39 protein-coding genes and 1 pseudogene are annotated in these 46966 nt (G+C 47.6%); 16 read left to right on the top strand and 24 right to left on the bottom strand.

From position 1 onward, the window contains the following. Together Q0K92_RS07830 and Q0K92_RS07825 are read right to left on the bottom strand one after the other, a co-directional pair. Positions 1–793 (bottom strand): annotated as a pseudogene (locus Q0K92_RS07830) (carboxypeptidase M32); the annotation flags it as partial. After that, positions 790–1416, bottom strand: coding sequence for a hypothetical protein (locus tag Q0K92_RS07825; RefSeq protein ID WP_297325251.1), 627 nt, complete (start codon positions 1414–1416; stop codon positions 790–792). The gene Q0K92_RS07825 and the pseudogene Q0K92_RS07830, both read right to left, overlap by 4 nt. Before the next feature lie 121 nt (positions 1417–1537). Here Q0K92_RS07825 and hemJ point away from each other — a divergent pair, with 121 nt between their 5' ends. Next, positions 1538–1975 (top strand): protoporphyrinogen oxidase HemJ, encoded by a 438-nt coding sequence (hemJ, locus tag Q0K92_RS07820; RefSeq protein WP_297325250.1) that lies wholly within the window; start codon positions 1538–1540, stop codon positions 1973–1975. 69 nt (positions 1976–2044) lie between these two features. Here the strand turns inward: hemJ and Q0K92_RS07815 are convergent, their stop codons facing one another. The 6 genes from Q0K92_RS07815 to ligA are packed head-to-tail and all read right to left on the bottom strand — an operon-like array spanning position 2045 to position 7058. Next, positions 2045–2329, bottom strand: a complete 285-nt coding sequence (locus tag Q0K92_RS07815) for a helix-turn-helix transcriptional regulator (RefSeq protein ID WP_297325249.1) — start codon at positions 2327–2329, stop codon at positions 2045–2047. Continuing rightward, positions 2326–3132 (bottom strand): hypothetical protein, encoded by an 807-nt coding sequence (locus tag Q0K92_RS07810; protein WP_297325248.1) that lies wholly within the window; start codon positions 3130–3132, stop codon positions 2326–2328. The genes Q0K92_RS07815 and Q0K92_RS07810 overlap by 4 nt, the downstream gene beginning before the upstream one ends. Positions 3133–3189: 57 nt before the next feature. Continuing rightward, positions 3190–3723 (bottom strand): peptide deformylase, encoded by a 534-nt coding sequence (gene def / locus Q0K92_RS07805; protein ID WP_297325247.1) that lies wholly within the window; start codon positions 3721–3723, stop codon positions 3190–3192. Beyond that, complete coding sequence (locus tag Q0K92_RS07800) at positions 3713–4459, bottom strand: S-methyl-5'-thioinosine phosphorylase (RefSeq protein WP_297325246.1); 747 nt, start codon at positions 4457–4459, stop codon at positions 3713–3715. The genes def and Q0K92_RS07800 overlap by 11 nt, the downstream gene beginning before the upstream one ends. Before the next feature lie 19 nt (positions 4460–4478). Next, a complete protein-coding gene (locus Q0K92_RS07795; protein ID WP_297325245.1) occupies positions 4479–5024 on the bottom strand; it encodes a hypoxanthine-guanine phosphoribosyltransferase in 546 nt (181 codons plus the stop codon). Positions 5025–5030: 6 nt separating this feature from the next. After that, positions 5031–7058: an NAD-dependent DNA ligase LigA gene (gene ligA, locus Q0K92_RS07790; RefSeq protein ID WP_297325244.1), complete on the bottom strand. Its 2028-nt coding sequence runs from the start codon at positions 7056–7058 to the stop codon at positions 5031–5033. 236 nt (positions 7059–7294) lie between these two features. On the opposite strand from ligA, the gene Q0K92_RS07785 reads away from it, so the two are divergent. The 7 genes from Q0K92_RS07785 to lipA all read left to right on the top strand — a co-directional run bounded on the left by Q0K92_RS07785 (position 7295) and on the right by lipA (position 12848). After that, on the top strand, positions 7295–8170 hold the full coding sequence (locus tag Q0K92_RS07785; RefSeq protein WP_297325243.1) for a DUF2914 domain-containing protein: 876 nt from the start codon (positions 7295–7297) through the stop codon (positions 8168–8170). Positions 8171–8199: 29 nt separating this feature from the next. Next, a complete protein-coding gene (locus Q0K92_RS07780; protein ID WP_297325242.1) occupies positions 8200–8745 on the top strand; it encodes an NUDIX hydrolase in 546 nt (181 codons plus the stop codon). Positions 8746–8834: 89 nt separating this feature from the next. Then, on the top strand, positions 8835–9956 hold the full coding sequence (locus Q0K92_RS07775; RefSeq protein WP_297325241.1) for a D-alanyl-D-alanine carboxypeptidase family protein: 1122 nt from the start codon (positions 8835–8837) through the stop codon (positions 9954–9956). A gap of 98 nt (positions 9957–10054) precedes the next feature. After that, positions 10055–10924 carry a D-amino acid aminotransferase gene (locus Q0K92_RS07770; protein ID WP_297325240.1) on the top strand — a complete coding sequence of 290 codons (870 nt, stop codon included), beginning with the start codon at positions 10055–10057 and terminating at the stop codon, positions 10922–10924. A 45-nt stretch (positions 10925–10969) separates the two neighbouring features. Next, complete coding sequence (locus Q0K92_RS07765) at positions 10970–11236, top strand: DUF493 domain-containing protein (RefSeq protein ID WP_297325252.1); 267 nt, start codon at positions 10970–10972, stop codon at positions 11234–11236. A gap of 6 nt (positions 11237–11242) precedes the next feature. Next, a complete protein-coding gene (gene lipB, locus Q0K92_RS07760; RefSeq protein ID WP_297325239.1) occupies positions 11243–11914 on the top strand; it encodes a lipoyl(octanoyl) transferase LipB in 672 nt (223 codons plus the stop codon). Next, positions 11904–12848 carry a lipoyl synthase gene (lipA, locus tag Q0K92_RS07755; protein ID WP_297325238.1) on the top strand — a complete coding sequence of 315 codons (945 nt, stop codon included), beginning with the start codon at positions 11904–11906 and terminating at the stop codon, positions 12846–12848. Before lipB ends, lipA begins: the two co-directional genes overlap by 11 nt. A gap of 35 nt (positions 12849–12883) precedes the next feature. Here lipA and Q0K92_RS07750 read toward each other — a convergent pair whose 3' ends face one another. From Q0K92_RS07750 to ilvD, 3 genes are all read right to left on the bottom strand, one after another. Then, positions 12884–13297: an OsmC family protein gene (locus tag Q0K92_RS07750; protein ID WP_297325237.1), complete on the bottom strand. Its 414-nt coding sequence runs from the start codon at positions 13295–13297 to the stop codon at positions 12884–12886. Between the two features lie 89 nt (positions 13298–13386). After that, positions 13387–13698, bottom strand: a complete 312-nt coding sequence (locus Q0K92_RS07745) for a c-type cytochrome (protein ID WP_297325236.1) — start codon at positions 13696–13698, stop codon at positions 13387–13389. Between the two features lie 292 nt (positions 13699–13990). After that, on the bottom strand, positions 13991–15664 hold the full coding sequence (ilvD, locus tag Q0K92_RS07740; protein ID WP_297325235.1) for a dihydroxy-acid dehydratase: 1674 nt from the start codon (positions 15662–15664) through the stop codon (positions 13991–13993). 106 nt (positions 15665–15770) lie between these two features. Here ilvD and lgt point away from each other — a divergent pair, with 106 nt between their 5' ends. From lgt to Q0K92_RS07715, 5 genes are all read left to right on the top strand, one after another. Then, positions 15771–16604 carry a prolipoprotein diacylglyceryl transferase gene (lgt, locus tag Q0K92_RS07735; protein ID WP_297325234.1) on the top strand — a complete coding sequence of 278 codons (834 nt, stop codon included), beginning with the start codon at positions 15771–15773 and terminating at the stop codon, positions 16602–16604. A 188-nt stretch (positions 16605–16792) separates the two neighbouring features. Continuing rightward, positions 16793–17173 (top strand): hypothetical protein, encoded by a 381-nt coding sequence (locus tag Q0K92_RS07730; protein ID WP_297325233.1) that lies wholly within the window; start codon positions 16793–16795, stop codon positions 17171–17173. 447 nt (positions 17174–17620) lie between these two features. Beyond that, positions 17621–19996: a phosphoenolpyruvate synthase gene (gene ppsA, locus Q0K92_RS07725; protein WP_297325232.1), complete on the top strand. Its 2376-nt coding sequence runs from the start codon at positions 17621–17623 to the stop codon at positions 19994–19996. Then, the gene (locus Q0K92_RS07720) at positions 19993–20823 is read left to right on the top strand and encodes a pyruvate, water dikinase regulatory protein (protein WP_297325231.1); all 831 of its coding nucleotides are present in this window, start codon (positions 19993–19995) and stop codon (positions 20821–20823) included. The genes ppsA and Q0K92_RS07720 overlap by 4 nt, the downstream gene beginning before the upstream one ends. 168 nt (positions 20824–20991) lie before the next feature. Beyond that, complete coding sequence (locus Q0K92_RS07715; protein WP_297325230.1) at positions 20992–21381, top strand: hypothetical protein; 390 nt, start codon at positions 20992–20994, stop codon at positions 21379–21381. Between the two features lie 195 nt (positions 21382–21576). On the opposite strand, the gene phoR is transcribed toward Q0K92_RS07715, so the two are convergent. Both phoR and phoB read right to left on the bottom strand, forming a co-directional pair. Further along, positions 21577–22872: a phosphate regulon sensor histidine kinase PhoR gene (phoR, locus tag Q0K92_RS07710; RefSeq protein ID WP_297325229.1), complete on the bottom strand. Its 1296-nt coding sequence runs from the start codon at positions 22870–22872 to the stop codon at positions 21577–21579. Positions 22873–22953: 81 nt separating this feature from the next. Continuing rightward, positions 22954–23673, bottom strand: a complete 720-nt coding sequence (phoB, locus tag Q0K92_RS07705) for a phosphate regulon transcriptional regulator PhoB (RefSeq protein WP_297325228.1) — start codon at positions 23671–23673, stop codon at positions 22954–22956. 105 nt (positions 23674–23778) lie between these two features. On the opposite strand from phoB, the gene Q0K92_RS07700 reads away from it, so the two are divergent. Together Q0K92_RS07700 and ubiE are read left to right on the top strand one after the other, a co-directional pair. Further along, complete coding sequence (locus tag Q0K92_RS07700; protein ID WP_297325227.1) at positions 23779–24189, top strand: DUF971 domain-containing protein; 411 nt, start codon at positions 23779–23781, stop codon at positions 24187–24189. Between the two features lie 57 nt (positions 24190–24246). After that, on the top strand, positions 24247–24981 hold the full coding sequence (gene ubiE / locus Q0K92_RS07695; RefSeq protein WP_297325226.1) for a bifunctional demethylmenaquinone methyltransferase/2-methoxy-6-polyprenyl-1,4-benzoquinol methylase UbiE: 735 nt from the start codon (positions 24247–24249) through the stop codon (positions 24979–24981). Positions 24982–25068: 87 nt separating this feature from the next. Here ubiE and Q0K92_RS07690 read toward each other — a convergent pair whose 3' ends face one another. The 11 genes from Q0K92_RS07690 to Q0K92_RS07640 form a co-directional block, all read right to left on the bottom strand. Then, complete coding sequence (locus Q0K92_RS07690; RefSeq protein ID WP_297325225.1) at positions 25069–25704, bottom strand: hypothetical protein; 636 nt, start codon at positions 25702–25704, stop codon at positions 25069–25071. 207 nt (positions 25705–25911) lie between these two features. Then, entirely contained in the window at positions 25912–26634 is a 723-nt protein-coding gene (locus Q0K92_RS07685; RefSeq protein WP_297325224.1) for a 4'-phosphopantetheinyl transferase superfamily protein, read from the bottom strand. 28 nt (positions 26635–26662) lie between these two features. Next, positions 26663–27880, bottom strand: a complete 1218-nt coding sequence (locus Q0K92_RS07680; protein WP_297325223.1) for a hypothetical protein — start codon at positions 27878–27880, stop codon at positions 26663–26665. Between the two features lie 213 nt (positions 27881–28093). Beyond that, on the bottom strand, positions 28094–28876 hold the full coding sequence (locus Q0K92_RS07675) for an outer membrane lipoprotein-sorting protein (protein ID WP_297325222.1): 783 nt from the start codon (positions 28874–28876) through the stop codon (positions 28094–28096). Beyond that, on the bottom strand, positions 28873–31212 hold the full coding sequence (locus tag Q0K92_RS07670; RefSeq protein ID WP_297325221.1) for an MMPL family transporter: 2340 nt from the start codon (positions 31210–31212) through the stop codon (positions 28873–28875). Before Q0K92_RS07670 ends, Q0K92_RS07675 begins: the two co-directional genes overlap by 4 nt. A gap of 97 nt (positions 31213–31309) precedes the next feature. After that, positions 31310–32698, bottom strand: a complete 1389-nt coding sequence (locus Q0K92_RS07665) for an aminotransferase class I/II-fold pyridoxal phosphate-dependent enzyme (protein ID WP_297325220.1) — start codon at positions 32696–32698, stop codon at positions 31310–31312. Positions 32699–33174: 476 nt separating this feature from the next. Next, complete coding sequence (locus Q0K92_RS07660; protein WP_297325219.1) at positions 33175–39582, bottom strand: type I polyketide synthase; 6408 nt, start codon at positions 39580–39582, stop codon at positions 33175–33177. Between the two features lie 672 nt (positions 39583–40254). Next, on the bottom strand, positions 40255–40899 hold the full coding sequence (locus Q0K92_RS07655; RefSeq protein WP_297325218.1) for a response regulator transcription factor: 645 nt from the start codon (positions 40897–40899) through the stop codon (positions 40255–40257). Continuing rightward, the gene (locus Q0K92_RS07650; protein WP_297325217.1) at positions 40883–41413 is read right to left on the bottom strand and encodes a hypothetical protein; all 531 of its coding nucleotides are present in this window, start codon (positions 41411–41413) and stop codon (positions 40883–40885) included. The genes Q0K92_RS07655 and Q0K92_RS07650 overlap by 17 nt, the downstream gene beginning before the upstream one ends. Before the next feature lie 41 nt (positions 41414–41454). Further along, positions 41455–43128, bottom strand: coding sequence for a hypothetical protein (locus tag Q0K92_RS07645; RefSeq protein WP_297325216.1), 1674 nt, complete (start codon positions 43126–43128; stop codon positions 41455–41457). Between the two features lie 69 nt (positions 43129–43197). Next, positions 43198–45132, bottom strand: coding sequence for an ATP-dependent DNA helicase (locus Q0K92_RS07640; protein WP_297325215.1), 1935 nt, complete (start codon positions 45130–45132; stop codon positions 43198–43200). Positions 45133–45523: 391 nt separating this feature from the next. Between Q0K92_RS07640 and lptD the strand changes: the two genes are divergently transcribed. Then, a partial coding sequence (lptD, locus tag Q0K92_RS07635; protein WP_297325214.1) for an LPS assembly protein LptD occupies positions 45524–46966 on the top strand: 1443 nt, incomplete at its 3' end.

The raw sequence follows: 46966 nt of genomic DNA, 5'->3' as shown, positions 1-46966 counted from the left end.
CTTTGGCAATATTTGCTTCCGTCTCCGGTTGTTCACGCAGCAGCGTTTTATAAAACTGGCACGCATACATCGCACCCAGCGTGTACGAAGGAAAATACCCAAACGCCCCGCCGCTCCAATGCGAATCCTGCAACACACCGAGCGTGTCGGTCGGCGGCTTGATTCCCAAGTATTTCTGCATCGATTCATTCCAGATGTGCGGCAAATCATCAACCTGCATCGAACCGTCAAACAGACCTTTCTCGATTTCATAGCGCAGGATGATATGCAGCGGATAAGTCACTTCATCCGCCTCCACGCGGATAAAATCCGCCTTGCAGGTATTGATCGCGCGATAAAACGAATCCACCGTAGCGGATTGCAGATTCTCCGGAAACGCCGCGCGTATGGTATCGAAATAGTGCGCACAAAAAGGTTTGCTCTGCGCGATCATGCGTTCCCAGAATAACGACTGGGATTCATGTATGCCCATCGTCAACGATTCCGACGCCGGCAAATCGCCCAACTCATGCGGTCGCCCCTGCTCATAGAGCGCATGGCCGGTTTCATGAATCACCGAATACAGTGATTCGATAAAATTGCTGTCCTTATAGCGTGTGGTGATGCGCACATCGGTCGGATGGCTGCCGCCGCAAAACGGATGCACCGACACATCGATGCGCCCCTGTTCAAAATTGAAACCCATATCCCGGCTGATTTTGCGCGCCAACGCTTCCTGTTTATCCAATGCAAACCGGCCTTGCAGAAACGACGTGTCCGGTTGATAGGAATGGTCTTGAATGGCATGAATCACTGTTTATCCAATGCAAACCGGCCTTGCAGAAACGACGTGTCCGGTTGATAGGAATGGTCTTGAATGGCATGAATCAGCGGTATCAATTCCTGCTTCAGGCGCTCGAATATCGGCGTAATCATGGTCATCGTGGTGCCGCGCTCAAACAAATCGATGTTCGCATCATAAGGCGCCATTTCGGGGGAAACGCACTGCGCCCATTCCGTCTTCAATTGCAGAAAACATTTCAGCACCGGCGCAAAATCGGCAAACTTATTGTCTTGGCGCGCCATTACCCAAACACCATGCCCGCGCGAACCCAGTTCCGCCAACTCCTGCACCAATCGTTTCGGCACCTTGGTTTCCAATTCATAGCTGCGCTGCGCTTCACGGATATTGCAGCGCTCCGCTTCGCCCAACGCGGCAAGATCCTGCGCGTTTAACTCATTCAGGCAATCTCCCAGCGCAGGATCCGTCATGCGCTCATAAATAACCCCGGCCAGCGCTGAAATTTGCTTGGCACGCGCATCACTCGCACCCGCCGGCATCATCACTTCCTGATCCCAACCCAACGTGCTCATAACGCCGCCCAAATGGGCGATTTCTTCCAGTTTGTGAACTAAATTCTCATAATGTTGATTCATAGTCATCTCGCTTAATCTTACAATGCCGAACATTGCGCTTAATTCACCCGACCGCAAGGGATAGCGCGAAAATCCCAAGCCCAGTATCATAACAACTTTACCACCAATCATTCACACTGCCATGCTCTGGATAAAATCACTGCACATCATTTTCATGGTCACCTGGTTCGCGGGACTATTCTACCTGCCGCGTTTGTTTGTTTATCACGCTATGTGCGAAGATCAACCCGGCAAGGAACGCTTCAAAATCATGGAGCGCAAGCTGTATTATGGCATCATGACCCCCGGCGCGGTGCTGACCGTGGTTTTCGGCGTATGGTTGTGGCTGGGTTACGGCTTCTCCGGCAGTTGGCTGCATGCCAAGTTGGCTCTGGTATTACTATTGATCATTTACCATTATTACTGCGGAAAATTTGTCACCGCATTCAAAACCGACAGCAACACGCATGGTCACGTGTTTTACCGCTGGTTCAATGAATTTCCGGTGCTGGTTCTGTTTGCGGTGGTGATATTGGTGGTGGTTAAGCCGGATTTAGTTGCGGTGATTTCTGAGCTTTAAGATTCCTCACGTACGTTCGGAATGACAGCTTTGTCATTTCGACCGGAGGGAGAAATCTACTACTTATTGTTAACTATCTTGCGTAATAGAAACCTCAATCTTGCAACCAAGCACCGAAGCAAATTTCTCTAAAGTCGATAGTTTGATATCTTCCGCATGGTTTTCAATTCTCGAAATGGCTGATTTTTTGGTATTGAGTTTCTCCGCAATCTGCTCTTGCGTTAGCCCGGAAGCTTCTCTGGCTTGCCGAAGCAGCACGCCTATTTTAAAAGCCTGATAGCCTTCTTCATAATTCTCATTAAATGCAGCATCAACCGCCTTCCGCTTGCTGATATATTTTTTTAAGTCACTCACAATTTTGTACCTTGCTCAATTGATTGTTTTAGTGACATAGCTTCTTTATGAAGCTCCTCACGCTCCCATCGCTCGAAATTTTCTACTTTCAAGCGATTAAATCCTTCAGGATTACGTTCACAATGGTAGTGATGATGGCGCATTCTTGTTTCTTCAGATTCTTTCTCAATCTCAAATTCTGATTTTGGCCATTTACCCATAAGTCTAAGAGAATTTTCTATCGCTTTCCAAAGACTATATATTAGCACTACGACACCCAACCAATCACTCCACCACTCCAATATCGCGATGCCAGCTGGCACAACTACAGCCCAAATGAATACAATCCACCATCCAAATTGCCAATGCTTTGCCTTTTGTTGAGCTTCGTCTCTGAGTTGCTGCTTCGTTTTAAATGGAATTTCAGAATATATCTTTTTTAAATAAGATGCATCAAGCGCATCAGAAGGTAGTTCCTCATCCGAAAATAGGCGCCACTCACGAACAGTTTTGTGCGTTTGTCTATCGATAAATCCAATTAAGTGATCACATCCCCGAATTTCCTTCAATATTATATGATCACCTTTGTCGTCAAAGGCAGATATCATTATCGGAATAGGATAGCGCTCTAACCAAATCACCGACTCAGCTTCCATCGACTCAGCAATCTCTTCTAATTTTTTCTCCTTACTGAGAATAACAAGCTGCAAGGTTGAAAATTTATAATCATGAACTGGAGGACGATACTCAACGAAGTACCATCCCCTATCTTCTTTCATTGATTGAAAAAAAAGATGATTGTTATCACTCTCTTCTGTACGCATAAGGATAACTAACTAAAATTTAATAGACCGCAAAGAAACTTAAATATTTGAATAAATCTAATCATCCACAACCACCTGCCCCGGAAACAGCACATCGGTAAACCCGAACTGCCTAAAATCCTTGATCCGCATCGGATACAGAATCCCCTGCAAATGATCGCATTCGTGCTGCACCACGCGCGCATGAAAGCCGCTGACCATACGGTCGATCGCTGTGCCATATTGATCCATACCTTGATAGCGCAAGTGCGCATAGCGCGGCACTACACCCCGCATTCCGGGTACGCTTAGGCAGCCTTCCCAACCATCTTCCATTTCATCGGATAACGGTGTCAACTCAGGGTTAAGCAAAACCGTAAAAGGCACCTCGTCGGCATCGGGATAGCGTTGATTCTTGTCAAAGCCGAAAATCACCACTTGCAAGCTCACGCCAATCTGCGGTGCCGCCAGGCCTGCGCCATTCAGCGACGCCATGGTATCGTGCATATCCTGGATTAACGCGTGCAGTTCGGGGGTATCGAATCGATCGACTTTTTCAGCGACTTGCAGCAATACGGGATCGCCCATTTTAAGTACCGGTCTAATGGCCATGGCAGCTCACCACATGTTCCAATATGTTTCTGACGCGCACCATCGCTTGTTCCAGCACCGCATAAATCTCCTTGAGCGGTATGCCATTCACGTTAGCGCCGCGGCCGGCGGCATAATTGGCAATCACGGCAATGGTGGCGTAATTCAATTCCAATTCCCTGGCCAGTGCGGCTTCCGGCATGCCGGTCATGCCCACCATATCCGCGCCATCGCGTTCCAGCCGATTGATTTCAGCGGCCGTTTCGAGCCTGGGTCCTTGTGTCGCGGCATAAATGCCGCCATCGATAATTGCTTCATGTGCATTGTTAGCGCCTTGCAGTAACAGCGCACGGGTTTGTTGACTGTACGGCAAGGTAAAATCAATATGCGTCACGCGTTCTTCCGTGCTATCAAAATAGGTGAAGCTACGTCCGTAGGTGTAATCGATGATCTGATCGGGAACCACCAGTCGGCCCGGCGCCAAATCGGATCGAATACCCCCCACCGAGGCCACGGCGATGACATGGGACGGTTTCAGCGAATGCAATGCCCATAAATTCGCGCGGTAATTGATGGCGTGCGGCGGAATCGTATGACCGTGCCCATGCCGCGCCAGAAAAACGATGTCCTGATCTCCGATTTTACCAAACGTCAATGGGCCGGAAGGCTCACCATACGGTGTGCGTATGATCTGCCGGTGTGATATTTCCAGGCAGGGCAATTGCGTCATGCCACTGCCGCCAATGATTGCAAGCATTATTCCTCCATTGCCAGGTTTAATCTTTCACTGCATAAATGGCGGGCAAATTCCGCCAGGCGCCGTGGATATCCATGCCAAAACCGAACACATAGCGATCCGGCACGGTCAATCCAACAAAATCAGCTTTGAATGGCTTGGGTTTGCCCGTTTCTTTTTCTGCAAGAACCGCACTATAAAATGCTTTCGCACCCTTTTCCAATACTTTGTCTCGAATGGTGGCCAGCGTAATGCCTTCATCCAGAATGTCATCCAGCACCAAGACAACGCGATCCTGCATATTTTCTTTCGGTTCCGCCTGCCAGTGAACTTCACCCCCCGTCATTTTCTTGTCATAGCGCGTCAAGTGCAGATAATCAAAATCCAGTGGAAACCGCAGTTGCGGCAGCAATTGCCCGGTAAACACCACCGCTCCGCCCATCACACATAAAACCAATGGATACTGTTGCGATAATTCCCGCGTGATATCCGCCGCCAAACGATGTACCGTTCGCGTTACCACTTGCTCTGAATGGATTAGTTCGGCGGTATCTAAGATTTGCTGCACTTGTTGTTGAGTCATCATAATATTTTATTGCAGTAATTCCAGTAACCCTGCTTCGTCAAGCACAGGGATGCCCAAACTCAGCGCCTTGTCGTATTTACTACCCGGATCGGCACCCACGACGGCATAATCCGTTTTCTTGGACACGCTGCCGCTGACTTTGCCGCCCAACGCCTCGATTTTTTCTTTGGCTTCTTCGCGGCTCATATTGGGCAATGTTCCCGTCAGCACGAATGTCTTGCCACTTAAAGGCACTGTTGCGCCGATTAATGCGGGCTTTCCGTCGTGCTCATCCCAATGCACACCGCTTGCACGAAGCTGTTCAATCACTTCGCAGTTATGCTGCTCCGCGAAAAAATCCACAATGCTTTGTGCAACCACCGGGCCGATATCAGGAATTTGCTGTAAGCGCTCGCTATCCGCTGCGATCAATCGATCCAGACTGCCCAAATGCGCTGCCAGATCCTTGGCGGTCGCTTCGCCGACATTGCGGATGCCCAGCGCATAGATAAATCGTGCCAAGGTAGTCTGCTTGCTGTTTTCAATCGCTCGCCAAATGTTATTGGCCGATTTGTCCGCCATGCGTTCCAGATTCGCCAGCGCGGCTACGCCCAATCGATACAGATCCGCCGGTGTACGTACAATCGCTTGATCCACCATTTGATTGACCAGTTTGTCTCCCAATCCTTCAATATCCATCGCGCGGCGCGACGCAAAATGCAGAATCGCCTGTTTGCGTTGCGCCGGACAGAACAATCCGCCCGTACAACGTGATTTCGCCTCTTCCGGAAGCCGCACGGCCTTGGCGCCACACACCGGACAGTGCGACGGCATCACAAAAACTCGCGCGTCAACCGGACGCTTTTCCAGAATGACCGATACCACTTCCGGAATCACATCACCGGCACGGCGCACAATCACGGTATCACCGATATGCACATCTTTGCGTTCGATTTCATCCGCGTTGTGCAAGGTGGCGTTGGTCACCGTCACGCCACCGACAAATACCGGTTTTAAACGCGCAACCGGCGTCAACGCACCGGTCCTGCCGACCTGCACATCAATATCCAACAATTGCGTAACCGCTTCCTGCGCCGGAAATTTATGCGCGACCGCAAACCGTGGCGCGCGCGCCACAAACCCCAATTGCTCCTGCTGCAACAATGAGTTGACTTTATACACCACGCCGTCAATATCGTACGGCAGGTGCTCGCGCTGGACACCGATTGCCTGATAATAGGCCAGCAATTCCTGTAACCCTTTGACCACTTGGCATTCTTTCGCAACGGGGAAATGTAGCGATGCAAGATACGCCATTACCTGGCTATGCGTATCCTGCGGCAAATTTGCATCGCGATTTTCACCAACACCATAGGCAAAAAAAGTCAGGCGCCGGGCTGCGGTGATACTGGGATCGAGCTGGCGTAACGATCCTGCCGCAGCATTACGCGGATTGGCAAATTCTTTTTCGCCTTTGGCCAGTTGACGCTGATTCAAACTTAAAAAATCAGCTTTCAGCATCAGCACCTCACCCCTGATTTCCAGCAATGGCGGTGGATTTTTTACCGGTAGCGATAGCGGAATCGATTTAATCGTTTTTAAATTTAACGTGATATCCTCGCCGGTATAGCCATCGCCACGCGTCGCACCGGTTTTAAGCATACCATCTTCGTAGCACAAACTGACGGCAAGGCCGTCAAACTTTGGCTCCACCGCATACTCTACAGAATTGACCGATAAACCCTCACAGACGCGCCGGTCAAACGCTGCCACTTCCGCTGCATCAAACGCATTGCTCAACGACAGCATCGGTACATGATGGGTGATTTGCGCGAAAGCTTTGAGTGGCGCGGCACCGACGCGTTGCGTCGGCGAATCCACGGTAATCAGTTGCGGATAATCCTGCTCGATCTGCTGCAATTCACGCAACAACCAATCATATTCCGCATCAGGAATGGCTGGATTGTCCAATACATAATACCGGTAATTATGCAATTCGATCTCAGTCCGCAAGTCCTGCACATACTGTTTTATTTTCTCAATGTTTTCATTCATACTTCGTCATTTGCTGCTATCACACTTTCACTGACTATCGATATAGGAAATATCCGACTTATGCCAAAAATGATATTGTTACCCGACGGATAGCTTACTGCATATTTAACTGTTCCAACAAAATCCATGATGAAGGTTTGTAAAGCGTGATTCTGTTATTTCTAAAAAATCCTTTATACTGAATAAAAGCCCGCAAACCAACTTTCAGACATCAGCATGTCTTAAGATATTCTTTTATGAGCGACAATACATTAAAAATCCGCATCCAAATTCAGCAACCGCAACAAGCCATAGAACAGACCTACCCCGATTTGCCTGAACCAGAAATCGTCTATGAATACTCGTTGGATTGGAAAAAAATCAGTGCTGCCATTCTGTTGCTGCTATCCATTCTTGCTTTGATCGGTTATTTAGTATTGGGTACCGATAAAACCCAATCCTCTGTAAGTGGAGAAGCTGTAGCAGCGACTGACCAGACGACTACCTTGCAAGAAAACAAAATTCCGCTGGAAAAAGTTGTACCGGAATCTGCGGTAACAGATCAATCCGTCAAAACCGAACTCAGTCAATCACCCGCTGAGCAGAATAATTCTGCGGATATCACTCAACCTAAGGACAGGATTCAACCTGAAAAAACAATGAATCCGGCCGGCCCAACTGCTGTACCGGTAGTCAAATCGAAACCTGAGCCCATAATCCATAAACCGGTTGCAATCCCTCGCAATAAACCGGAATCTACGAAATCAATATTACCATCAGAATCCCAAAATACATCGGATCATCCCCAAGTACTGCGAGCGCAATTGAGCCATGACGTCAAAGCGCGTGAACCGGTGGATGTCATTGATTCCGTGCAATTGCGGCAGGGTGAATCCCAACCGATTTACTTTTATTTACACTTAAAGAATTTGCAAGGTAAGCGCGTCGGCATTTTGTGGTATCGCAACAATAAACTGGACTCGCAATTATTTCTGGATATTCGCCTCGACAACTGGCGCACCCAGGCAAGCAAGCAATTGGATCATCAAAGACTGGGTGCATGGCGTGTTGAATTGGTGGATGAATCCGGCAGCCGATTAGCAACGCGGAGCTTCACTGTCACCGAACGCTGAAACGCATTCAGGAAATTTAAGGATTCCGTATGAAATACTGCAGTAACTGTAGCGCCACGGTCGAATTACTGATACCCGCAGGCGATTCCCTGCCACGATACGTATGCACCACATGCCATGTCATCCATTATCAAAACCCCAAGATGGTTGTAGGCTGCATTCCCGAGTGGGAGGACAAGGTTTTGTTGTGCCGCCGCGCCATAGAACCGCGCCTGGGTTGGTGGACTTTACCCGCCGGTTTTATGGAAAATAATGAAACACTAGCACAGGCTGCTGCGCGTGAAACGCTGGAAGAAGCCAATGCGAGGGTGGAAATCGGCGACCTGTATGCGATTTACAGCCTTCCCCATATCAGCCAGGTGTATTTTCTATTCCGCGCACGACTGCTTGATCTTGACTTCAGTCCGGGCATTGAAAGCTTGGAAGTCAAACTGATGTCCGAGCAAGAAATCCCTTGGGAAGAAATGGCGTTTCGAGTCATTCATGATCCCTTAAAGCAGTACTTTAAAGAACGCAATCAAGGTAAACTGGGTTTTCACATGGGCGTGATTGATCGACCGTCAAGCAATACTTGATGAGTATTCATAGGGATGTCCATATAAAAAAACGATGTTTTTAGATTCTCCTAGGGCAGGATATAATGATTATTTTTTACAAACCTTCTATGAAGCATTTATTTTTATCATTGCTATTGTGCTTCGCTGTATCTTCGGCATTTGCCCAACAGCAAGGTATATCCATAGCAGCTAAAGCGTATATGCTTTCGGATTTCCAGACGGGACAGCCGTTAGCAAGCCAAAATGAACATGAGCGCATAGAACCGGCCTCTCTCACCAAGCTGATGACAGCTTATGTCGTATTTTCAGCGTTAAAGCAAAATCACCTGACATTGAATCAAGTAGTGCCGGTATCTCAAACCGCCTGGAAAATGATTGGCTCACGCATGTTTATCGAACCTAATAAACAGGTTACCATCGACGAATTGATTCGAGGCATGATCGTGCAATCCGGAAATGATGCGTGTATCGCTTTGGCAGAAGCAGTTTCCGGCTCGGAAGCCAGTTTTGCAGATATCATGAATAAAGAAGCCGGGCGTTTGGGAATGAAAAACACGCATTTCACCAACTCCACCGGATTACCCGATCCCAATCACTACACCACGGCATATGATCTCACGGTATTGGCAACTGCCATCATCCGGGATTTTCCTGAATTTTACCCACTGTATTCACAAAAAGAATATACCTATAACAATATTACACAACCCAACAGAAACCGCCTGTTATGGCTGGACCCGCATGTCGACGGCATGAAAACAGGGTGGACTCAGAATGCAGGGTATTGCCTGATTACATCGGCGATTCGCGACAAAAGACGCTTGATATCGGTGGTCATCGGTGCTAAATCCGCCAATGCGCGGAGTGTCGAAAGCCAGCGATTACTCAATTACGGCTTCCAGTTTTACGATACGCTGCATTTATACAAGAAGAATGACCCGTTGACTACGATCCATTTGTGGAAAGGCGCTCAAAATGAATTGAAAGCCGGATTTGACCGTGATGTTTATTTTACGCTGCCCAAAGGCCAGTCTGACAAACTCAAAGCCACCATGGAATATAAGCAACCGCTGATTGCACCTGTTCAGCTTGGTCAGGAAGTCGGCACGGTCAAATTCACACTGGATGACAAAGTGATCGAAACCTATCCATTAGTTGCCTTAGAAAACGTTGAAATAGCAAATATCTTCGGCCGTACATGGGATAGTGTAAAATTACTCTTTAACTAAAAATCCGGATTTCGCCACAACGTTTTGTTACTCGCTGTGTTTAGAATCTTGAATTTTTGGAATATCCTAATTCTATTCAAACTATCAAAAGGGCTCGCATGATATATCTGAACGGTAAATTTATGCCCATTGAAGAAGCATACATTCCTGTTCTGGATCGTGGCTTTATTTTTGGTGACGGTGTGTATGAAGTGATTCCCGCTTATTCACGCAAACCATTCCGCCTCACCAATCACCTCGATCGGCTGCAGCACAGCCTGGATGGAATTCGCCTGAAAAATCCGTTCAGTAATGAAGCATGGCAGAATTTACTGGAGCAAATCATCGCCAAAAACGCAGGCGAAGATCAGTATCTTTATCTGCACATCACGCGCGGCGTGGCAAAACGGGATCACGCTTTTCCCGCTAATGTCCCCCCCACTGTCTTTATCATGAGCAATCCGTTATTGCCGCCACCCGCAGAACTGCTGATCAGCGGCGCAGCTGCCATTACCGCCATGGATAATCGCTGGATACGCTGCGACGTCAAAGCCATATCACTATTGCCCAATGTGCTGCTGCGTCAATTGGCAGTGGATGTGCAGGCGCTTGAGACCATCCTGATTCGGGATGGATTTCTCACGGAAGGCGCGGCCAGCAACATGTTTGTGGTCAAAAACAAAGTGCTGTTGGCGCCGCCGAAGAGCCATCTGATGTTACCTGGGATCACGTATGATGTCGTTCTGGAACTGGCGGCAGCCAATCAAATCCCGCATGAAATCAGAGAAATCTCAGAAGCGGAAGTACGCACAGCCGATGAAATCCTGCTGACATCGTCCACCAAGGAAATCATGCCGATCACATCGCTGGACAACAACCCCGTAGGCAATGGAAAACCAGGCGCCATGTTTACTCAGCTGCATGCGCTGTATCAGCAATATAAAGCCACAGACATGCGTGGCCGCCCTTCGGATGCTGCAAGTCGCTAAGAATCGCCTGGGATATTTGAACTTAAGCAGTTTTCAATTTTGCACATGACAGAGCAGCCTTCTTTAATTGAGTACCCCTGTGATTTTCCCATCAAAATTATGGGAAAAGCGCAGCAGGACTTCACTCAAACCGCGCTGGCCATCGTCAAATATCACGCTCCTGACTTCGACACCGCAACCATGTCGGTCAGGGCCAGCAAAAACGGCACTTATTTAAGTATCACCTGCACCATTCGCGCCACTTCCCGGCCACAACTGGATGCACTCTATCAGGCACTATCGGATCATCCCATGGTCGCCGTGGTATTGTAATCGGTCATGCTGCAAAATTATTCCTCAGCACCGGACGGATATCAGCACTTCATCGTCAGAACACTCGGATTGTCCGATTACCAAACAACCTGGCAGGCTATGAAAGATTTTACCCATGCACGCACAGCGGAAACTTGCGACGAAATTTGGTTATTACAGCACTTCCCCGTGTTTACTCAAGGCATTGCGGGAAAACCGGAACATTTGTTGCACAACCATGGCATTGATTTGATTAAAACAGACCGGGGCGGCCAGATCACTTATCATGGGCCAGGGCAAGTCATCGCTTATTTACTATTGGATATACGTCGCTTGAAGTTTGGCGTGCGGGAATTGGTCAGAAGTATGGAAAACGCCGTGATAGACTTGCTAAAATCCTATCGTATTCATGCAATTGGCCGCATTGAAGCGCCCGGGGTCTATGTCGATAATGCGAAAATTGCGGCACTGGGACTCAAAATCAAAAAGAATTATTGCTACCACGGCATCGCACTCAATGTGGATATGGATTTAACGCCTTTCTCCTATATCAACCCGTGCGGTTATCAAGGCTTACGAGTCACACAAACCAAAGATTTGGGGATCACCGACGGATTGGAAATTTTAAGCAGTAAACTTGCCGATCAATTACAAGAAAAACTTCTCAAAGGAATATCAACTTACCATCATGACCACTGATACTCGCCAAAAAGGCGCCGACAAAACGGCACGCAATCCCGTAAAAATCACCCCGCAGTCACGTAGCGATCTACTGCGTAAACCCTCATGGATTCGCGTTCGCTCGTCCAACAGTGAGCAGTATTACGAGGTCAAACGGCTATTACGGGAGCATAAACTGCACACCGTCTGCGAAGAAGCTTCCTGCCCCAACATTGGCGAATGTTTTGGTAAAGGTACCGCCACATTCATGATTCTGGGTGATCTATGTACCCGCCGCTGCCCGTTCTGCGACGTTGCACATGGCAGACCCAAACCACCGGATGCCGACGAACCGCTGCATCTGGCGCAATCAATTGCGGCCATGAAGTTGAAGTACGTCGTGATTACCAGCGTTGATCGCGACGATCTGCGCGATGGTGGCGCGCAACACTTTACCGATTGTATCCGTGAAATACGCACGCACTCGCCACACACAAAAATCGAAACGCTGGTGCCGGACTTCAGAGGCCGCCTGGAAGTTGCGTTGGAAAAGCTCGCCGCTTGCCCGCCGGATGTCCTGAACCATAATCTGGAAACTGTACCGAGATTGTACAAACAATGCCGTCCAGGGGCTGATTATGCGAATTCGCTGAAACTTCTGAAAGACTTTAAAGCGGATTTTCCTCACATTCCGACTAAATCAGGACTCATGCTTGGATTAGGTGAAACCGATGAAGAAATTATGGCGGTATTGCGTGATTTGCGTGAACACAATGTGGAAATGCTGACCATTGGTCAATATTTACAACCCAGTATCGGTCATTTGCCGGTCATGCGTTATGTCACACCCGAAGGTTTCAAAGTGTTTGAGCAAGCAGCGTTGGCGATGGGTTTCAGTCATGCTGCCTGCGGACCGATGGTACGCTCCAGCTATCATGCAGACCAGCAGGCCCATGAATCCGGTTTGTTATAACAGCGATGCTGATTACTCAGCAAATCACATCGTTATCAATGGATAATCTCAAAATCATGCGTTATTTTAACTGTCTCTTTGAGCATGATTGATGCCGAGCAATATTTCTCAGATGACAGATTAATCGCACGCTCAACCTGTTGCGGATTCAAGTTGTTGCCAGTAATGATGAAATGCAGGTGAATGTGCGTAAACACCTTTGGATCAACGGGTGCGCGTTCGGCTTCAATCTCTACAACACAATCCGTAATATCCTGGCGGCTTTTTTTCAAAATCAGTACCACATCAAACGTGGTACAACCGCCCAGCCCCATCAACAGCATTTCCATCGGGCGTGGCCCGAGATTCTGTCCGCCCGCCTCCGGCGCACCATCCATCAATACCGAATGACCGCTGCCTGATTCAGCTAAAAAACTGACATTGCCTTTCCACTTGATTCGAGTTTTCATCTCACCCCCGGCGGGTACAAAAATAAAAATAATTATCCAAATAAAAAGCCGACGTTATTACGCGTCGGCTTTTCTGTAACCTAAATGACTTACTTCAGTGTCAGAATAAAATCTGCTAATACTTTAGCATTTTCTGGGCTAACAGCAGCATTAGGTGGCATTGGAATTGGACCCCAAACACCATTGCTTCCCTTCAGGATTTTGTCTGCCAAATACGCAGAAGCATCAGCTTGACCTGCATATTTAGCGGCGATTTCTTTCAGCGCTGGACCGACCAACTTGGTTTCAACAGCATGGCAATTCAAACAGCCACTATTTTTTGCCAGATCTGCATTTGCTTGTGCAACACCAGCCAATAATAAGGCTGACGCAGCAACGGCTCCTATTAACACTCTTTTCATATTTTTTTCCTTATTAAAATTATAAAAGGGTTTTCATTCTACCCTGAACTTTACATATGTGCATCAAATCCTGCAGATTTGTTATTTCCGGCATGCAACCTGTTGCCGTGCATACCCAAGCGCCTACAGAACCCGCTGCTGCCTCTGATGAAGCGGCTTTGCTAAGACTTGATGGTAAATTAATTAGTTCCGGTACAAGCGTTAAAATAAGCAGGTACGGGTACTGACGCTGCAACGTGTTCTGCCAATGAAACACCTCGCCCCAAGGGACGAGGAAATGAACTCACAGAGATTAATCCGTTATCGCACCGGCGCTGGCGCTGGATACCAGTTTCGCATACTTGGCCAGCACCCCGCGTGAATAACGCGGTTGCGGCGGCTGCCAGGCTGCGCGCCGCTGTGCCAGCACTGCATCCGCTACATTTAATTGCAGCAATCGCTGCTCCGCATCAATGGTAATCGAGTCACCTTCTTGTACCAGTGCAATGGTGCCACCAACAAAGGCCTCCGGTGCAACGTGTCCGACCACCATGCCATAAGTACCACCGGAAAAACGCCCATCGGTAATCAATCCGACGGAATCGCCCAAGCCTTCACCAATCAAGGCCGAAGTCGGCGACAGCATTTCGCGCATGCCGGGTCCGCCTTTGGGTCCTTCATAACGGATCACCACCACATCGCCGGGTTGGATTTTGCGCGCCAGAATCGCCGCCATGCAGGTTTCTTCCGACTCAAACACGCGCGCAGGTCCGGTAATTTTGGGATTTTTGATTCCTGAAATTTTCGCCACGCAACCTTCGGTGGACAGATTGCCTTTCAGAATCGCCAGATGTCCTTGCGCATACATCGGATTATCCCATTGGCGGATCACATTCTGATCGGCGCGTGGTGTATCCGGAATATTTTGCAAGACTTCTGCGATGGTTTGTCCGCTGATGGTGATGCAGTCCCCATGCAGTAAGCCATGCACCAGCAGCATTTTCATCACTTGCGGAATACCACCCGCTTGGTGCAGATCAGCCGTGACATAGCGCCCGGAAGGTTTCAGGTCACACAACACCGGTACTTTGCCGCGAATCCGCTCGAAATCATCGATACTGAATGGAATTTCCGCCGCGTGCGTAATCGCCAGAAAATGCAGTACCGCATTGGTAGAACCACCCACCGCCATGATCACCGCAATGGCATTTTCCACCGATTTGCGGGTAATGATGTCGCGCGGCAGAATTTGTTGTCTGATGGCGTTGACCAATACTTCGGCGGACTGTCCTGCACTCACCAGCTTTTCATTGTCTTCAGCGGACATCGTTGAAGAATACGGCAGACTCATTCCCATCGCTTCAAAAGCGGATGACATGGTATTGGCCGTGAACATGCCACCACAAGAACCAGCGCCGGGGCAGGCGTGGCGTTCAATCTGCAGCAATTCCTCATCGTCTATCTTATGCGCGCTATGCTGCCCGACTGCCTCGAAGGCGCTGACGATGGTCAGATCCTGGCCTTTATAATGTCCCGGTTTAATCGTGCCACCATATACAAAAATCGCCGGCACATTCATACGTGCAATGGCGATCATCGCCCCCGGCATATTCTTGTCACAGCCGCCAATGGCAATCACGCCATCCATGCTTTCCGCCTGTACGCAGGTCTCAATCGAATCAGCAATGACCTCGCGCGACACCAGCGAATACTTCATGCCTTCCGTACCCATGGAAATCCCATCCGACACCGTGATGGTACCGAACATCTGCGGCATGGCACCTGCCTGTCTCAGTGCCGATTCCGCTTGTAATGACAGTTCATTCAGCCCTTTATTACACGGTGTTATGGTAGAGTAACCATTGGCAACCCCCACAATCGGCTTGTTGAAATCTCCATCGTTAAATCCGACCGCACGCAACATCGCACGGCTCGGTGCGTGCTGGGCGCCTTGGGTAATGGCCTGGCTACGTTTATTGTCTGGCATGCTTGCTCCTGAATAAGATAAAAATACAATTTATGACAAGGCGTACGATTATCACAAACGCACTTGGTATAATGCTCAGTATTTTACCGTAAATAAGGCCGAAACTATGCTCGTTCATCCTCAAATTGATCCCGTTGCCATTTCAGTGGGACCACTTTCCGTCCATTGGTATGGATTGATGTACCTGCTCGGCTTTACGCTGTTCATCCTGCTGGGACGTTATCGCATCAAACATAATCCGCACTCTGTGTTTACCCATGAGATACTCGACGATACGCTGTTTTACGGCATGCTGGGCGTGATCCTGGGTGGACGCCTGGGACATGTGTTGTTTTACCAGTTCGGTTATTACCTGGAGCATCCGTTGCAAATTTTCGCCATCTGGGAGGGCGGCATGTCTTTTCACGGCGGATTCCTCGGTGTCATCATCGCCATGTCACTTGTTGCACATAAACACCAACTGAAATGGCTATCAGTAACCGATTTTATTGCACCATTGGTACCTTTAGGACTCGGTGCCGGTCGAATTGGCAATTTCATCAATGCAGAATTATGGGGACGTCCCACCGATGTTCCCTGGGGCATGGTTTTTCCATATGTCGACGAACTACCTCGCCACCCCTCCCAGCTGTATCAATTTGCGCTTGAAGGCATAGTTTTTTTTATATTTATTTGGATTTATTCGGCCAAATCACGCCCAACCGGTGCGGTTAGCGGTATGTTCCTGATCGGTTACGGCGTTTTACGTTCGTTCGCCGAGTTCTACCGCGAACCGGAAGATGGATTCATGGGTGTACTGACTTTAGGGGTTACCATGGGTCAATGGCTATCCATTCCAATGATTTTGGCGGGGATAGGTATGTTGATCTGGTCCAAGCGTCAAACCACCAGTAATCCGAATCCGCAGAATAACCATTCACGCAAGCGCAAAAAACGTTGAAAACGATAAAAATATTCAATCAACTGATCGAGATTATTCACCTGTATACGGCTTCCGGTGTGGCTGTCAGACAAAATCACCAGCGTCTAAGGGTTACCCTTAGTAAAAAACAATAGTTTCCCCAATATACGCACCTGATTGACTGGATTAAGATGGCACCATTCGTTCATCACTACAGGATACTCATCATGAAAACATCAACACTCTTAATCGCATCTTTGTTTGTATTAGGCTCATTCACATCATCTGCATTTGCACAAAACGCAATTGATAACGAAGATCACTTTGCTTTGGCAAGCCATTACGAAAACCTGGCCAAAGAAGCCGAAGCAAAATTACAAGAAAACAAAGCAGCACTCGAAGAATATGAAGAACATTCTTTCTATTATGGACGTCAAGGCCAGGATGTTCAGTCGCACACAACTGCAAATATTCGCGAATACGAGAAACAATTAAGCGAAAATCTGAACAATGCTAATCTACACAAAAAATTGGCGATGGAACAGCAAAATAATGTGATCAATAAAGCCAAACTCAATGTAGGCGATGACTCCAGCGCAGTAAGATAAGACAAAAGAATTAAGAATAGAAACTGAGCGACCATAGATTAATCTGTGGTCGCTTTTTTATTTCACACATCCAATGTCCATTTGGATTCAAAACCCATCAGTCAGAGAGTGTCAATCAATCACCAGCGTGCCGGTGTTTTTTCATTTTCATAATTCTACTAATCTCGTCTAAGAGATCCGGTTCATCAATATCACACGTCGCTATTCACCACGCTTTGCATTGTAATTCAATACACACCGCAGCTTGATCTTTGTGATTTTTCAGTCATTGAGCACACAAAAGCCCATCATGAAAAATAACTAGCGCTACTTGTGCCTTTGATAACCTACCCTGCAGCCAAGCAGTCTTGCTGCACAGCAACGACCACCATCACCTTTGTCAAAAACTGATAGCGTCCGAGGTTATAATGATAGCAATCACGATGAATTGAGAAGGATTTTGTTACCATGACAGAATATATCGCCTGGTTTGATCAGTTGACGATGAAAGATGTGGGCTTGGTTGGCGGTAAAAACGCTTCGCTGGGGGAAATGATCAGCCACCTCTCACAAGCAGGCGTTAACGTACCGACAGGTTTTGCCACCACGACTCAAGCTTACCGGGAATTTCTGATTGCTAATGGATTGGTTGATCGTATCAATCATGTATTAGATGCTTTGGATGTTGACGATATCAATGCGCTGACAACCGCAGGCAAGACAATTCGCGGTTGGATACTCAGTGCCATACTGCCGGATACTATTTTAGCCGCAGTGTCACAGGCTTACGAAAAACTTGTAGCGAGCAGTGATCAGACTGCAATTTCGTTTGCAGTGCGCTCCTCTGCGACCGCTGAGGATCTCGCAGATGCATCGTTTGCGGGCCAGCAGGAAACATTATTGAATGTACGCGGACGCGATCAGATTCTCGAAGCGATCAAAATCGTATTTGCTTCACTGTATAACGATCGGGCGATTGCTTATCGCGTTCATCAAAAATTTCCGCACGATAAAGTATATCTATCGGCCGGCATTCAAAAAATGGTGCGCAGCGACCTGGGTGCCAGCGGTGTGATGTTCACGCTGGATACTGAATCCGGTTTTCGGGATGCTATTTTTATTACCGCCGCGTATGGTTTAGGCGAAACAATTGTGCAGGGTACTGTCAATCCCGATGAATTCTATGTTTATAAACGCGGCTTGACTTTAGGACACCCTGCGATTCTCTCCCGGCGTTTAGGCACTAAAGCCATTGAAATGATTTATGGCGATAAAAAGAGCACTAACGATGCATTCACACTGACCCGTGATGTGGACGCTGAGCGGCGCATGCGATTTTCTCTGTCGGATGCTCAAGTTGAAGCATTAGCGCGTCAGGCTTTGATCATTGAACAGCATTATGGCCGCCCGATGGATATCGAATGGGCGCTGGATGGACTGGATGGACAACTGTACATCGTGCAGGCCCGTCCTGAAACCGTTGAAAGTCGCGCCAATGCGGTGCTGGAACGTTTCAAATTAAACGGCACGGGAGCAGTGCTCGCAGAAGGCCGGGCGATCGGACATAAAATTGGTCAGGGAACCGCCCGCCTGATCATGAGTACGAATCAGATGCATGAAATTCAGCCCGGTGATGTGCTCGTTACCGAAATGACCGATCCGGACTGGGAGCCCATTATGAAGCGGGCCGCTGCGATTGTGACCAATCGTGGCGGGCGCACTTGTCATGCAGCGATTATCGCAAGGGAAATGGGCATTCCCGCGGTAGTCGGCTGCGGTGATGCGACCACGCTGATCAAGGATGGAGCGGAAGTTACGGTTTCTTGTGCTGAAGGCGATACAGGTTATGTGTATGCCGGCTTGCTGCCATTCGAGCACACTACCACTGACACGGGGAAACTGCCTGATTTGCCGGTTAAAATCATGATGAATGTCGGCAATCCTTCCCATGCTTTTGCATTTTCGCTCATCCCCAATCAGGGAGTCGGACTCGCCCGATTGGAATTCATCATCAACAACATGATCGGCATTCATCCCAAAGCACTGTTGGCGTTCGATCAATTACCCGATGATTTGAAAAATGAAATCAATAGCCGCATCGCAGGCTATCAAAGTCCGGTCGACTTTTACGTCGACAAATTGGTCGAGGGTATCGCAACGCTGGCGGCAGCGTTTTATCCGCACCCTGTCATCGTGCGCACCTCCGATTTTAAATCCAATGAATATGCCAACTTAATCGCGGGGAATCGCTATGAACCGCATGAAGAAAACCCCATGATTGGTTTTCGGGGCGCATCGCGCTATCTTTCGGCCGCTTTTCGTGATTGCTTTGAGCTGGAATGCCGCGCTTTGCGCAAGGTGCGCGACGATATGCGTTTCACCAATGTGGAAATCATGATTCCTTTTTGCCGCACACTGGAAGAAGCCGAACAAGTGACCGCACTACTCGCCTCGTACGGACTGGTGCGCGGCAAGAACGACTTACGCTTGATCATGATGTGCGAAATTCCTTCCAATGCGCTGCTCGCAGAAGAATTTCTACAGTACTTTGATGGTTTTTCCATTGGCTCCAATGATATGACTCAGCTCACGCTCGGTATCGATCGCGACTCCAGCCTGGTCGCTCATGTGTTCGATGAACGTAATCCCGCCGTCAAGCAATTACTCAAAATGGCCATTGCGGCTTGCCGCAAACAGGGAAAATATATCGGCATCTGTGGACAAGGACCTTCCGACTACCCGGATTTCGCCGTCTGGCTATATGAACAAGGCATCAGCAGCTTATCGCTCAATCCCGATTCAATAATGGATACGTGGTTGCATTTAGCAAAAATCGGCAAATGACAGAACAGAAACGCACGGTTTTTTATTTGTCGGACGGTACCGGCATCACGGCGGAAACGCTTGGACACAGTTTACTGACTCAGTTTGACGGCATTGCATGGCAAACCGTCAACGTGCCGTTTCTGGACGACATCGAAAAAGCCGAAATCGTGTCAGCGCAGATTAATCATGCTGCCGAACACGACGGCCATCGGCCCTTGGTGTTCAGCACGCTGCTTAAACCGGAAATCCTGCAAGTCATCAAACAGGCAAACTGCCGCGTCTATGATTTTTTTGAAACCTTTATCCGTTCCATCGAAGCAGAACTCAGTCAGCCCTTCGCGCGCATCGCCGGGCGTTCGCACGGCGTACAGCATCATCTGGCGTATTCCAAGCGCATTGCGGCAATCAATTATGTATTGGCGCACGATGACGGCATCAATCCAAAAAATTTTGCTGAGGCGGATATCGTCCTGATCGGCATTTCCCGCTCCGGCAAAACGCCGACTTGTCTGTATTTGGGATTGCAATATGGCATTGCCGCGGCAAATTATCCGCTGACAGAAGAAGATATGTCTGCACTGCAACTACCGAAAGTATTGGAAAATGTACGCAGCAAATTATTTGGACTGACGCTCAGTGCTGCACAGCTGCATTTCATCCGGCAGGAACGCCGCCCGAACAGTCAATACGCCTCTCTGGCGCAATGCCAACAGGAAATTCAGTGGCAGGAATCGCTATTTCATATATTCAATATTCCTTATTTGGATACCACACACATTTCAATTGAGGAAATCAGCGCCACGATACTGAATCGTTGCGGCTTGAAGCGGCAGTTATACGGTTGAGTCGGAAATTCACGTGCATGCGGTTGGCACTGGTCGTTTCTGCCAGTGCAACCAATATCATCTAATGGTTTCTCTCAGTAAAAAACCAGGGTTTCCCCAATATATTCAACGCACCGGCTAAATTATGATGCTACTGTCCATTTCATCTGTATCTTAGGAGCGCCTCTCATGAAAACATCAAAACTTTTAGTAGTGTTATCTTTGCTGGCACTGAGCTTATCCGTTCCATCCGCATTTGCAAATGAGGTTGAAGGAATTGATGATAACGATCACGCTGCTTTAATAAAGTATTATGAAAACCATGCTCATGAAGAAGAAGATATGCTGCATGAGAATGAAGAATTACTTAAAGAATACGAAGAGCATCCTTATTATTTTGGCAGACATGGTCAGGATATCCAATCCCATACTTTGGCCAATATCCACGAACACGAGAAAACGATAGAAGAAGACCTGCACCATGCTGAAGATCACAAAAAAATGATGGCTCAGGAAGATCATTCGGCAGAGAAAGCGGAAATCAAACAAGATCGTGATCCCATCGCAGCAGTCAAGTAAAACATATTGCCGCAACAAACGATTCTGCAATCATTACAAGAAAACCACCGGCTAGCCGGTGGTTTTTTAATTTTTAACAATAACCGTACAGGATTGATAGAACTGTACGCTTCGGGCTTACCCTACATCGCAATATTTCCGCGATACGCATTGAATAACCAGAGAAGTACAGATTCTCTGCGCCACTTGATTTCATCAAATCAGCCGCTCGGCAGGAAACCATATACTGAACCGGCTACCCTTGCCTACCTGGCTGGTAATCTCCAGACGCGCTTCATGCCGATTCAGGACATGTTTGACGATGGCAAGTCCGAGTCCTGTTCCGCCGGTTTCCCGTGAACGGCTGCTATCAATACGATAAAAGCGTTCTGTCAAACGCGGAATATGCTCCGCTTCGATACCGATTCCGCTATCCTGCACAAAGAACAGGCCTTGCCCATTATGCTTCTCCCAATTGATACTGATCTCACCTCTGTCCGGCGTATAGCGAATCGCATTGCTGATCAAATTACCAAAAGCACTGCGTAATTCTTCTTCGCTGCCCATTAACTGGTCTTGCGCGGCAATATTCAATTTGATTTGATGACGCCCTGCGCTGAGCGACTCCGCATCCTGCAGGATTTTATGTAACAAGCTGACCACATCAACCGCTTTTTCATTGATTTTATTCTGTTCATTTTCCAGTCGCGACAGAATCAGCAAATCCTCGATCAGCCGTTGCATACGGGTGGTTTGTTCAGTCATCAATGCCAAGGCACGTTTGTTGAAGCCGGTATTGACATTGTCATCCGCTGATAAAGTCTCGAGAAAGCCGCCAATCACCGTGAGCGGTGTGCGTAATTCATGAGAAACGTTTGCAATAAAGTCGCGCCGCATGGTTTCTATTTTCTCAAAGCGCGTAATATCGCGACTGATCAGAAGCTTCTGGTTATAACCATAAGGTACCAACTGTAAAGAAATGATCAAACCTTTCAGGCGCGTTTGTTTCAGAATCAGAGGACTGCTGTATTGACGTGCCGCCAGATATTCAACAAACGGTATTTGTCGCACCAGATAAGTGATTTGTTGACCAGCATCCAGTGACAAGTGAATGCCTAAGTGCTGTTCAGCGACTCGATTACACCATTCAATCCGATCCACTTCATCCAGGATGACAATGCCGTCAGGCATCGCTGACGTGACATTGCGCATGCGCTCCAGCGCCAGGCTCAGTAATTCCTGGCTCTGGCTATGCTGGCGCACGTAGCGTGCCAAATGCGCGAACACATCATCCCATGCACCGAAACCAGCCGGAATACTGGCAGGTGAATGGTCGGAACGCTGTAACCAACGCTCTAATGCGACCAAATGGCGCACATGATGAAACACCATCCATAGCAAAGCAGCGCTAAAAAAAATCAAGGCTTTCACAGCGCCAAAAATCATCCATAGCACTGCGGCGATAACAATAACAAGTAAGATATTAGAGGAACGTTGCCAGATATCAGACACTTAAATAACCCTGAAAAAGATGGTTGTCTGGAGGGAAATGCTGATTGACATGGCTTTTAGAGTTCAAATATTGCATTTTAGTCAAATTTCGACATCCGAATCCTTAGGCGATAAAGCAATCGCCGAAAACCGATAACCTGCGCCTCTGACAGTTTGTATCCACTCATCCTTGCCTGCCAACTCCAATGCTTTACGCAACCGGCGAATATGCACATCGACAGTGCGTTCTTCGACAAACACATGATCACCCCATACCCGATCCAATAATTGGCTGCGCGAATAAACACGCTCGGTATGCGTCATCATAAAATGCAACAAGCGATATTCGGTAGGTCCCAGTTCAATTTCCTTATTTCCGGCAGTGACGCGATGATTGACCGGATCCAGCCGCAGACCATCCATTTCAACCACTTCGTCAGAAGCTTCCGGAATCAACCGGCGTAGCACTGCATTGATACGAGCGATCAATTCACGTGGCGAAAAAGGTTTGGTGATGTAATCATCCGCGCCAATCTCCAGGCCGGCCACCTTATCCGCTTCCTGTGTGCGCGCCGTCAGCATGATGATGGGAATTAAGCGTGTACGCTCATTACGCCGCAACATCTTTGCAAGCTCGATACCGCTCACGCCCGGCAGCATCCAATCCAGCAAAATCAAATCCGGCAGTGCAGCATTGATCAGTGCCAGTGCCTTCTCGGCATTCTCTGCGCAAACGCTTTCATAACCGGCTTGCTGCAGATTATAAGTAATCAATTCCTGTATAGCAGCTTCATCTTCCACGATCAGTATTTTTGCAGCCATGCGCGTATTCCTGTATCGATTAAATTTTTCCTGCACAGTTTGTTACAATGGGCCCATCGATTACTTTTAACAGCCTGTTAACTCACTTACATTAAATAACCTATTATGGCCGGTTTAACCAAAGACACACCGCACCCCACAGAAATCAAGTTACACCAGCAATCCAGAGTACTGGATATTGCCTTCTCTGATGGCAAGACTTTTCAATTTTCATGTGAGTTTTTACGTGTCCATTCACCGTCAGCCGAAGTAAGCGGTCATGGCCCAGGGCAGGAAGTACTGCAAACCGGTAAGAAAATGGTCAATATCCGGAAAATCGAGCCCGTTGGTAATTATGCCATACAACTTAATTTTACCGACGGCCATAACACCGGACTGTACTCATGGGACTTGCTCTATAACTATGGCCTGAATCAGGATAAAATGTGGCAACGCTATCTGCAGTGTATGGAAGAAGCCGGAGCAAGCCGCGAGCATGAAACCAAAAACCCGACAATGAAGCATTCCTGTCAATAAATTGCCATCGACAATCACCTAATATAAGCCACATCACACTCAAACTTAATTATTACCATGACTAAAACTACGCATTTTGGCTTTAACACAGTTGCTGAAGATGAAAAAGCCGGCAAAGTCGCCGAAGTCTTTCATTCCGTAGCAGAACGCTACAATCTGATGAACGATCTGATGTCCGTAGGTCTGCATCGCTTATGGAAGCGCTTTGCCATTGAAACCAGCGGTGTAAGGCAAGGCGATAAGGTGCTGGATATTGCAGGCGGCACCGGTGATTTAAGTGCACTGTTTTTGCAGAAAGTGGGGAAATCCGGAGAAGTCTGGTTGACCGACATTAACAATTCCATGTTGTCCATCGGCCGCGATCGCCTGATTGATGAGGGCACGCCTACCCCGGCGGCGCAATGCGATGCTGAGAAATTGCCCTTTCCGGATAATTACTTTAATTGCGTCAGCGTCGCATTTGGTCTCAGGAACATGACGCACAAGGATATTGCGCTCAAAGAAATGCTGCGCGTCATCAAACCGGGCGGAACCGTCATTGTGCTGGAATTTTCCAAGGTCTGGAAACCGCTGCAACCAGCCTATGACGCTTATTCATTTAAGTTACTTCCCACGATGGGAAAAGTCATTACCAATGATGCAGAAAGTTATCGCTATCTGGCCGAATCCATCCGCATGCACCCTTCCCAGGTTGAATTGCAGGAACTGATGCAGCAAGTGGGCTTTGAACGCGTGGAATACTTCAATTTGACTGCGGGAATTGTGGCGTTGCATCGGGGATACAAGTTTTAACAGCCTGTCAAATTGCTTTGGCGACGCATGACTCAACGCCGCCACAACCGCACAATAAATTTCAATACGTCTAGCAAAGGCGATAGCTTATTTGCTACAACTTCTGGGGATATGCACTGTACCACGCATTGTAAAATTCGAAACACTGCCAAAAACATCTACTTGCGGGTCGACTGCTAGGACTGTGCGAGTATGTTCGTGCTGCGAGTCTCCAAATGCACAAGTAAATTTCCCAGTACCACCAATAATCTTGGCAGCAGTTATTGACTGGAATGCACATCCTTCCTTCACTTTCCCTTGTTCATCAACGCACTCACTGATGCTGAGACACGAAGATAGTGAAGTGGCTTCAGTAAAAAGTTGATCACCATTTTTCAGTTGAATAATACCTTTGGATTTCACAAGACCAACGACTATCCCTTGAAAGCCATCAGGAGTTACACAACTTTTTGGTATTCCGTTGGCATCCAATTCAACTCGGATATCTGTAAGAACACTGGCAGATACTCTGCCTAACTCTTTACTTCTACCGGTGAAATTCATAAGAGTTGCAAAAGTGCCATCCTGATTAACATCTATGGAAGTTTTAAAAAAATAACCATCACCAGCAAAAGAAAAATCAACTTTATCTGTGGCACCCCCATGATTGTGATCCTGAGTAGCCATCGCAACATGCACATTACCCAGAATAACTGTTAAGGCAATCCATAATAATTTCTTCATTTCCAATCCTTTTATAAAATTAATAAACTGCTTGTTTACTTTCTGTGTTCTTCCGGACAGGGTCCAGATCGAAAGCACGACTAAAATTTATCACCACCGGCTGCAGGTACGCTGTGATAAATGCCACAGCTAATATTATTAGCAAATATAGTCACTTACCCTGAGTGACGTTAGAATCACGCGAATAGAAACTAGAAACCACAAGGATTATCCGTTGGATCGAGTATAGGGTGCCGCCGACAACCAGATTCCAGTATAAATGCATGAATTATCGATAAAGATACTTCCAGTTAATCCGGAATTGTCAAAGAAGGACTCACATATCGGATGTTGCGGTGTGCGGGCAACAAAAATTCCTTTCACCCAGTCCAGCGTGATAGCAATATCACACCACTCGAGCAAGCAACCGAATGCGCTGTAACAGCATTTAAAAACGCTCTCCTTCGCGGAAAAAATACTATAAGCGTAAAGATCCATGAGTTCTGGCGCAATTGACAGAATGCTCTGTTTTTCTTCGGGGCGAAAAAGCATGTCCAGCGTGTCATAAGGAAAAGGCCTCTCATAGGCTTGGATGTCGAATCCCAAAGTCCTGACATGTTGCTGGTAAGCAGCAACGGCCATCGCCATTCCCCCACTATGGCTGATACTGCCGACAATATCAGCAGGCCAGCATGGCGCACCATAGGGGTCAGACAAGACGGGCACCTCACGATACCCCAGTTTGTCCAGAATCCGATGTGCGCAATATCGACCGGAGCAAAAATCCTGTTGGCGCTTTAAATTAGCACCTTCGATCAACGATCGCTCAGCAAAATGAAGTACCTGTTGATCTTTGGAAGTTTCGCAAATTTCAAAATGGAAAGTCGGCGATGGCCACATTGACGACATGACCTGATCGGGTACAAAGCCGTCAAATACTCTTGTTTGCATAGGTTGATTTTTGTAACTTGCGAAATGCTTAGAAATAGCGGGCGATACGGAGCTGAATATAATCGTCCTGCCGGTACCCCGTCAGAATCTCGCTGCTGGGTCTATCTGGGGCGATGTGTGAAAAGAACCGGGACTCCAGCTCAATTTTCCACTTTTCACCAATGCGGCGGCTAGCCGTTATGGTGCCGACCTTAGCCTGCGTCTCCACGTCTGTGGTAACACCCGCCAATATCTGTGAATTCTGCGTATCGTTAAAGGCCAAACGCACACCAAAATAAACATCATTGTTGAAAGGCGTAGGCGGAGCCGCTTTGTCACGGCCGTCATACAGATATTCCGCCAACAGGCCAAGATCGATATCACTGTTCAACAAACCATAGTGGGTGTACTCAACACCTGCCACCACTGCTGCAAAGCGTTTACCCTGGCCACTGCGCGTAATGGATTCCAGCTTAAAAAGCCAGTTTCCCAGAGAAGCCTGAGCGTCCAAACTGGTTTGTTGAATCAAATCATAAACCGGGATCAAGGCCGTCGGCGCGGCATTCAGACCATGATCGAAGCGCGGTAACAATCTAGGCTCTCGTCCTATGCCCATAAAATGAGCAATACCAATATCGACGTTACCGAAAGTACGGCTCCAGCGTATCGCCCAATCCGGATGCCAGCGACCGGCGTCACTGAATTCCGAGGCATTCTGGTCTACCGGCGGTACAAACCTAAGCCTTCCCCCCGTTGCCGGAAAGGTGCGATCCCGAAAATAAGGCATCAATATGAAATTAAAATTTCCGTACGTACTGGGTACATTTAAATTCAGCATCGGCTGACCCAATTTCTCCTCGCCATTAATATTTTCCACAAAATCGACCTGGTTGATGATATCGACCAAGTGTCGTGACTCAGTCACCCCCCAAAATACCCTGCCAACACCGGCTCGCAAACTCCAATTCTGATTCTGACGCAGCCAGTTAAACTCGCGAATATCAAAATGGGTGCGATTCTCGTCAATCGCATCAATCCTGGCAAACGGGACAACGGTCAAACGATCTGTCCCCCCGTTCCATTCATGACGAAATTCGGGCTGTGCCACGCCTGATGGCACAAAAAGAAGATTATTCTGCTCAGGAAATGCTGGCGCTTTTACATACGCGCGAAGATCGATAGCTGCAAAACCAGACCACTCAGCAGCCTGAATATTGGTTACGGCAACGATCATTCCCAAGATGGCGAGCATTACTCTTAACAGCATGACAATTACCCTTAACAACAATTCCTTAGATGATTCTATGAATGACTTGGCAATTTAATCCGGCACCTCGATGAATGCCGGATTAAATTTACTGCAATGACTTTTTTCTGTTAATGAGCAACTCATCAGGAATATTGGATTGTCATGAAATTATTTCCTGAGATCAATCCTTTACTGACTCCGATTGAGTCAAAACATAGCAAGAACCAATGTTTATTGAACGTTCTTGAGTGAGTTTTCAGAAAAATCATTGTCACTCAGCCCGACACGAAAACGATAGTTGTTGCGTAACAAAGTAGTGCTCTTACCGTTTTGATGATTGACCATTTCGAGCCGACCGGCTCTCCAATACTGGCCTAAATATTGATTGTAATCATGGAAAGTCAGTGTCTTAAGCAACGTGTTCTTACGATCATAAAATTCAATTTTGCGGGGTTGATAAATGGTTTTATCAATCCATTCCACTTGACGAACGTAACCGGAATGTTCGTATGCCGGTGTATTCTCGATAACGAAGCTATCGTTACCATCCACAGCCTCATCACGTAAATATTTATAGGTGTATTTCTCCAATTCCCATGAAGCGATGTCTTCGTATGCGAATTCACTGCCCATGAACGGGCCAGACTTGTTCACTGAAGAAATACGTTTTACTCTTTTCAGTTCGGGTAAATATAGCCACTGATCATCAGGCTTCAGTCCATGGGAGAACGTTAATATGGCTGTTCCTTTCACATCTGCAGGTCGATGGAAAACACCCAGTTCCTTGTCGCCAGACCCTTTAATTTCCAACGTTTTGTACGTAAACTCCCGCTTACTTTCTGCGCCCTGTGCATTACGCAAAATCATTAAAGAGTCATTGATAGAGTCGCCGAAGCCAGTGTCACGGCGCTCGACTTCCGACTGGACTGCATAGCCTTTTTCCTCATCAGTGGATGCATACAGCGTAGTGGCCATGCTGAAAAAAAGGCAGATCAGGTAAGTTAATTTTTTCATTTGATTTCTCCTAATTTAGTAACGACAGGTTTCGAAGGTAAAACTATCCGCCGCTTCCATGACTCCAGCGCCAGTAGAATCGGTGGAAGTAACAGGAATTCTGCGAACAAGCCCAACGCAAAGATCGCAGCGGTGAGCAAGCCCATTTCATGATTGATTTTGAAACTGGAAAAAGTGAATAGAGAGAACCCCATAATCAGCACTGCGGAAGTAATCCATAACGCACTGCCGACAGTAGCAAACGCATATTGAATGGACTGTTCAGGCTCGAGATTGAGTTGTTTTCTGGCATACTGGTACTTGCTGAGAAAATGCACCGTGTCGTCCACCAGAATCCCCAGTGTCATTGCCGCAACGACCGAAGCGGCAAGCCCTACTTGTCCGACAATCAATCCCCACAACCCAAAAGCCATTCCCGCAGGAACCAGATTGGGAATCAAACTGATCAACCCCAGGCCGACCGAGCGCAGCACGAATATCAGAATCAACGAGATAATCCCTATGGCAACGAGCTCTCCGGCAATCATGCTGGTAATGTTACGCTGCCCGATATGTGCAAACAGCAAGGTCGGACCGGTGCCATCATTGTGTTTCATGGCTGTGGTATTTGCCGCCAGCCATGCCTGTGCACGCGTTTCGAGATCAATAACCTGCTGACTGGAAATGCTATGCAACGTTACGGTCACCCGCGTTGCCGACTTGCCTACATTGATCCGGTCATTGAGATCGAGCCCGTACGGCAGAGACATTTCGTACATGAGCAGAATCTGTGCGCTCAATTCCTGTGTGTCAGGCAGGCGGTACCATGCCGGATCATCCTGATGCATATTACGGTTCAGCCGTTTCAAAATGTCCGTAGCGGAATACACATGCATCACTTCCGGTTGCTCCCGGTACCACTGCACAAACGCATCAACCTGCTGCAAGAATTCAGGATCACTGATACCGCCATCGATTTCCCGCCCTAACGAATAATCGATGCGATAAACACCGGTAAGGTGACTCGTGGTGTAATCGGTATCGCGGCGGAAGGCTACGGAATCGTCAAAATACTTAACATACTCATCATCCAGTGTATTCAGAGGAATACAGGCAATCAGCACAATGGTTCCCAGGATGAGAGAACTCAAGGTAGCCGTGCGATGTGCGATGATGAATTGCGCCAATCGCGCCAGTGTCTTGCTACCGCTGATTTCAGCGCGCCCTTGGTGCATGGGCAAAAGCATCATCACTGCCGGCAGGAAGGTAATCGTCAATAAAAATGCAACACCGACACCCATGGCAGTAATATTCCCAAGATCCTGAAAAGGCGGAACTTCACTATAATTCATCGACAGAAAACCGACCGCGGTGGTCAAATTTGTAAAGAAAACCGCTTTGAAATTAATCCGGATACTTTCGATCATCGCTTCTTGTCGTGCTTGACCGCGCGCCAACGCGCTGTAATAGCTGGTCAGGATATGCACGGCATCAGCGACAACCACGGTGAGCAATATGGTCGGCGCCGGAATACTGGAAGGAGAAAACGCAATGTCCATCCAGCCGGCCAAACCAACGGCCGCACTCACAGCCATTGTCATCATCATGACGATGGCAAGTGTTCCCCACGCGGACTTCAGAAACAGCCAGAGCGCAATACAAATGATCGTCAGCATGGCAGGCGTCAGCGTACTCATATCCTGTTTTGACGATTCCGCGAACGATATGTCCATGATGAGTGAGCCGGTAAGGCGTACATCCAGATCAGCATGATCTCTTTTAAGTTCATCCACTAATCCACGAGTAAATTCAATGGCTTCCACGGTTTCCATATCTTGATCCAGACCGGGCCTGTGAACGACAATATTGAACCCCATCACCTTTGAATTGGGTGAAATAAGCCGATTTACCAAGAGCGGTTCGTTCAATGCGATGCGACGTCTCTGTTCGATTTCCGTCACAGTCAGTTGATCAGCGTTTCTCACCAGATCTTCCACAAAAAGATCATCGCCTGTGGCATGGCTGTGCTGAAAATTGGTAATCGAATCTACGCGGATCGAATAAGGCGTTTGCCAAAGACGCTTTGTCAGTTTCTCAGCGATGACAAGATTTTCTTTGGTAAACACATCGCCGTTGGCGGGTGTGACAACCATCAGAATATTGTCGTCCTTAACGTAGGTTTTATTCAACGATTCGAAAGCCATGAGTTGCGGGTTATCATCGCTGAAAAACATCCGGTAATCACTCTTGAAGTGCAGGAACTGTATACCGTATCCAGCAACGGCGATTAACACGGCACTGACAAGCACGGTCAACCAGCGGAACCGCAAAACCTGGTGGGTATATTGATTTAACATGAGCTAATCCTCTCTATTAATGGGGTGGCTGACGCAACTGTTGCCCATGCTCCGTGGGCGACGATCACCAGCATCACCATTTTCAGCCTTGATAACATTAGTATGAAACTGCCCCAGATTCGGTATGCGCGATCACACGCCCGGCTTTTCCATGCAAGCGCTGCAACTCTGTCGCGAGCGTGTCGATGGTATGCACAACTTCTTCTTCCGATAAATTGCACGTTATGAAAAAGCGCAATCTGGCAGCCGATTCCGGTACTGCCGGATACATGATGGGATGAACATTGATGCCCGCTTGATATAATTTCTGCCCGAGCTTCAGACACAGCACTGAATCACCCAGTATGATCGAAACAACGCCTGTGCCGCTGGCCAAGCCTGTATCAAGCCCGCGCATCCGCGCTTGCTGCAAAAACAAAGATGATCGGGCACGCAAGCGCTCGGCGCGTTCGGGTTCACGCTGCAAAATACGCGCAGCGGTCAAAGCCGCCGCAGTGTTAGCCGGCGAGATACCGACGCTGAATAATATGGCGCCGGCTGCGTTGTATCTAAGATTTTCTATCAATGCACGTGAACCGCAGATATAACCGCCGCAACTGGCAAACGCCTTGCTCAACGTGCCCATCCAGATATCCACATCCGCAGCATCGATGCCAAAATGATCATGCGAACCAAATCCGCGTGGACCGATGACGCCTGCAGCATGTGCTTCATCAACCATCAACAGGCACTTGTGTTTTTGCTTGATTGCTATAAAACGCGGCAAGTCGGGAATATCACCATCCATGCTGTAAACACCCTCAATGATAATCAGGGTACGTTGATACGCATGGCGGTTTTCTTCCAATATCTTATCCAGGGCTTCCCAGTCGTTATGCGGAAAAGTCATGCGCCTTGCGCCGGAGAGCTTGCATCCCGTGATGACGCTGTTGTGAATCAGGCTATCGTGTATCAATAGATCGTTGGGTCCAAATAAATGGCTGATAACCGATACATTGGTTGCATAACCGCTCACCAAAGCCAATGCATCTTCAGTGCCGTGAATCTCGGCCAGTATCGCTTCCAGGTCACGATGCAGCGGTATTTCCCCGGACACGATCCGGCTGGCGGATACTGAAGTGCCATACCGATCCACCGCTGCTTTAGCGGCTGCGGATACTTCCGGGTGGCCTGATAATCCGAGATAGTTATAACCGGAATAATTGATGAAATTTTTGCCATCGATGCGTGTAATATGATCGCTCACACCTTCATGCGGGCTGAAATAGGGATTATCCATCGATAACGTTTTGAATATCTTCGCCTGCTCCATCAGCATGTTGTAGTCGGGGAATTTATCAAAGCGATACCATGCATCAGGAATCGATTCTGAATCGGAATCAGATCCGGCTTTCTGATCATTTTCCTTTTTGGATATCAATTGCTTCAGAAGATCGCGCTTCTCTTCGGGTGACATATTCGCCAGCACACCTGTTTCATTCTTCATAGTAGTGGTAACCTTTGTAAGCCAATGTTGTTGTATATACTTGGATGAATCACTGATACTTGCTCAGAATAAGTGTTATCAGCCAGCAAATCTGTGACAAAAATCACCTTGGTAAAGAAATGCCGCGCCAGCAGCGTGCCCTTGTATGACTACCGCCCATTCCCATAATGAAAAATTTGCTTACCGGATTGCTGCCTGAGAGCGCTAAAGGAAGGTCAGAGTTAACACCTGAACTTCTAAGGAAACTCTGAATAATTCATGTTTGTCATTCCGAACAAAGTGAGGAATCTTTGTGAATCAATGTCATAGATTTCTCGCTGCGCTCGAAATGACAGTTATTCAGAGTTTCCCTAAGTCGGCCTGCTAGAATCGTTTTTCAACGATTTGCTATGCTCCGGCAATGAAATAAAGAAGGGAATCTATTGATCTGGGAAGTTTCATGGAAACCCCACCGGAGCAACCGGTGGGGTATTGGATTAAGCGCCGGCAGTTCCGCTACTGATTCCTGCCGTCACATCAGCAGCTTGTGCCAACAACTGCTTGAGTAATAGATCAACATCCGCCTCGGACATACGATCAATCACTGAATTTTCCTGGATGATCGTTTCTGAAGCTGGCGGTGCAACCGATACAATCGCTTTGTCCATGAGCATGTCGGCCAAATATCCCAAATTAGGGCTGCGCATGAATTCCAGCGTGGAAATCCTAACGCCGAAGGTTTTATTGATGCCTGCCTGTAATTCTGCGGACATCAGCGAATCGACCCCCATCTGAATTAATGACTGTTCCATATCGATTCTCTCCGCCGGTATGCGCAGAACGCTTGCGATCTGCTCGGTTAACGCACGGCACATGGCCGCGCGCCGTTGATCTTCCGGCAATTGACTGATCTCCAAACATATTGGAGTCAGTGACGCTTGTTGTTTCTGGCCGGAGCTTTTTACCAGGCTTGCAAACCTGGGAGAATTGCCCCCCGTCGGTTCAAATGCCTGCCACTTTTCCCAGTCACAGTTCATCAGACCATATTGCGGCAGCGCAACATCCAGCATATGCGCCCACGAATCCAGCGCCTGATTGGCGGTCAACATGTACATGCCCATGAGATCCAAATGTTTCCTCACCTCTTCGCTATTCACCGCCATGCCTGTTGCAATGGCACCCCAGTTGATGCTGGTACCGGCCAGTCCGACAGATCTGCGTTTGGCTGCCAGCGCATCCAGGAACGCATTGGCGGCAGAATAATTGGCTTGGCGGGCATTGCCGATAATCCCGGAAACCGATGAAAATAATACCAAGAAATCTAATGAGAGATTCTGTGTGAATTGATGTAAATACCAGGCGCTCAATGCTTTGGCCCGCATCACCTGGGCCACGCGCTCAGGATTCAGTTCCGCAATCGGCGCATCATCCAGAACGGCAGCCGTATGCAAGATACCTTTTAATGGCGCGCCTTGGGTTGCAATCTGATCGAACAATGCTTGTACTTGCGCTTTATCTGTAAGATCTGCGGCGATGGACAACACGTGCACGCCATTTCCCGCCAACATCGTCAATACTGCTTGTGCAGCGCTATCGGCAGCACCACGTCGACTGACTAGAATCAAATTCTTCGCGCCATGTTTTGCCATCCATTTTGCCGCTTCCAGACCAAAACCACCGAATCCGCCGGTAATCAAGTAAGCAGCCTGTGCGTCAAACAGTGCCGGGCGTTTTTGCTTATCCGTTACCACAATTGCCGCTTTATCCTTAAGCGATAAGATGTGTGTGTCTTGCGTAGTCTGAGTGTGATCCGCCAATCGTGTCAGATCTTCCACAAACGTGAATGATTTTGTTGGAGGGATACCGGTAATCTGATGCGTCGCAAGCAAGCGCGCAACCACCTGTAACAACTGCTCAAACAATCCTGGCGCGGTCAATGCAAGTTTCAGCGCATCCAAGTGAGTAAAGCTGCTACTGGATGCATGACCTGACACATTGTCAGCATTGCTCTGTGTGACAGCAATTTCATGCGTATCCGGCGCCAACAAACCATCCAATCCTTCAGGTTTAGCAGTACTTGCACCATGAATCCAGGCGCGCACCGAGGCTACACTTTGCTCACCCTCCTGTTCCTCGATATCATGACCATGATAGAAAATGGGTGATGCACCTAAATAATCTGTAATACCACGTGCCGCTAAAGCCGTGGCGCCTAATTCAGCATCAATCAATACGGCTTCTCCAGGCACCACGCGGGCAATATAATTCAACGCATAATATGTAGGAATCAATGTTGTTGCCAACGCAGCGATCTGTTCATGAGAAAGCGGCAAATAATCGACTGAGAAAACGCTAGTAGCCGGGCTGACAATATGCGAAGCAATGTTTCCGGTAGTCGCCACCATCACCAGGTCTCCCGGGCACCGGTCGGTCACGTTGCTGCCGACTTTGTCGATGACGCCCACCGCAAAGTAGCCGCGCGGAGTATTGTCTTCAGCCTCAGAGAATCGGTAACCGGTTAAATTGATGCATTCCACGGCAATGGTCACTTCATCGGCTTGCGGCATGAGCGCCGGCATCAAGCAAAATTCCGCATGATTTTTCCATTTGAGTTGAAATGCCTCGACGTCTTCACCGCGGTATGAAATCGATGCGTCATGGACCGAAGATTCAACGCGATAACGTTCCCAACGATGTACCATTCGATTGTTTCCACGCAAAGCCACATCATCTTCCCGATCATCCGACACCAGTTCTTTCGCCAGCATACGTATCTGCTCCAGCGGATTGACCGGATCCAAATCCACTTGCGTGCAGCGCAGCAGCGGATATTCGTTGAATGCAACGCGAGCCAGTCCGGTCAGCGATGTGAGTGCGACGTTTTGTATATCACTGTTAGCCATCACCGGTTGCGTACCCTGGGTAACCATATACAACCGCGGTGCATGGGTGGTGAATACTTTACCCAGCAACTGGATGACTTGAAGCGCCACGCTGATTTGCGCGATACCGACAGGATCATCCTGAGAAGTCGTGGATAATCCCCATAAATAAGATACACCCACGCAACTCAGTGATTTTTCCTTGACTTTTTGTATCACCTTTTCCAGATACTCAAGCTCATTGGCATTGAGTGGTTGCATATGCACACACTCCTGCTGATACACCTCATCGATGGCTATGCGTATTACCTGATTTCCACCATTTTCCAATGTTTGACATAAGGATTCGCTAATATCGCTGTGATCAGTGAACACCAGCCAGCAACCTGTGCGCTTACCCTGAGGTTGTAGCGGCTTTTGCTGCCATTGCCATGCATAAGCCCATTCGGCTAATTGTTCGATTGGATTTTTCTTTTCCGTGGTTAAAGCACGGCAGCGTAAACCAGCGACTTCGACCAGCAGATTGCCCAGATCGTCAAATAGCCTTAAATCACCCTCAATCGAATGTTCATTGACTTGAGTGAGCTTGCCGTGACACCAGACCGCATTGCCCGGTTTTGCATGGTAGCTGATACGTTTGATGACAACCGGCATGTAAAAACTATCATCGTCGCTGATTGCCGCGATCAAAGACTGAAAACAGCCATCCAATAAGCTGGGGTGCAGTAAATAATCCGTACTTTCACTGATTAAATCAGCATGCAGTTCAATGCGCGCCAACACTTCACCGTGGCAGCGTTGCAGCTGCTGAATGGTCTGAAAATAAGGGCCATAAAACAAACCACGCTCCTTGAGCTCGGCATACAAATCGCCGACATTCACCTTTTCGGAGCAGCGGTGTTCAATATCGTGACGTTCGATACTGGTCGATTCTGTTGGTGTTACCGACATGATCCTGGCAGATGCATGCATATTCCAATTCGTAGCGGTATCCTGCTGATGGCTATGAAAAGCATATTGGCCGCTTTGCTGATCAAAACTAACATGAATAGAAGGCTCACTCTGATGATCATTCAACACCAATGCCTGATGAAAATGTAATTGCTCGATGACACACGCGGCATTTCCGGTCACTTGATGATGGGCAGCCAATGAGGCTTCCACATAAGCCGCACCCGGCATAACCACCAGTCCATCCACTTGATGGTCATTCAAAAAAGGCAGGAATTGACGATTCACCGCACTTTGCCATACAGGCCGAGGACCGGATAAACGGCGATCCAATAGCGGATGCAACGGTATGCCGGTGCGATCGGTGATCGAATCTTCATCCTCGTGCCAATAAGTTTCCCGTTGCCAAGGATACGTGGGCAATTTGATGTAAACGGAATCACTGGGATACAAATGCTGCCAATCGATTTGACAAGCCGCGGTATAAAGCCCGGCCAGCGCCATATTGAAGGTATGCTGCTCAGGTTGCTCACGGCGTAATGAAGCAAATGTCTGCGGCTTGATATTTTGCTGCTGACAACACTCCTTGATCGCGCTCGACAGCACAGGGTGCGGGCCGATTTCGAGAAAAACACGATGCCCGTCACGCAACAGGCTCGCCATGGCCTGAGCAAAATACACCGGCTCACGAATGTTATCGCACCAGTACTCGGCATCGTAGCTCACGGTATCCGTCAGCTCGCCGGTCACTGTCGAATACAACGGCACCAGCGGCATGACAGGATGCAGATCAGCCAAACTGGTTCTGATCTCCGGCTTGAGATGTTCCAGAAACATGCTGTGATAAGCCATTTCAACTTGCAGGAAACGATTGAATTCTCCTTGTTGCGTCAAATGCGCTGATATCTTTTCCAGTGCATCGCCATCGCCTGAGAGAGTTACCAGTGAAGGGCCGTTCACTGCAGCAATGGAAACATTGTCTTGGGTCAAAGCGGTCAGTAACTCAATGCATTTTTCCATACTCACGCCAACCGCCAGCATTTTTCCATAACCGGCTGCTTTCTTCAGGATGCGGCTGCGCTCATAGCTCACTTTGACCGCATCTTCCAAGCTGAGCGCACCCGCAGCATAGGCGGCACTGATCTCACCAACGCTATGTCCGACAACAGCGCCCGGTTCAATACCCTGAGCACGCCACATGGCAGTTAATCCAACTTGAATCATAAAGTTAGCAGGTTGAGCGATTTCAGTCGCGGTTATTTTTGAATCTTTCTCATCCGCCAACATCTCGTCAAGAATCGACCAGCCCGATAAATCACGGAAAATCGCATCGCATGCTTCGACGGCTTTACGATAAATGGCATTCTGTTCATACAATTCCCGTCCCATCGCCCACCATTGCGGCCCCATGCCGGTATACACGAATACCGGTTTTGACGATGCCTTGCTGTCAGCCTTACCGGATACCCAGCCAGAATCCGGTTGCCCTGCTGCAAACGCGGTGAGTTTTTCATGCATGGCTTTCCATGAATCCCCCATGATTGCCAATCGATAATCATGATGGCCGCGGCGGCACGCTGCCGAATAACACAAATCTTTTAATGCGCCCGGGTAATCTGCAGGAAACTTGGCAAGCCAGGCTTTGACTAAATCCGTGAGCGCCGCTTCACTGCGCGCTGATAATGGCAGCAGGTACACTGTGCCGGGCATATCGTCTTCGCGCAGCAATTTGGGCAATGGCGGCGCATTTTCCAGCACCACATGGGCGTTTGTTCCGCCATATCCGAATGAATTCACACCGGCATAAATCTGCTGCGAAGCGGAAGTCAGAGATTCCAGTTTTATTGGCAAGCGCAATCCCAATTCATCAAAAGGAATATTCGGATTCGGCGTCTCCAGATTAGCCTGGGGCGGTACCTGGCGATGCGATAAGCACAGCGATGTTTTAATGATCCCTGCAATACCGGCAGCAGCTTCCAGGTGTCCGATAGCGCCTTTGACAGAACCCATCAAGCACGCTTTGGCACGCTTGGTTGTTGCATCAATCACTTCACCCAATGCTTTAGCTTCAAGCGGGTCGCCCACAGGTGTTCCGGTACCGTGCGCTTCAAAATAACTGATATCGCTGGCATCGACACCGTACTTGGTACACACGGAACGAATGAGTGCAGTTTGTGAAACCGGATTAGGAACAGTAATTCCATTGGTCCTGCCATCCTGATTGACACCCGTGCCTCGCACCAAGGCATAAATGGAGTCACCATCTCTCAAGGCGGCTGATAAAGGCTTCAGCACAACCACTCCCGCGCCTTCGCCACGGCCATAGCCATTCGCACCGGCATCGAAACTTTTGCTGCGTCCGTCCGGTGCAAGAAAACCCCCTTTGCACATGGCAATCGGGTATTCCGGACGCATCATGACATTGACACCGCCCGCCAGTGCCAAATTACATTCACCACTCCAGATTGCCTGACTGGCCAGATGTAATGCGACCAACGAAGAAGAACAAGCGGTATCGACACTCATGCTGGGACCATGCAGATCCAGAATATATGAAATACGATTGGACAGTATGGTCATGGTCGAACCGATCGCGGTATGCGTACCGATCAGATCGCGATTCATCTTACCCATCTGGGTCAGTTTGTGATCCAGGGTGAATGCCCCAATAAAAACACCGGTATTTGAACCGACCACCGACTCATGCGGAATGCCGGCATCTTCCAAGGCTTCCCAGCTGGTCTCTAGTAACAAGCGTTGTTGTGGATCAATACACTCGGCTTCACGTGGCGTAATTCCAAAAAATAGTGCATCGAATTCATCGACACGCTGCTGCAGGAATCCTCCTTGTTTGACATACATTTTTCCGGGTTTATTCTGATCGGCATCATAAAAACGCCGTAGATTCCAACGCTCCGGAGGGATATCCACAATGGCGTCACTCCCCGTAACCAACAAATTCCAGAAGCTTTCCGGATCATGCGATCCTCCTGGGAAGCGACAACCAATCCCGACCAGTGCAATCGGTTCGTAAGCCTCATTATTACTGATTTTTAGTTTCTTTTTTCTCATGCTATATGCTCCCTAGAAAGATAAAATGTTGATCACTTTTCAAATGCTGTTTGAGACTTACTTGATTGTGTTGTAGCCCACGGGTAAACCAGCGAAATGCGCTACGCGAGCTGTGTAGTGCTTTTTGGTTACAAATCGGGATAATTTCTTACTGCGATGAAGTCCTCTGCGACTGACACAAGACATGGTGTTCAAAAACATCTGCTGATAAATCAAGTGTCACAAGGGATCGCGCTGGCACAAAACCGCAGAGAGTTGCGCCAATAGTACAATGTCGATCGTTACCATCAATAATAGTAGTTTGCATATCGCCTTCCTTTGATTCTATCGGGTATCGTGTCATAACAACCCAGTCCTATCTGACTGCTCAATTCTGGGTGTAGCTTAAATTTTCTACTGAAAAAATAATGTGATAAAACTCACGAGACTCAAAAAAAGAAAAACAGGATTGATCTTGACTATGTCGCGATCGACAGTTGAATTGAGTGCTCCATAGGCATCCGCATGTAAAAATAGCCATGCAAGACCATGAAAACACAGGAAATAGAGAATCCCGCCAAGCAGCGGGGAATAGAACACCAATGGATTTAAACTTTAGCAGACTGTAGGCTGTGAGCCGACTGATCGGATCAATCCGGACGGAATCAATGCCTCGTCATTTATCTTTGATCGCTATAGCGACTTGATGGCATCCTTCATAATCAATGCCAGTTTGATGCGATCTGAAACATGCAGTTTGCGAAAAATTTCAGTTAAGTGTGCTTTGACGGTTCGTTCGGTAATGTCCAGTTGCTGCGCAATCTTCTTGTTACTTTCTCCGCGCCGAACCAGCATGGCAATTTCATACTCGCGGCGCGTGAGATCCTCCAGCGAATCATTAATGACTCGCTTAATTCGATTTCTTTCGTAAGTCACTTTGACCAGTTCATTCAATATTTGGTTGGTCAGCGTGCGGCGAATCCACAGTTCTCCCTGCAGGATCGCATCAACAACACGCTTGATGCGCTCAGGCTGCATCGTACTCAAGCAACACCCTTTGATACCTGTCTTAAATAATCTCCACTCAATCTCATCGGATAATTCCGGGCCAAATACCACAATTCTGGTTTCTTTTCTTAGCGTTACCAATTCCGCAATGGACCGCTGATGTTTCAAACCCGGTAATTCATAATCAAGAAACAATAATTCGGGTTGCAGTTTGATTATTTTTTTAGTCAGCGGCATAAAGCCATGCGTGGTGTACACAGCAGAAAAACCGAACAAGCCTTGCTCCCAGCGCAATAGAATTTCTTTATTAGCGCTAGCCAAGAGAATCAAGATTAGCCTCGGAAGAATCGCACTGTGCTGCTGAAACGATCTGATGCATGACTTTCCCGGTCATCTTACGTGACAGCCAGGCTTCGCCGCGATGAACCGCCATGGCCACTTTAGAGAAATCGAACGAATCCAGGTTATTCGTGATGAATCCCCGAGCACCGCAGGTGAGTGCTCTCAAGAGATAGTCCTCTTCGATGGGTTCATTGACGACTAAAATTGCTTGTGTGTCCGGACATTGATACTGCAGCGCGATCAACAAATCACAATATTCATCCAGCAATTTGTTCGCATTAACCAATAAAATGTGTGGATTCAGGCGCTTTATCCTGGCGATGGCGTTCTCAATCGGCGTAATGTCGTCACGCGGTACCCGCCTTCGTTCTATCGTATGCGCACGATCCGATCGCGTATCAGTGAGTAACTCTACAGGCGTTTCTTTATGTCGCAATAACTCACCAACCGGCACATGCTGATCCTGATCAATCTCAACGACTGCCATAGTGATAGGTTGCATATTCTCCCCTTATTGATATTTTTATATATGTATCATGCAGTTTAATCTTTTCCGCCATGAATCACTAATTGTGCAAACGGTATCGTCCATTGCTGCTGATTACAAACTTCAACGGCATAGCGCTGCAAGGCACGTGTAATCGAATGGAATTCACCTGCCGCCGCACCGTCAAAGGTGGCAATAATCTTATAATCCAACGAGGAAGTGTTGGCTTTGGCAAAATGGACTGACACATCTTTTAATGAGGTACCGTAGGTTTCCTGCAGTAATCCACGCCGGATTCCTGCACACATCAAGTTAGGCACATCGGTGATACAGTTCGCTTGGTGCTTATAATCAATGCCAAAATCAGTTGCCGCAACAAATCCTTGTGAATAATTTCTCGGTTTAGCCGCCAAGAAATCGGCAACGGTATACGTTCTTGGCATAGTACCATCAGATAAGGACAATACAATATGTTCCAATGTAATACATTTAACCATACTATAGATATCGTCGGAAAGCATCACATAGTCTCCTACTTTGCATGGAAACCAAGGCTCATTTTCTGAAAATGGCCGGGAAACATAATGGGCTAATTCCGCCAATGTCAAGCGTATTTCTAATTCGGGGAGTACCGGATTAACCAGTTTGGTGTAGTAATTCAAGCTCTCGATCTGCATGGGAATGCCATTGTATATGATGCATTCGCCTTCCCTCACCGGACCGGCATTGAGCAATACTCTTAATTCATTGATATAACTTGGGATAGAGCTTTTGAGTAACCAAATGATACTCAACAGCAGTAATACTGTAATACCAATCAGCACTTGATCATCACGTACACTCAGCACATAAAACATGGCGGTGATCGCCAATACGCCCATCAAAAAATGATAAGAAAGTGTAATAATGCGCTGATAATAGGTACTTTTCTCCTCTCCCTTGCGATTGCTGATCCATTTCAAGAGCTTCAGCAACAACAACATCGAAGCATACACTGCGACACAGGCTGCTAGCGCCATCAATAACGTAGCACCCCGCCCGGTTGCAAATTGTCGGGCATGCTCACTCAGTGAAATTTCCCTGGCAGACTGAGATTTAATCATTTCATCGAGTTGTAGCTGTGCAACTTCCAGCAGGTGTTTCGTGTCTTCTTGCTGATCTTTCCATTTCTTGTCAATACGCTCAAATTCAATCAGCGCTTCCTTCTCAAAGCCTTGTTTGTTAATTTTCGCGAGGTGCGCAAGTACCTCGCCAATGTCCCTGATTTGGGATTCATAAAAAGCAATCTTTTTGTGTAAATTGTCCAGTTTACGTTTGTTTTCTGTCAGCTGACGCAGCTCGCTCATGATCGGTTGTACAATTTCAAGCAAATCCCTCTGCCAATCGAAGTCCCTTTTTTCTGCCGCATCCTCTTTGTTGAGTTCAAAACCGGCAGTCAGTATCATTTCGAATGAAGATTCCTGCTCAACAATGGCAGCGCTTATTTCATTCAATTCCGCCTGAATCCTAACCTTTTCCTGTTCAGTTTTTGCTTTCATCAAGGATTTTAATTTTGCATCGACTTCCTCTTTTTGCAGCTTGATGTTTTTAATAATGTCATTGAGCTTGACGGTAGCCTGTTCTTTTTTTAATGCGTGTTCATTGGCAGCAAATGGCAACCCATCGGCACCGGCATGACTGCTGCATGCAAAAATTATCATGCCCAATAAAATAACCAATACATTACTCATAGCATCAGCTCTCATAATCCTTTGAACAAAGCGATGTTTTCATAGCATTCGTTGACTCGCTGCACTGGGTCATGCGCCACTATCAACACTGAAAAAACGCACAACTTCCGCCAGTTCACGGGTGCGCTTCATCGGCGGCAAGCTTTGCCATATTTGTTTACCATACGCTTTGGTAGTCAAGCGCGGATCGCAAATCATCAATACACCGCGATCCGTTTCATCCCGAATCAAACGTCCGGCGCCTTGCTTCAAATTAATGACAGCACGCGGCAATTGGTATTCCATAAAGGCGTTACGGCCTTCGCTATTTATTTTCTCAATGCGGGCCGACAGCACCGGATCATCAGGCGGTGCAAACGGCAGCTTATCGATGATTACCAATGACAATGCTTCGCCACGTACGTCCACGCCTTCCCAGAAGGATTGGCTGCCAATGAGCACAGCATTATTCAGTGCGCGAAAACGCTCCAGCATATAAGAACGCGAACCCTGCCCTTGCAGCAGCAATGGAAAACCAAACGCATCGGCTGCGAGCAATAACTCATACACACGTTGCATCGCCCGCAGACTCGTGCATAGGAAAAAAGCGCGCCCCCGGCTCGCGCGCAGTACCGGCAGCGCCGCCTGCACGACTTGATCGGTATAGGTTTTATGATGCGGTTCCGGCAATCCGGTCGGTACATACAGCAATGCTTGCTCGGCAAAATGATAGGGGCTATCCCAGCACGCTGTTTGCGCGGCAGTCAATCCCATTTCGTCACTGTAATGGGTAAAATTCTTTTTAACCGATAGCGTGGCAGACGTAAAAATCCAAGCGCGCGGCGATGCGATCATTTGTTTCTGAAAAATGTCGGCAATGGATAGCGGCGTCGCATTCAATTGCAATGCCTGATGATAGACTTCAATCCAGCGCACATGATCTTGCATTTCAGTTTCATCGCGCCAGCGCTGTATGAGGTACAAATGACTGGCTGCCCGCTGCCGGCAATTTTCCAATCCCTCGGATCGTTCTGCCTGATGCTCCAACAATTTTGTCAGATCATTCAGTTTCTCCAGCAAGTTATCCAGCGCGCTACAAAACCCCGAATTCTGCTTAATTGCCGCCAGCGATAATCGCGTATTGTCTTCCGTAATCGTCAAGCGCAAATCACGTGCAGCTTTTTCCATCGCAGCAATGGCATCCGGCAATTCCAAAAAATCTCCGGCAGCCTGTATGGCTTCGATTTTGGCGTCACGCACCAGGTCCAATAACTGGCCGGTGCTGATGGATTCACCGAAAAACAAACTGGCCGTTTCCGGTAATTGATGCGCTTCATCAAAAATAACGGTATTGCAGGCAGGCAATAATTCGGACAAGCCTTCATCGCGTAGCATGACATCCGCAAAAAACAAATGATGATTAACCACCACGATATCCGCCATCAAGGCTTGCTTACGCGCTTCCATCACAAAACATTTTTTATAGCTGGGGCATTCGGAACCGAGGCAACTGTCGCGCGTTGAAGTGACTTGCTGCCAGATAGCTGCATTTTCAGGCACTTCACTGAGCCCGCTTTTATCGCCATCTTTGCTGATGCCGGCATAGCGTTCTATTTGTTGCAGATATTGAATCTCATCTCGATTAATAAAACTGAGATGTGTATCTTGTACACTTCTTTCCAAATGATAATGACAAATATAATTGGCGCGGCCTTTTAATAATGCAACCGTCACCGGTACCTTGAGCGCTGCCCGCACACTGGGAATGTCGCGTTTAAACAGTTGATCCTGCAATGTCTTTGTTCCGGTGGAAATAATGACTTTACCGCCCCCCAACAACGCAGGCACCAGGTAAGCCAATGTTTTTCCCGTCCCGGTGCCTGCTTCAGCAACAAGCGTCTGATGCTTTTCAATCGTATCGGCAATTGCCTGCGCCATTTCCAATTGCTGAGGACGCGTGCGAAATCCTGTGATTTGCTTGGAAAGAATGCCATCCGAAGAAAAAATCGATTTTAGATCAAACATAAAATAACAAAGCTGTGGATTCCCAAACAGAACCTATGAATTTACAGAATTTCAACCGGCTAGTTTATTCATAATAACCAACTTTGATCTGTTTTCTTGACATAAATGTTTCTTCGATAGATAACTTGCCAAGAGAAATAGTACAATGCGCAATTAATTAATTTGAATAAATAATACTTACCAATCAGTTAGTATGATTTTATAATGGTGAAAACGGAGTATCGACAATTGAATCACCCCAATAGATGTCGCCTGCATGTACCGGATTCACGTCAATTTCAATTCGATTGATGGTGTGTGATCAACCCCGTCAAACGATGTGAAATACTGGTAGATATAGGAAAAGTACATTTTGTCTAAGTTTTCTGGTTTCCAAGCTAATGATCCCATAGTGAATATACAATTCATTCGCAATCTATTCATTTCATTATTATTACTTATTTTTCCATTGACAGGATCGGGTAATGAATTATCTATTCAACCGGGAAATGAACAAAAACCAGTGATTAAACCTCAAAGAAAACCAATATTTATTGAAGCCGATCGCATCACAGGCTATTACAAACAGGAAATAGAAGCAACCGGTAATGCAGAATTGCATCACGGCGATAATATCCTAACTGCCGATCGCATGAAGTACTTTCAAACGACAGAAGATACTGAAGTGGAAGGCAATGTTCGCTTAGATCGGCCCAAAGATACTTTGAAAGGAAATAACCTTGAGCTCAACTTGCAGACTGAAGAAGGCCGCATGTCTGAACCGCGTTACTATATTAAAAATGGCAAAGGGCGTGGCGCAGGTAGCCTGTTGTTATTTGAAGGCAAGGATAATTATCGCCTGAAAGATGCGAATTACACCACCTGTCCTGAAGGCAATCATGATTGGTATGTGCGCGCCAAAGAACTGGAAATTGATAACAAAAAAGAAGTCGGTACGGCACGCCATGTCAGTATTATGTTTAAAGACACGCCTATACTGTATTCGCCGTGGATCGATTTTTCCTATAGCGGCAAACGCAAAACAGGATTACTGGCGCCTGTTGCGGGTTATAACGTAAGAACCGGGTTTGACGTGGCGCTTCCGGTTTATTTAAATATTGCACCCAACATCGATGCCACCATCGCACCGCGCATTATGACTGAACGCGGTTTCTTGCTAAGTAATGAATTACGATACATCGGCAATAACAACATGAATGGTCATCTGCTGCTTGACATCCTCCCCATGGATATCAAAACCGACCAAACACGATGGGGTATTTTATACACGCATACGCAAAGTCTCGGTAAAGGCTGGTTAGGCTTTATGAACTATAACCAGGTTTCAGATGATCGCTATTTTCGCGAACTGACTCCCAATCTTGCTCAGACCAGCTTGACCAACCTGTCGCAACAAGGCGGAGCCACCTATAATGGCCGATTAGGCACGAATGGCACTGTCAGTTTTACCGGTTTCGCGCAACGCTTCCAAACCCTTCAGGATGGTTTTCCGGGTGCTCAAATTGTTTCTCCTTACGAGCGCTTACCGCACTTTTCCATGAATGCCATTAAGCGCAATATCGGAAAATTGGATTTTGAACTCAACAGCAGTTGGACAAATTTTTATCATCCAACGCAGGTCAATGGAAACCGCACAGTATTTTACCCCAGTGTCAGCGCCCCATTTCGTAATGAATATGGTTACATCACACCTAAATTCGGTCTGCACTATACACACTATAGCTTGGCTTCTCCCGTTGATAATAAAGGAGAAAATATAGACCGCACGATTCCTATTGTCAGCCTGGACAGCGGTATCGCATTTGACCGTCAACTGGAATTGAGTGACAGAAAA

Source organism: Nitrosomonas sp., from assembly GCF_024282095.1.
In the GTDB taxonomy this organism is placed as follows: Bacteria; Pseudomonadota; Gammaproteobacteria; order Burkholderiales; family Nitrosomonadaceae; genus Nitrosomonas.
This window is presented reverse-complemented; position numbering and strand designations above follow the sequence as displayed.

Coding starts and splice junctions, on each gene's coding strand:
- Q0K92_RS07825 (WP_297325251.1), bottom strand. CDS start 1,416: ATGAATCAACATTATGAGAATTTAGTTCACAAACTGGAAGAAATCGCC.
- hemJ (WP_297325250.1), top strand. CDS start 1,538: ATGCTCTGGATAAAATCACTGCACATCATTTTCATGGTCACCTGGTTC.
- Q0K92_RS07810 (WP_297325248.1), bottom strand. CDS start 3,132: ATGCGTACAGAAGAGAGTGATAACAATCATCTTTTTTTTCAATCAATG.
- def (WP_297325247.1), bottom strand. CDS start 3,723: ATGGCCATTAGACCGGTACTTAAAATGGGCGATCCCGTATTGCTGCAA.
- Q0K92_RS07800 (WP_297325246.1), bottom strand. CDS start 4,459: ATGCTTGCAATCATTGGCGGCAGTGGCATGACGCAATTGCCCTGCCTG.
- Q0K92_RS07795 (WP_297325245.1), bottom strand. CDS start 5,024: ATGATGACTCAACAACAAGTGCAGCAAATCTTAGATACCGCCGAACTA.
- ligA (WP_297325244.1), bottom strand. CDS start 7,058: ATGAATGAAAACATTGAGAAAATAAAACAGTATGTGCAGGACTTGCGG.
- Q0K92_RS07785 (WP_297325243.1), top strand. CDS start 7,295: ATGAGCGACAATACATTAAAAATCCGCATCCAAATTCAGCAACCGCAA.
- Q0K92_RS07780 (WP_297325242.1), top strand. CDS start 8,200: ATGAAATACTGCAGTAACTGTAGCGCCACGGTCGAATTACTGATACCC.
- Q0K92_RS07775 (WP_297325241.1), top strand. CDS start 8,835: ATGAAGCATTTATTTTTATCATTGCTATTGTGCTTCGCTGTATCTTCG.
- Q0K92_RS07770 (WP_297325240.1), top strand. CDS start 10,055: ATGATATATCTGAACGGTAAATTTATGCCCATTGAAGAAGCATACATT.
- Q0K92_RS07765 (WP_297325252.1), top strand. CDS start 10,970: ATGACAGAGCAGCCTTCTTTAATTGAGTACCCCTGTGATTTTCCCATC.
- lipB (WP_297325239.1), top strand. CDS start 11,243: ATGCTGCAAAATTATTCCTCAGCACCGGACGGATATCAGCACTTCATC.
- lipA (WP_297325238.1), top strand. CDS start 11,904: ATGACCACTGATACTCGCCAAAAAGGCGCCGACAAAACGGCACGCAAT.
- Q0K92_RS07750 (WP_297325237.1), bottom strand. CDS start 13,297: ATGAAAACTCGAATCAAGTGGAAAGGCAATGTCAGTTTTTTAGCTGAA.
- Q0K92_RS07745 (WP_297325236.1), bottom strand. CDS start 13,698: ATGAAAAGAGTGTTAATAGGAGCCGTTGCTGCGTCAGCCTTATTATTG.
- ilvD (WP_297325235.1), bottom strand. CDS start 15,664: ATGCCAGACAATAAACGTAGCCAGGCCATTACCCAAGGCGCCCAGCAC.
- lgt (WP_297325234.1), top strand. CDS start 15,771: ATGCTCGTTCATCCTCAAATTGATCCCGTTGCCATTTCAGTGGGACCA.
- Q0K92_RS07730 (WP_297325233.1), top strand. CDS start 16,793: ATGAAAACATCAACACTCTTAATCGCATCTTTGTTTGTATTAGGCTCA.
- ppsA (WP_297325232.1), top strand. CDS start 17,621: ATGACAGAATATATCGCCTGGTTTGATCAGTTGACGATGAAAGATGTG.
- Q0K92_RS07720 (WP_297325231.1), top strand. CDS start 19,993: ATGACAGAACAGAAACGCACGGTTTTTTATTTGTCGGACGGTACCGGC.
- Q0K92_RS07715 (WP_297325230.1), top strand. CDS start 20,992: ATGAAAACATCAAAACTTTTAGTAGTGTTATCTTTGCTGGCACTGAGC.
- phoB (WP_297325228.1), bottom strand. CDS start 23,673: ATGGCTGCAAAAATACTGATCGTGGAAGATGAAGCTGCTATACAGGAA.
- Q0K92_RS07700 (WP_297325227.1), top strand. CDS start 23,779: ATGGCCGGTTTAACCAAAGACACACCGCACCCCACAGAAATCAAGTTA.
- ubiE (WP_297325226.1), top strand. CDS start 24,247: ATGACTAAAACTACGCATTTTGGCTTTAACACAGTTGCTGAAGATGAA.
- Q0K92_RS07690 (WP_297325225.1), bottom strand. CDS start 25,704: ATGAAGAAATTATTATGGATTGCCTTAACAGTTATTCTGGGTAATGTG.
- Q0K92_RS07685 (WP_297325224.1), bottom strand. CDS start 26,634: ATGCAAACAAGAGTATTTGACGGCTTTGTACCCGATCAGGTCATGTCG.
- Q0K92_RS07680 (WP_297325223.1), bottom strand. CDS start 27,880: ATGCTGTTAAGAGTAATGCTCGCCATCTTGGGAATGATCGTTGCCGTA.
- Q0K92_RS07675 (WP_297325222.1), bottom strand. CDS start 28,876: ATGAAAAAATTAACTTACCTGATCTGCCTTTTTTTCAGCATGGCCACT.
- Q0K92_RS07670 (WP_297325221.1), bottom strand. CDS start 31,212: ATGTTAAATCAATATACCCACCAGGTTTTGCGGTTCCGCTGGTTGACC.
- Q0K92_RS07665 (WP_297325220.1), bottom strand. CDS start 32,698: ATGAAGAATGAAACAGGTGTGCTGGCGAATATGTCACCCGAAGAGAAG.
- Q0K92_RS07660 (WP_297325219.1), bottom strand. CDS start 39,582: ATGAGAAAAAAGAAACTAAAAATCAGTAATAATGAGGCTTACGAACCG.
- Q0K92_RS07650 (WP_297325217.1), bottom strand. CDS start 41,413: ATGCAACCTATCACTATGGCAGTCGTTGAGATTGATCAGGATCAGCAT.
- Q0K92_RS07645 (WP_297325216.1), bottom strand. CDS start 43,128: ATGAGTAATGTATTGGTTATTTTATTGGGCATGATAATTTTTGCATGC.
- Q0K92_RS07640 (WP_297325215.1), bottom strand. CDS start 45,132: ATGTTTGATCTAAAATCGATTTTTTCTTCGGATGGCATTCTTTCCAAG.